Source organism: Clostridium sp. Marseille-P3244, assembly GCF_900120155.1.
GTDB lineage: Bacteria > Bacillota > Clostridia > Lachnospirales > Lachnospiraceae > Mediterraneibacter.
Genome location: NZ_LT635548.1, coordinates 288,358 through 345,719, shown reverse-complemented (window position 1 = coordinate 345,719; position 57,362 = coordinate 288,358). Strand labels below are relative to the sequence as shown.

The following is a 57,362-nucleotide window of genomic DNA, read 5'->3' as shown; positions in this document are numbered from 1 at the left end:
AGCTTTTCACGGATGCGTGGAGTGAGAAGTCAGTGGTCGGTACACTGGAACAGCCGGACAGTATCTGCCTTATGGCAGAAAAGGCAGGGCGCACGGCAGGATATCTTCTTTCCTATAAAGTGGCAGATGAGGTGGAGATCGCACGGATCGCGGTTATAAAAGAATTGCAGAGACAGGGGGTAGCCCGTGCCCTGCTGGCGGAGCTGGATGCAATCTGCCAGGCAGGGGGGATCCGCAGGATCCTTCTGGATGTACGTTCCGGAAACCGTGCCGCCAGAGCTCTGTATGAAAGCGCCGGATTTAAAGAGGACGGCATCAGGCAGCACTTTTACGAAGATCCGGCAGAAGATGCCATCCTAATGAGCAGGAATCTGGAAATTATCCTATAGCAGCGGCAGCAGTTTCCACTATAAATCGACCTGCTGATCCGATATACTTTAGGCGTGACAAGAATGAAAAACTGTTTTTACAGGAGGAGATTGTATGCGCCAGTATCAATTGAAAGAAACAAAAGAGATAAATAAGATCATCTGCAATCAATGCGGAAAAGAGATTACGGTCACAGACGGATGTCCGAGAGAGGGTGTATTCAGCGTGGATTATACGTGGGGATATTTCTCTGACAAGGACGGAGAAAAACACAGCTTTGACTTGTGCGAGTCCTGTTATGACAGACTGCTGGCCTCTTTTCAGTTGCCTGCGGATATAGATGAATAAGACAGAGGATTTATATGTTAGATGTTTGTTTGCTTGGGTGCGGCGGCATGATGCCGCTCCCTTACCGGTATCTTACAGCGCTGATGACAAGGTTTAATGGAAGCAGCCTGCTTATTGACTGTGGTGAGGGTACTCAGATCGCAGTAAAGGAAAAAGGGTGGAGTTTCAAACCGATCGATGTGATCTGTTTTACCCATTACCATGGGGATCATATCAGCGGCCTTCCCGGGCTGCTCCTTACAATGGGAAATGCGGACAGGACACAGCCCCTGACACTGATCGGACCGAAAGGACTTGAGCGTGTGGTAGGGGCTCTCCGGGTGATCGCGCCGGAACTCCCGTTTCCGATCATTTATCAGGAAATCCAGGGGCCGGAACAGGTATTTGAGATGAACGGTTACCGGATCAAAGCGTTCCGAGTGAATCATAACGTGCTCTGTTACGGGTATACCCTGGAGATTGATCGGGCAGGAAAATTTGACGCGGAGAAGGCAAAAGGGCAGGAAATTCCGCTGAAATACTGGAGCTGTCTGCAGAAGGGCGAGACGATCGACAACGAAGACGGATTTTTCACCCCGGATATGGTTCTGGGGCCGCCGAGAAAAGGAATTAAACTGACCTATACGACGGACACCCGCCCTACAGCCTCCATCCGGCAGAATGCAGAAGGGTCCGATCTGTTTATCTGTGAGGGAATGTACGGAGAAAAGGATAAAGCAGCAAAGGCTTCTGAATATAAGCATATGACATTTTATGAGGCGGCAGAGCTGGCCCGTGAAGCCTGTGTAAAAGAGATGTGGCTGACACATTACAGCCCTTCTCTGACCAGGCCGGAACCTTATATGGAAGATGTACGGAAAATATTTCCGGCCGCGAAGGCGGGAAAAGATGGTATGTCAGCAGAGCTGGTATTTGAAGACTGACACAGAATCTGTGTATGCCCGGAATATCGGATGATATCAGAGGCAGAAAATTGAGAAAAGCAGGATTGGTTATAATTTGATCAGTTATGAATGGAAAGGCAGAATATGAAGGAGATTAGAGATCTGAATATCCTTGCGATCGAGAGCTCCTGTGATGAGACGGCGGCAGCGGTGGTCCACAATGGCAGGGAGGTCCTGTCCAATATTATCTCGTCACAGATTGATCTGCATAAACTTTATGGCGGTGTGGTACCGGAAATCGCTTCAAGGAAACATATTGAGAAAATCAATCAGGTTATAGAAGAAGCGTTAAAAGAGGCGGATATAACACTGGACGATATTGATGTGGTAGGAGTGACCTATGGGCCGGGGCTTGTAGGAGCTCTTCTGGTAGGTGTCGCCGAGGCGAAAGCGATTGCCTATGCCAGGCATCTTCCGCTGGTAGGGGTACATCACATTGAGGGGCATATCTCGGCAAATTATATTGAGCATCCGGATCTTGAGCCGCCTTTTCTGTGTCTGGTAGCTTCCGGAGGACATACGCATCTTGTATGTGTGCGGGAATATGGGAAATATGAAATCCTCGGCCGGACAAGGGATGACGCGGCAGGGGAGGCTTATGATAAAGTGGCGCGCGCTATCGGCCTGGGATATCCGGGCGGTCCAAAGATCGACCGGATCGCAAAAGAGGGGAATCCTGACGCGGTAAAGTTCCCCAAAGCGCATATAGAGGGCGCGGAGTATGATTTCAGTTTCAGCGGCCTGAAATCGGCGGTACTTAATCACATCAACGGATGCAGGATGAAAGGGGAAAGTTTTGATCCGGCGGATATCGCGGCATCGTTTCAGAAGGCCGTTGTGGAGGTGCTTGTAGAAAATTCCATGAAAGCTGTTGAGGATTACGGCATATATAAATTTGCTATTGCCGGAGGTGTAGCATCCAATACGGCACTGCGTGGGGCGATGGAGCAGGTATGTGAGGAGAAAGGCGTAAAATTTTATCATCCCTCCCCTGTTTACTGTACAGACAATGCGGCAATGATCGGAGCGGCGGCGTTCTATGAATATCTTGCAGGAACCCGGCATGGATGGGATCTTAATGCCGTGCCTAATCTGAAACTGGGGGACAGGTGAAAATTTCAGGGAGGACTGAAAATGAAAACATACTGTACGGCCATTGTTCTCGCCGCGGGAAGCGGCAGGCGGATGGGAACAAAAGTACATAAACAGTATTTGCTCATGGGCGGAAAGCCTGTGGTCTATTACGCGCTTCGTGCATTTCAGGATTCCCGTCTGATCGATGAAATCATACTTGTGTGCGGTGCCGGAGAAGAAGAGTACTGCAGAAGCAGAATTGTGGAACAATATCAGATCACGAAAGTCAGGAAGATCATAGCCGGGGGAGCTGAGCGGTATGCATCTGTCTGGAATGGGCTAAAAGAGACAAAAGACGGCTATGTCTATATACATGACGGCGCGCGGCCATTTATTGACGAAGCGATGATAGAGCGGGCATATGAATGCGTGTCGCAGTATCATGCCTGCGCGGCAGGAATGCCATCCAAAGATACAGTGAAGATCGCAGATGCGGACAATATAGTATCCCATACGCCGGACCGCAGCAGTGTTTGGATTGTGCAGACACCCCAGGTCTTTGATACAAAACTGATCCAGAAGGCATATGCCATGCTTATGGAGAATCGGGAGATCACTGTAACAGATGATGCTATGGCAGCAGAGCAGATGCTGGGATATCCGATCCGACTGTTTCATGGTTCATATGAAAACATAAAAATCACTACACCGGAAGATCTGGAGATAGCAGAGGTGTTTTTAAGAAGAAGGTATTGACATGGATTTTGCATCTGTGATAGAATAATCCACGTCGCACAGATGGCATATATCAGGAGAGGTATCGAAGTGGTCATAACGAGGCGGTCTTGAAAACCGTTTGTCCGAAAGGGCGCGTGGGTTCGAATCCCACCCTCTCCGCTCTGGGAGAAGCTTGAACAGGCTTCTCCTTTTGCTTGCCCGCTGACATTAAATAATGAGGATCTGGCCCGGAAAAAATAAAATGAAAAAAGCACTGGACAAGACAGGGAATATCGTGTATATTAAATAGCGGACATTTTGGAGAAGTACCCAAGCTGGCCGAAGGGGCTCCCCTGGAAAGGGAGTAGGTCGTTAGTAGCGGCGCGAGGGTTCAAATCCCTCCTTCTCCGTTCGGTATCAACCGAAAAACTACTGGAAGTATCCGGTAGTTTTTATTTGTCCCCAAAGGACCGGGAGGGCAGGCCTGGCGGCGGAGCCCGGAGGCAGGAAGAGAGCGGGAGGAATAGTGGGAGATACCGGGGAAAAAGTACCAGATATAGTAGCTGAGAGCAGAAAAAGAAAAGAGTTGGAAAAAGTTAAAAAAAAGAGTTGACAAAGGGCTAAGGTAAGTGGTACTATGTTTAAGCTGACCCGTGAGGGACAGCAAAAAAGAGAAAAAAAGTTCTTGACAAGCGCGGGAGAGTCTGATAGAATGGCAGAGCTGTCGCGAAAGAGAGGACAGAGGACCTTGATAACCGAACAATAGACAACAACCCTTGAAAATTTCTTAAAGAGAAAAATTCAAAGAACGTCATTGAACAATGAGGTTCGGCTGTGCCGAACGGCTTTCACACTAGATTCGTGAAAGACCTCATCAAGTGTTCAATGCCAACAACAGTAAAGAGGGAAAGAATTAGCTAGTAGTTAATTCTGGACTCGGAACAAACACTTTTAACGAGAGTTTGATCCTGGCTCAGGATGAACGCTGGCGGCGTGCCTAACACATGCAAGTCGAGCGAAGCACTTTACTTAGATTTCTTCGGAATGACGAGTTTTGTGACTGAGCGGCGGACGGGTGAGTAACGCGTGGGTAACCTGCCTCATACAGGGGGATAACAGTTAGAAATGACTGCTAATACCGCATAAGACCACAGCTTCGCATGGAGCGGTGGTAAAAACTCCGGTGGTATGAGATGGACCCGCGTCTGATTAGCTAGTTGGTAAGGTAACGGCTTACCAAGGCGACGATCAGTAGCCGACCTGAGAGGGTGACCGGCCACATTGGGACTGAGACACGGCCCAAACTCCTACGGGAGGCAGCAGTGGGGAATATTGCACAATGGGGGAAACCCTGATGCAGCGACGCCGCGTGAGTGAAGAAGTATTTCGGTATGTAAAGCTCTATCAGCAGGGAAGAAACTGACGGTACCTGACTAAGAAGCACCGGCTAAATACGTGCCAGCAGCCGCGGTAATACGTATGGTGCAAGCGTTATCCGGATTTACTGGGTGTAAAGGGAGCGTAGACGGATAGGCAAGTCTGGAGTGAAAGCCCGGGGCTCAACCCCGGGACTGCTTTGGAAACTGTTTATCTAGAGTGCTGGAGAGGTAAGTGGAATTCCTAGTGTAGCGGTGAAATGCGTAGATATTAGGAGGAACACCAGTGGCGAAGGCGGCTTACTGGACAGTAACTGACGTTGAGGCTCGAAAGCGTGGGGAGCAAACAGGATTAGATACCCTGGTAGTCCACGCCGTAAACGATGACTACTAGGTGTCGGGTGGCAAAGCCATTCGGTGCCGCAGCAAACGCAATAAGTAGTCCACCTGGGGAGTACGTTCGCAAGAATGAAACTCAAAGGAATTGACGGGGACCCGCACAAGCGGTGGAGCATGTGGTTTAATTCGAAGCAACGCGAAGAACCTTACCTGCCCTTGACATCCGGATGACCGGTGGGTAATGCCACCCTCTCTTCGGAGCATCCGAGACAGGTGGTGCATGGTTGTCGTCAGCTCGTGTCGTGAGATGTTGGGTTAAGTCCCGCAACGAGCGCAACCCTTATCTTTAGTAGCCAGCATTCAGGATGGGCACTCTAGAGAGACTGCCAGGGATAACCTGGAGGAAGGTGGGGATGACGTCAAATCATCATGCCCCTTATGGGCAGGGCTACACACGTGCTACAATGGCGTAAACAAAGGGAAGCGAGTCCGTGAGGATAAGCAAATCTCAAAAATAACGTCTCAGTTCGGATTGTAGTCTGCAACTCGACTACATGAAGCTGGAATCGCTAGTAATCGCGAATCAGAATGTCGCGGTGAATACGTTCCCGGGTCTTGTACACACCGCCCGTCACACCATGGGAGTCAGTAACGCCCGAAGTCAGTGACCCAACCGTAAGGAGGGAGCTGCCGAAGGCGGGACCGATAACTGGGGTGAAGTCGTAACAAGGTAGCCGTATCGGAAGGTGCGGCTGGATCACCTCCTTTCTAAGGAAGAAATATTAAGTAGAGAGCTGTTGTCTATTGTTGAGTTGTCAGGGAGAGGAAAATGAGCAAAGGACGCATATGAAAAGGGAACAAGTTCGCCTTGCTAGGTTCGAAAGGACCTCACCAAGCGCGGCGAACAAGCCTAGTTCTAAGCTCGAAAGGACCTCGCTAAGAACTCAGGCTTTTTTGGTGGCGATGCGCCCGGGGGAAACACCCGTACCCATCCCGAACACGATGGTTAAGCCCCGGACGGCCGATGGTACTGCACTGGAGACGGTGTGGGAGAGTAGGTGGCCGCCAAATTTAAAAAAGAAAATATGGGCTTATAGCTCAGCCGGTTAGAGCGCACGCCTGATAAGCGTGAGGTCGGTGGTTCGAGTCCACTTAAGCCCATATCTGTTAAAAGGGTAAAGCTTTACGGATAAAAGAGGTAAGGCCCACTTAAGCCCATATCTTAAAAATATCATAATAAAATATGGGGGATTAGCTCAGTTGGGAGAGCGCCTGCCTTGCAAGCAGGAGGTCACGAGTTCGACTCTCGTATTCTCCACTCGGTTTCTTTGAGAAACCGGTTGTGTACCTTGAAAACTGCATACAGAGAAAAACAATTGATGATAAGAATATCTTATATATCAAGACATCCGAGGAAATGTTATTAACAACATGAACTGATTCGATAGAATCCTTCGAAGAAAACGAAGTAAAAAAATTGGCCTATTGCCAACGCGTGTAACGCTATACACGTGTGGATAAGAACTCATTCCCGTGAGAACTTATCGTTTGGTTATGCTGATAAGAGCGTATGGTGGATGCCTTGGCACTAAGAGCCGATGAAGGACGTGATAAGCTGCGAAAAGCTTCGGGGAGGGGCAAATACCCATTGATCCGGAGATTTCCGAATGGGGAAACCTGCTTGAGGAAACCTCAAGTATCCTGACGCCAATCCATAACGTCAGGAGGGGAACCCGGTGAACTGAAACATCTAAGTAGCCGGAGGAAGAGAAAACAACAGTGATTCCGAAAGTAGCGGCGAGCGAAATCGGAAGAGCCCAAACCAGTGTGCGTGCATGCTGGGGTTCGGACCGCGGAATTGATTCAATGAGCTTAGCAGAACGGTTTTGGGAAAGCCGGCCAGAGAGGGTGAAAGCCCCGTAAGCGAAAGGCAAGTTGACATGGCGGTATCCAGAGTAGGTCGAGACACGTGGAACCTTGACTGAACACGCGGGGACCACCCCGTAAGGCTAAATACTCCTTAGTGACCGATAGCGCATAGTACTGTGAAGGAAAGGTGAAAAGGACCCCGGGAGGGGAGTGAAAAAGAACCTGAAACCATATGTTTACAAGCTGTGGAAGAACGTTATATGTTCAACCGCGTACTTTTTGTAGAACGGTCCGGCGAGTTGCGCTGGCTGGCGAGGTTAAGGACTTCAGGTCCGGAGCCGAAGGGAAACCAAGTCTTAATAGGGCCACAGTCAGTCGGAGCAGACCCGAAACCGGGTGATCTACCCATGTCCAGGTTGAAGTTGCCGTAAAAGGCAATGGAGGACCGAACCCACATCCGTTGAAAAGGGTGGGGATGAGGTGTGGGTAGGGGAGAAATTCCAATCGAACCCGGAGATAGCTGGTTCTCCTCGAAATAGCTTTAGGGCTAGCCTCATACAAGTCTTGCGGAGGTAGAGCACTGAATTCCTGCGGGGGCGTCAAAGCTTACCAAGGGATATCAAACTCCGAATGCCGTGTAGATGGTGTATGGGAGTCAGACTGTCCGAGATAAGTTGGGTAGTCAAAAGGGAAAGAGCCCAGACCTGCAGCTAAGGCCCCAAAATGTGTGTTAAGTGGAAAAGGATGTGGGATTTCGAAGACAACTAGGATGTTGGCTTAGAAGCAGCCATCCATTAAAAGAGTGCGTAATAGCTCACTAGTCGAGAGGTCCTGCGCCGAAAATGTCCGGGGCTGAAACACACTGCCGAAGCTCAGGGATCTACGAATGTAGATCGGTAGAGGAGCATTCTTAACGGGAGGAAGCGGTACCGGAAGGAGCCGTGGACTGTTAAGAAGAGAGAATGCCGGAATGAGTAGCGAGAGGAAGGTGAGAATCCTTCCGGCCGAATATCTAAGGTTTCCAGGGTAAAGCTGATCTGCCCTGGGTAAGTCGGGACCTAAGGCGAGGCCGAGAGGCGTAGTCGATGGACAACAGGTTGAAATTCCTGTACTATCCTGTAACAGAACTGTGGGGACGCAGAGAGAGAGCGTGAGCCGGGAATGGAGAGACCGGTGCAAGCGAGGTAGGAGTCTGGTAGGCAAATCCGCCAGGCAATCCGAAGACGTGACGCGGACCGAAAACAAGTAGGGAAGCACGTGAGCTAGCTGCCGAGAAAAGCCGCTATTGTTTGCAGGATACCCGTACCGTAAACCGACACAGGTGGATGAGGAGAGAATCCTAAGGCCGACGGGAGAAGCATTGTTAAGGAACTCGGCAAAATGACTCCGTAACTTCGGGAGAAGGAGTGCCTCGAGAGAGGCCGCAGAGAATTGGCCCAAGCAACTGTTTAGCAAAAACACAGGTCTATGCGAAACCGAAAGGTGAGGTATATGGGCTGACGCCTGCCCGGTGCTGGAAGGTTAAGGGGAGAGGTTAGCGCAAGCGAAGCTTTGAACTTAAGCCCCAGTAAACGGCGGCCGTAACTATAACGGTCCTAAGGTAGCGAAATTCCTTGTCGGGTAAGTTCCGACCCGCACGAAAGGCGTAATGATTTGGGCACTGTCTCAACAATGCACCCGGTGAAATTGAAATACCAGTGAAGATGCTGGTTACCTGCGCCAGGACGGAAAGACCCCATGGAGCTTTACTCCAGCTTGATACTGGGATTCGATATTGCATGTACAGGATAGGTGGGAGACTAGGAAGTGAGGACGCCAGTCCTCATGGAGTCACTGTTGGGATACCACCCTTGCAGTATTGGGTTTCTAACCAGCAGCCGTGATCCGGCTGGGGGACAATGTCAGGTGGGGAGTTTGACTGGGGCGGTCGCCTCCGAAAGGGTATCGGAGGCGCTCAAAGGTTCCCTCAGAATGGTCGGAAACCATTCGAAGAGTGCAAAGGCAGAAGGGAGCTTGACTGCGACACCGACGGGTGGAGCAGGTACGAAAGTAGGACTTAGTGATCCGGTGGTATAAAGTGGGATTGCCATCGCTCAACGGATAAAAGCTACCCTGGGGATAACAGGCTTATCACTCCCAAGAGTTCACATCGACGGAGTGGTTTGGCACCTCGATGTCGGCTCATCGCATCCTGGGGCTGTAGTCGGTCCCAAGGGTTGGGCTGTTCGCCCATTAAAGCGGTACGCGAGCTGGGTTCAGAACGTCGTGAGACAGTTCGGTCCCTATCCGGCGTGGGCGTAGGATATTTGAGAGGAGCTGTCCTTAGTACGAGAGGACCGGGATGGACTGGCCGCTGGTGGATCTGTTGTTTTACCAAGAGCATAGCAGAGTAGCCAAGCCGGGACGGGATAAACGCTGAAGGCATCTAAGCGTGAAGCCCCCCTCGAGATGAGATATCCCATAACGTCAAGTTAGTAAGACCCCTTGAAGACGACGAGGTAGATAGGGCAGAGGTGGAAGTGCAGTAATGTACGGAGCTGACTGTTACTAATAGGTCGAGGGCATAACCAGAGCGGGAATAGGTATTGGATGAGTTTTCTTTGTATGTAGTTTTGAAGGTACACTTTAATAATAATTAAATATTCCTCCTTAGCTCAGTCGGTAGAGCATTCGGCTGTTAACCGAAGTGTCGTTGGTTCAAGTCCAACAGGGGGAGCTTACAAAACCTGTAAATACTAAATTTACAGGTTTTTTTATAATCTGTTATGAGTGCAGCATTGTTATGCTGCGAGAGGAAGAAACGAATACAGAGATTTTGTGAATTTTAGTTCATATTTCTTGACTTACCAGTTTAGAGTATTATAATATTTTTTGGAAACAGTTTTTTTAGAAACAGTTTTTAGAAAAACTAAATAAGAAGGGAATATACATGATGAGCAGCACAGAATTATGGATGGGACTTCGAAGTCTGATCCGTTTATATGATAAGATGTTGAAAAAGGTCTGTACGGAACATGATCTTACGGTCATTGAGGCTGATGTTATCAGTTTTCTCCGGAATAATCCGGGAAAAGATACAGCTGTTGATATAGTAGAATTAAGAAGACTTTCTAAAGGAGCGGTATCAAAGGCTGTGGAATCGCTGATCCAGAAATCACTCTTAGAGCGGATTCCAGACACAGTAGACCGAAGAAGAATACATCTAAAGCTTAAACCAGAAGCAGGGCCTGTTACAGAAATGATCGACGATGTAAAGGAAGAATTTTTGAATACGGTCCTGAACGGGTTTAGCAAAGAAGAATTGCAAGCGCATACCAGATTTTTTCAGAGACTTTTTGACAACACAAGGACTGAACTTGAAAGGAGAGAAAAATGATGGGACAGGCAGATAAGAAACAGTCAGAAATTCCAGAAAATATGGATGTTAATAGCGACAGCAATACAGGCGGGCAAAGTGAGGATAAAGAATTCCTGAGAACAGAACCGCTTGGTAAACTGCTTCTTAAACTGGCGCTGCCAACGGTGGCGGCCCAGCTGATCAATATGCTTTACAATATCGTTGACAGGATCTACATCGGACACATTCCGGATATCGGAGCAACTGCGCTGACAGGAGTGGGCGTCTGTATGCCTCTGATCATGATCGTTTCCGCTTTTGCGGCGCTGGTGGGATACGGCGGCGCGCCCAGAGCTTCAATATTCATGGGGAAGCAGGACAAGGAATCGGCAGAAAAGACTCTGGGAAACTGCTTCGTGCTCCAGATCATTATTTCAGTCATACTTACGGCTGTACTGCTGATCTGGAACAGAGACTTTCTTATGGCTTTTGGTGCCAGTGAGAACACCATTGAATACGGGGTCAATTATATGAACATTTATGCCCTGGGAACAATCTTTGTAGAGATTACTCTGGGTATGAACGCTTTTATTACAGCTCAGGGATTTGCGAAGACAGGGATGCTTTCAGTCCTGATCGGAGCGGTCGCCAATATTGTTCTGGATCCGGTCTTTATTTTCGGTTTTAACATGGATGTACGAGGAGCAGCCCTGGCTACGATCATTTCGCAGGCACTTTCCTGTATCTGGGTAGTCAGTTTCCTGGGCGGGGAAAAGACGTTCCTGAAAATAAAGAGAAAAAATCTGGGCCTTACGCCGAATATCATACTTCCCTGTCTGGCGCTGGGAGTCGCTACTTTTATCATGCAGGCCAGTGAGAGTGTGATCTCCGTATGCTTTAACAGTTCTCTTCAGAATTATGGAGGGGACATTGCTGTTGGAGCTATGACGATCCTTACAAGCGTTATGCAGTTCGCCATGCTGCCTCTTCAGGGGCTGGGTCAGGGGGCTCAGCCAATTATCAGCTACTGTTACGGCGCCGGCGATTCGGGAAGAGTGAAGGGGGCCTTTCAACTGCTGCTCAAGGTCAGCATGGGGTATTCTGTTCTATTGTGGGTACTGGTTATGCTGTTTCCGGGAGGATTCGCGGCTATGTTTACATCCGATGCCCAGCTGATGGAATACACAAAGACAGCGCTGCGCATCTATATGGGGGCTATGTTCCTTTTTGGAATACAGATGGCGTGCCAGATGACCTTTAACGCGTTGGGGAAAGCAGCAGAATCTATTGTAGTTGCCGTCATGCGGAAATTTATCCTTCTGATTCCGCTGATTTATATCATGCCGCAGATCATCCGTTCTGATCAGACGATAGCCGTATATATGGCGGAACCGATCGCGGATGCGCTGGCAGTGACCTTTACTGCAATCCTGTTTACGATTCAGTTTAAAAAAACATTGAAAAAAATAGAAAAAGCGTAATAATGCGTAACTAAGACAAAGTTTGTCAGGAGTGAGGCTATGATCAAGAAAGAACTGAAAGAACTGTATTACAGTGGGCTGACCGCGGACTGGGAAGAAGATACACTGGAGTTTAGAAAACTGATCTCTTATTATGAATGTGCAGTGATGGAGATCGAGACAAAGCTCAGGGTACTGGATAAAGAGTTTTCACTGGAGTATGACAAGAATCCGATCGAATCCATTGAGTCCAGGATTAAGTCGAATGCAGGGATCATGCGGAAACTGAAAAGGAAAGGTCTGCCGATAACTCTGGACTCGATTGAAAAAAATATATGGGATGTGGCCGGCCTGAGGGTGATCTGTTCTTTTCCGGAGGATGTATATCTTGTAAAACGGTGTATCCTGGCTCAGGACGATATCCGGCTGATACAGGAGAAGGACTATATCGCGAATCCGAAGCCAAGCGGATACCGCAGTCTTCATCTGATCGTGGAGGTTCCCATTTTTCTTCAGAATGAAAAGAAATGGGTAAGAGCTGAGATCCAGATCAGGACACTGGCGATGGATTTCTGGGCAAGTCTGGAGCACAAACTCCGTTATAAAAAAGAGATGGATATGCAGGTGAGAGAAGAGATCGCGGGCAGTCTGCAGAGCGCTGCAGATACCTGTTATGAACTGGATCAGAATATGGAGCTTATCCGGAACAGGATCAAGGACATAAATTTATAATTTATATCCTTGTCTATTGCAGAAAAACAGATTTTATGATGCAAATGGTGAACGCGTCCGCTGTTGGGATGATCCATGGTTTTTATGGGAATGCCCCACGGTTTTGGTGTGGATGGCGGCTGGCTTGACAGTTATGATCAGTGGCTTGCGGATCTGTTCGGGGCTGAATAAAGGGAAACGATACGGAAGAAACATCTTGCAAAACGGAGCTTCATATGGTATGATATAAGTCGCTGTTGAGGAAAATCAGCAGTACTTATCTATACCTGGCCCCGTGGTCAAGCGGTTAAGACATCGCCCTTTCACGGCGGTAACACGGGTTCGATTCCCGTCGGGGTCAGTATTTATTCTGGACCTTTAGCTCAGTTGGTTAGAGCAACCGGCTCATAACCGGTCGGTCCTGGGTTCGAGTCCCCGAAGGTCCACTTGCACGTAAGCATCTAAAGGATAGACGTTGTAAGCGTCTAAAAGACAGACGCTAAGTGCTCATAACGAACCGACTACTAGGTTCGCGCAACGGCGCTCACCAAGGGCGTCGGCATGTATCGCACGTAAGCGTCTAAAAGACAGACGCTAAGTGCTCATAACGAGGCCCAGTGGCTCAGTTGGTTAGAGCGCCGCCCTGTCACGGCGGAGGTCGAGAGTTCGAGTCTCTTCTGGGTCGTTTTCCTTATAATATGTTATAAGGATTTTTATTTAAATGCCGCAGTGGCGGAACTGGCAGACGCCCGGGACTTAAAATCCCGTGGGTAGTGATACCCGTACCGGTTCGATTCCGGTCTGCGGCATGGATTAAAAGAGAGAAACGTTGATTTTGCAGCGCTTCTCTTTTTTATTGCATTGCTTATATGATGGAACTATAATGTGGGCAATATGGAGTGAAAACCTTTGAAATTAAGGTGTGCAAAGAATATTTGCATAGAAATTTTGTAAAAGCAAAGAGCCTTTGATAGACAGAATCTGTTTTCTTCAATACAATTTCGGCAAAAGGGAGGCGAACTATCATGACACTTGGAAGTAACATTCAAAAAATAAGAAAGGAGGCACAGATGTCCCAGGAAGATTTTGCAGAAATGTTTCATGTTTCGAGACAGACAATATCCAACTGGGAAAATTCAAAAAGTTATCCGGATCTGGAAACGATAGTAAAGATTAGTGATAGTTTCAATATCTCCTTGGATATTTTATTGAAGGAGGATTTGATTATGGTAAAAACATTTGATAACGAAATAAAGAGTACAAGAAAGTATGCAAGGGCGCTGACAGCAATAACCGCTGTTTTCGTGGTGTTAGTTGTTGGCTTTGTGATTTATTCGGGCGTGTATTTCAATACAAAAAGCAGATTGGAAGGAAACTTTGCAGAACAGTTAAAAGAAAATAACTTCTATAAAAACAGAGACGGATACTATTCCATGGATTATGCAAACGGAATTGTGTACGGCGTGCCGAATCAATCTATGCCGGGTCTTTTGGAGTTTTCTCTGCAGTTTCATTTAAGTAATCTGTACTGTGATATTGATCTTGAGGATACTACTGTGGAAATTGTATGGGAGGACAACAATCAGTTTTCTGCATCGGCAGTTTCTAAAACGGATAATAAAATAGTAGGAAGCACATCTGAATTTAAAGAAAGCGACTTTACGGATATGCAGAAATTAAGCGATGAGCTGGGTATCCCGGAAAAAGAAATAAGTGAAATCATTGAGAAGGGAAACGAGTTATATAACGACTTCTATTCAAAATAGCATGACACGATAATCGGGGGCCTGCAGGCGAAAAATGAGACTGAGGCAAAGTCTTCAGGCCCCCTCTGTGAGTGTTTTCGATACTACATTTCTACTGAACCTGGAATTCACAGTTTGGACACAAATTTCCAATAAAACAGCAATAAATATTCCGTATATTCTTCCTATCATCATTTGGAAGAGAAGAAAATGGGAAAGAAAGATCATCAGGATTACAAAGACGATCCTCACACATTTTTTGGCTTTTTAAAAATACGTCGTCTGTTCGGGAAATTTAGACTTCCGGAACTGCGTTTGAGATACAAAATTTTGTTGTATCTTTTTATGCTGTTATTTATTATATTGTCATTGATCAGTGCGGCTACAGAATGTTTTTCAGATGTAGCTGCAGTGACGGTGTATGCCGTGGCTGCAGTGACGATGGTCACGGGGGGCTGCTATCTGGTGCGGGATATCCGCCATGAGGTGACGGACGTCATTCAGCCGGGGATCCGGGCGAATCCATATACAAACAGATACGTTTCAGATTACCGGCTGCGGACGGTTCTGTCGGCTGTTCCGGGACTGGCAGGCAACCTGATATTTTCCGTATTTAACGGAGCGGTGGGGATCCTCAGCCATTCGGCGTGGTTCGGGAGTCTGTCGGCCTATTATATCCTGCTGAGCATGATGCAGATCGGCGCTGTGCTCCAGGCGAGGAAAAATGCAAAGGAAGTGCTGGAGGAAAGCGAACGGACAGAAAAAGAGGCCGGTGTTTACTGATATGCTCCCCTTTAGGTAGACAGTTGAAATAATAAAACTGTTTATCTGGAGGGGAGTTTTATTATGCCTAGAGGAATATTACCAGAAGTGAAGCTGCAGGCTGTAAAAGATTACATTTCAGGAAACGGATCCTATCTATCACACGCCAGCGAACTTGGAGTGAATGAAACCGTTTTTAGAAGATGGGTTAACAAGTATAAAGCATTTGGAGAATCCGCTTTCCTCAGAACAGGGCACAATCAATCCTATTCAGCCTCCTTTAAAAAAGATGTTGTTGAAGCGTATCTAAACGGAGAAGGATCTTACAGGGAACTGGCAGTCACCTATAACATTCCTTCTGGTGTGGTATAAAAAAAGTTGACAGCTTATTCTCAAGGATTTCATAATAAAACCAAGAGAATAAGGAGGTATTCAAAGTGGCACGTAAATATGACCATGAATACAAAGTACAGGCAGTAAAACTTTCCAAAGAAATCGGCGGCGCTAAGGCTGCTAAAGAATTAGGAATCCCTGAAGGAACCATCCACACATGGCTGAAAGCCGTAAGAGCCGGTAAGTTAGATATCGGGGAAGGTTCCCATACCCCTGCCAGCGCAATGAGCCTGTCAGAAGAGATTACCATGCTGCGTAAGCGGGTTAAGGAACAGGATAAAGAAATCCGTCGCCTGAAGGAAGAAAACGAATTTCTAGAGGAAGCCAGCGCTTTTTTCGCCGCCAGCCGTCGGAAGTCAGTAAAAACCAGAGAATGATATTTCTGGCTTTGAAAACAGAGGACGGCAGGATTACCGGGAAAATTTCATTTTATTGCCGGATGCTTGGTATCAGCCGGCAGGGCTTCTATAAGTATCTCGCGAACAAAGACCGTCCATGGAAGTACCAGGATCTGGCGGATGCCATGAAAGAAATCATCAGCGAGGATGAATGTAACGATACTTATGGACGGATCCGGATGTATCAGGCGCTGTTGCTGAAGCAGCCGGAGGGCGTACATATACCCAGTGAACGGACCGTATACCGGGTTATGGATCAGATTGGCCTGAGCCATCGGCCAAAGAGAAAGCCGAATGGGCTTACAAAGGCAGACCGGGAAGCCATGAAATCGGATGATCTGTTGAAGCGGGATTTCCATTCAGATGCCCCATTAGAAAAATGTATTACAGATATCACGGAGATCCCGGCGCGCAATGGGAAACTGTATGTATCTGCGATATTCGACTGCTTTGATCTTAGTGTCCTCGGTCTGTCAATGGGAACAAACATGAAAGCAGATCTGTGTATCCAAACACTGGAAAATGCTCGGACTGCATATCCCGCATTGGAAGGAGCGATCATCCACAGTGACCGTGGGACACAGTATACCAGTGAGTCCTACCGCCAGACCATCCGGGAGCACCACATCCACCAAAGCATGAACAGTGCAGGAGGACGCTGCCATGATAATGCACGCTGTGAGAGTATGTGGGCCAGAATGAAGACAGAGCTCCTTTATGACCGCTATGACACAAGGCAGATGACGGTAGAGGAATTAAAGGCGCTCATTTGGAGATACTTCCTCAGCTACTGGAATAACCGGAGGATCTGCTCTGCCAATGGCGGGCTTCCTCCCCTGATAAAACGCAGACAGTATTATGAGGATTTGGAACTGGTAGCATAGTCAGTGATATCCTTGAAATAAATGTGTCAACTAATCTTGACAATATCACTTCCGAAGATACAATCAGGAAGTGGGTTTTGGGGTATAATGGACATGAGAAGCTGAAAGCTTCCGGAACAGGAGGAAATGCTATCATGACCAAAGGAAGAAAAACCACTTTCGATGAACGGGTCGAAATCGTGCAATACTGCATTGCCCATGATCATAATTATGCCAAGACATCAGAACAGTTTAAGATTTCTTACCAACAGGCACGTAATTATACTATAAAATACGAGAAGCAGGGAGTGGAGGCTCTTCGTGACAGACGTGGAAAACGAAAACCAGAAGCGGAAATGTCAGAACTCGAAAAGCTGCGGGCAGAAAACCGGATTTTGCGGGCAGAAAAAGAACACGCGCAAATGGAGGCGGACTTCCTAAAAAAACTTGCAGAAATCGAAAGGAGGCGGGGCTGAGCCGGCAAAGAAACAAACACATTTATCAGGTGATCAAAGAGGAACATGAAGAACACCATTACTCGATCCGATCCTTATGTAAACTTGGCGGCATTACAAGAGCGGCTTACTACAAATGGCTGAACCGTATAGAAACAGCAAATGACCGGCTGAACAAACAGATTTCTGACCGGTTGGAAGCAATCCATCAAGAACATCCTGACATGGGATATCGGAGATTAAATGACAAGCTCCGTCACGATAACGGCATCAAAGTAAATGACAAAAGAATCCTGCGCATATGCAGAAAACAGCAGATAAGATCAAACTTGAGATATCGTTATGACGGCTGTACTCGGCCATCAAAAAATCCGGCTTTTATAGCAGAAAATGTTTTAAACAGAGACTTTCATGCAGATGGTCTGAACAAGAAATGGGTAACTGATGTAACAGAGTTTAAGTATGGCACTTCATTTGATCATATCCATAAGCTATACCTGAGTGTGATTCTGGACTTATGTGATCATCGTCCAGTTGCATATGTGTTAAGTGATCACAATAACAATCAATTGGTATTTGATACTTTCGATCAGGCAGTAAAGAACAATCCGGGAGCTCATCCAATCTTTCATAGTGACCGGGGCTTCCAATATACCTCCCGCGCGTTTCACCAAAAGCTAATAGACGCGGGAATGACACAGAGCATGTCCCGAGTAGCACACTGTACGGATAATGGACCTATGGAAGGATTCTGGGGGATACTAAAACGCGAAATGTATTATGGGAAGAAGTATCATACCAGAGAGGAACTTGTACAAGCGATAACGGCATATATAGACTATTACATAAATGACCGCCCGCAAAGGGGCCTTGATGTATTAACACCGTTTGAATTTCATGAACGGTTATTAGCCGCATAAAAAGATTGCCCGGCACAAGCCGGGCAACACAAAAATTTTATATTTTTTTCATTGTCTACTTGACGGGTAGCACACCATACCGTGCGAGCAGTTGGCTTTTTATTATTATGTCGATCGTATTGGCAGGGATGGTGATCCTGCTGGAAGCATCACTTGGAGGAAAAAGCTATCCGGGAGTGACGATTTATGCGATAGCTTTTTATACGTTTTACAGAACGGTCCTGTCAGTGATCCATATGTTCCGGGCCAATAAACAGAGATCACCGCTTCTTGTAATAATCAGAAGGATCGGCTATATAGACGCCTGTGTTTCCATGCTGACACTGCAGACCGCCATGTTTGCCTCTTTTTCATACGGACAGAGGGAGTTTGAGCGGATGATGAATGGGATCACAGGCAGTGTTGTATGTCTTATGGTCCTTGGACTGGGGATTTACGGAGTCTGTGTATCCCGGAAAATGAAAAACAAGTCGCAGAAAAATTAAAGGAGGGTTTTGTGATGATCCATATTCTTGTGGTAGAAGACGATGAAAAACTGAATCAGATCGTATGTACTTATCTGAACGACAGCGGATTTCAGGCAAAAGGATGCCTTTCAGCTGATGACGCCTATGAGGAAATGTATAATCAGCTCTATGAGCTGATCATCTCAGACATTATGATGCCGGGAACAGACGGCTTTGAGTTTGCGCGGACAGTGAGGGGCGTCAACAAGACGATCCCCATCTTGTTCATGTCGGCAAGAGATGATCTTCCGGCCAAGCAGAAAGGTTTTCGGCTGGGGATCGATGATTATATGGTAAAGCCGGTGGATCTGGAAGAACTGCTCCTCAGGGTGAGAGCTCTGCTCAGAAGAGCCAATATTGAGACGGAACGGAAGATCACGGCAGGAAATCTGGTGCTGGACGCGGACGCTATGAGCGCGGAGGTCGACGGAGAGGAGATCAGTCTTACCACCAGAGAGTTCAATATTATCTATAAATTACTGTTGTATCCCAAGAAAACATTCTCCAGAGCACAGCTGATGGATGAATTCTGGGGTGTGGGCAGTGACGCCAGCTTAAGGGCAGTGGATGTCTATGTGACGAAATTAAGGGATAAACTTTCCGGGTGTGACGGATTTAAGATCGTGACAGTCAGAGGGCTTGGGTACAAGGCGGTGCTGGTATGAAACAGGGAAGGGTTGAAAAACAGAGAAAAATAAAGGAAAGTTTGTTTCCGCTGTCTCTTTTTGGCATCTATCTGGGGGTTCTCTTTTTGATGTCCGGAGTCCATACAGGGCTGATCGTACTCTTAAATGAGAAAAATTTCAGCGAACTGCCCCAGATTATAGTCCCCATGTTTTACTGGGGAATCGTGGCGATAGGAATTACGTTGTTTACGAGAGGGAAGATCAGAAAAACATACGAGGAGCCCCTGCATAAAATGGCTGAAGCCACAACAAAAGTGGCGAACGGAGATTTTTCGGTCTATGTGCCTACGATCCATTCCATGGATAAGCTGGATTATCTGGATGTGATGATCCTGGATTTCAATAAAATGGTAGAGGAGCTTGGCAGCATCGAGACTCTGAAAACAGATTTTATTTCCAATGTATCCCATGAGATGAAGACCCCGATTTCTGTTATTAAAAATTATGCGGAGCTGCTGCAGCTGGATCATGTATCGGAGGAACAGAGAAAAGAGTACGCAGAGTCTATTGAGAATGCTTCCCGGCGCCTTGCGGATCTGATCAGCAATATCCTGAAATTGAATAAGCTGGAAAACCAGAGGATCAAGCCGGAGACAGCAGTCTATGATGTGAGCAGGCAGCTGTGCGACTGTATCCTTCAGTTTGAGGATGCCTGGTCCCAAAAAGAACTGGAACTGGAGACAGAGATCGAGGATACGGCCTGGATCAGGGGAGATGCCAGTTTGCTGGAGCTGGTGTGGAATAATCTGATCTCCAACGCAGTGAAATTTACGGAGCCTGGAGGAACACTTAAGATCACGCTGACATCAGACGAGGAGAAAGTGCGCGTTTTGGTAGCAGATACGGGCTGTGGAATGGATGAAGACAGCATCCGTCATATTTTCGATAAATTTTATCAGGGAGATACCTCCCACTCAAAAGAAGGCAACGGGCTGGGACTGGCGCTTGTTAAAAGAGTACTGGAGCTGATGGACGGAGAAATCGCGGCAGTCAGCGAAAAGGGAAAAGGAAGCACCTTTACGGTGACGCTTCCTCTGGCTGAGTCCGGACTGAAAGAGGGAGGGATGGAGAATTGAACACTCTTGAAAATAAGACAACAGATTTCACAGGATATGATTATAAAGAGATCATTACAAAAAGCAGCCAGGCATCAATGCTTCTGGACTGCTATCAAAATTTCGGCTGGATTCCGGACGAAAATATGCCTGTAACTTACCAGGAGGGACGTCCGAAAGAAGAGAAAAAGCAGATCCTGTACTTGAAAAGGGATCGAAAGATCATCAACAAGACAGAACTTACCAGGCTGCAGAGAAATTTTGAGGCGTGTCTCCACGAGATTGAAGCACTGGAAAAGAGCAGGACTTCTGCCGCGACGATATGGGCTCTTGTGACAGCTTTTATCGGAACTGCTTTTATGGCCGGATCTACATTTGCGGTAACAGCAGAACCGCCGCATATTGTGCTGTGTATCATCCTGGCCGTGCCGGGACTGGCAGGATGGACGATCCCGTATTTCCTTTATAAATGGATCGTGCATAAGCAGACAGAGAGGATCACTCCTCTCATCGAAGAAAAATATGAAGAGATCTATGATGTATGTAAAAAGGGCAGCAGGCTACTTTTCTGAAATTCCGGAAAGAAAATGAAAGGATTAATATTTCAGAAACAAAACGGAAATATTTTGCCAATATTACAGGTCTATCCTTATCTCATCAAAAATAAATACACAGGAGGAGAAAACATGGCAAAGTCAAGGCTTGTAAAGGCAAATGAAAAGATAGCCGAAAAGGTTGTCGGCGGTTACAAAAAGATTGAAGACAGTGTGGTCGGCGGCTACAAAAAGATTGAGGATGGGGCTGTGAACGGCTTTACAAAGATCTCAGATTCTTTTGTAGATCAGTTCCTGACAAAAGACGGGGAGACGGTAGCAGAGGCAAAGAAAAGGCTGGCTGCAGAACAGAGGGAAAGAGAACTGAAGAAGGAAGAGAAGAAGGAGGAAAAAGGATTATGAAAAAGAGAAATTTTGTGGCAATGGTGCTGGGAACCATCGGAGGGATTCTGTTTGCGCTGGGGATGTGTATGGCTTTGATACCGGAATGGAATGCTTTCCGCCCGGGAGTCGTAATGGGAGTAATCGGAGCTGTAGTTCTGCTGATCATGGTTCTTGTATGGAGAAAAATGGAAAATAAAAGTCCGGTCCGGCTGTCAGGAAAGACGATCGGGACAGTTCTGCTGGGGATCATAGGAGCCCTGACGCTGGGTGTGGGGATGTGCCTGACTATGGTATGGAGCAATATGATCCTGGGCATTGTGATCGGGATCGTGGGTATCGTGCTGCTCTTGTGTTTGATCCCATTGGCAAAAGGATTTAAATAAAGAAGAATTGCTTTTTTCGTATCTATAGGTTATCATAGGTATATGACATACGTCATGAAACAGCGGATATGGAAGGAGCGAGAATCATGAAAGATGGAATGATCTGCAACTGCAAACAGGTGTCGTATGCGGATGTCGAAAATGCGCTGCATCAGATGACTTCATTCAGTGATGTTCTTTCTGCATTTGAAGATGTGCAGAAGATCACACATTGTTCTACCGGATGCGGCGGATGTCATGATAAGATCCTGGATGCAATTTCAGAGATCATGATGAAATGATAGATCCAGTAAAAGAATAAGAAAACCGGCTGCAACAGGCAGTTCAGATACAGGGCTCCATGATTCGGGATGAATCATGGAGCCCTGTTGATCTGTGAAAATCAGTCCGGCTCCCAGCCGGAGTGAGTAGATTTGTTCATGCCCTTTTGATATAATCAATTCAGGTGGAGGTGAACGATATGTCATCAGGCAAAAAGAATATATTATTTGCGTTAGCCGTTGTCATAGGATATGTCTTCGTCTATCTTGCCGGACGTATTTTTGGAACAACCGGGGAGACGACAGCCCTGGTAGTATGGTTATTTGGAAACAGTCCGGGACAATTAAGTTATTTGTATGGCTGGCTGCTCCAGGAGAATATATTTTGGATTGCTATGGCGGTATCTGCAATTCCCGCATTGTTCGGCAAAAAGTATTTTTCATTTACAACACTGGCCGGATTTGCGATCGGACTGCCTGTCGGTGAATTATGCGGAGATAATCCGGCAGGCGCGGCATACGGGCATGGTCATTACGGCGCCTTTATCTGGGGCTGTATCTTTTTGTTTTCTGTTGTAATGGGCATGATCCTTGAAAAGCTCAGCAAGGAGAAATTTGATCTGAAATCCCGGAAGCTGTGGATATGGTCAGCAATTTTTGTTGTCGGTATTGTTGCCATTGTTCTGATGGTCAGGAGTGGAATGCCGACGAGTTTTCACTGATGTTTCGGGCTGCGGTTTTCCGCCCTTTCGACACGGCAGTTCTGTCGACTGCCAGAACTACCGGCCCTCTGGCAGTGACAGATCCCGCAGGAAACCGGACGCTGCAAGACCGGTTATACAGATCAGGGCGCCGCTTGGGATCAGGATCCAGTACACGCTTCCGGAACACAGATCAAAAAGCGCTCCATACAGAAGCTGTCCCAGAGGCTGGGCACACAGGGATAGGGTATAGACACAGGACATCACTTTCCCGGTCAGGTGCTTGGGTGTGCGCTGCTGTATGAGGGAAATGGAATAGACAGAGAACATGGAGCAGATCAGCTGACATCCGCAGAACATGACCAGCAGTACAGAGTAAATTCCGGACGCTTCCAGAGGAAGCAGGAAAGCAATGCCGGCAGGGATAAGGCAGATCCCGGCGGTCATGATGAAAAGGGCAAGATGCCGGGAACGGATCCTCTGCGCCAGAAAGGTGATGACAGCTTCGCCTGCGATCCCCGCCACTCCCATGGCGCTTTCGGCGAACCCGTAATGTTCTGCCGAGAGTCCGAGGATGGTCCTTACCAGATAGGGGAAGCCTACGACAAGAATTCCGGTCAGGAACATACTTACCAGAGCAGCCAGAAGCAGGAGTCTGGATACGGACGGCTCTTCCCGGAAGAGGAAATGCATGCTGGCAGAGAGATCTTTTTTTACAATGGCCCGGATGCTCTGGCTGCTCTGTGTTTTCCGGCGCTCCAGCCGGATGAAACATTCCAGGAGCGCAGTCACAAAGAAACAGAGGACGGTGCCCCAGAGAACCGGGCGTATGCCGAAAGCGGTGTAAAAAATACTTCCGGAAAAGGGTGCGATCAGAGAGGCCCCGGCCTGGACCTGGCTGACAATGGCATTTCCTCTCAAGATATTGTCCCCGGACAGCATCTGGGGGATGCAGGCCTGTACGGCAGGGGATTCGAAGGCGCCCAGTACAGAGAGGATGATCAGGAGAGCGGAGATCACGGCCAGATCGTTCCAGCGGAGGGCGATACAGCCGATGAGCACGGTAATCCCGGAAAGCGTGTCCAGGGAGACCATGATCTTTCTTCGGTCCGCCCGGTCCGCCAGAATGCCGCCGAAGGGGGACATCAGGATCATGGGAAGAAGGGAAAGCGCGGTGATTCCGGCGAAGATGGAAGCGGAGCCGGTCTGTTCCAGGATATACATGGACAGAGCGAATTTCAGCGTGTAGTTTCCGATCAGGGAACTGACCTGTCCCAGGATCAGAAACAGGAAATTGCGTGAGAAGAGTGGTGTCCTCATGAGTTCTTGTACCTCCATAAGTTTTATTATTTTTTTCTATTTTACATACCAACCGAATGAATGTATATATTTAAAAGAAAGCCCCGCGCTGCTGCCGCGGGGTCTGACGCTGTAAAGGCATTCTATCCGACGTCCGTTTCGAAGGCTGTCTTCAGCCTGGCCTCAGTCTGTTCCGGAAGAGGTGTCTGTGTCCGGGATCTGGTCGAAAAATTCATCCACCAGTCTGCGGATATCCCGGTCAAACAGAGGTACACCCATCTTCTCCAGCATTTCTCCGAGAAAGTAGAACTTGCGTTTCATCTCGTCCCTGGAAGCCGGGAATACAGAGGGCAGCAGCCACAGGCTTGTAAGCAGCGGAAGCAGCTCGGCGATCTCTTTCGCGTAATTGGTATGGATGGAGCCGTCCCGGTTCCCTTCCTGGATCAGTTCCAGAAAATAGGGAGTCAGGATCCGCCGGTTGGAGTTGATCATCTCCACAAGGAGACGGGGATTTTTCGTGATAGGGATAGACTGTATGGTCATACAGGTCCGGTCCTGATCCGACTGATTGAGCCGGATCGCTTCCCTCAGCTTTTCGAGGCCGTTTAAATCAGAGCGGCTCCGGACAGTCTCAAAAGGATTGTTTGAGAAAAACATCCGGTCGCCGACCGCGTCCATGATCTCTTCTTTGGACTTGAAATGGTGGTATACCGCGCCTTTGGTCAGGCCGCCCAGCTCATTGACGATATCCTGGATCGTGGTGTGCTCATAGCCTTTTTCCAGAAAGAGTTTCTGTGCCGTATCCAGTATTCGTTCCACTGTCACTTCCGGGTATTTATTCCGAGCCATACAGTTCCTTCCTCTCATATACATTCATTTGGTATGTATAGATTATAAGAGAAAGAACATGCATTGTCAACAGGCAGAAAAATATGTCTGGCAGAAAAATATATCCATAACTGGGAAAAAGAATCACCTTGCGAAAAGAACATATGTTCCCTATAATAAATGCGAAAGGAGGCGGACATAAGAGTTGAGAAAGGTGATTTTTCATATTGATGTAAATTCGGCGTTCCTCTCCTGGGAGGCTGTCTACCGTCTCAGACACCTGGGCGGGAGCAGAGATCTGCGGAAAGAGACCGCCGCCGTGGCGGGAGACGCGGCAATGCGGCACGGGATCATCCTGGCCAAGTCCATTCCGTCCAGGAGGTATCAGATCCGGCCAGGAGAGACCATACCGGAGGCACGAAGGAAATGTCCGGGACTGATCCTTGTCCCGCCCAATTACAGCCTGTATGAACGGTGTTCCCAGGCGTTTATGGAGATCCTCCGCCGGTATTCGCCGTGTGTGGAGCAGTATTCCATTGACGAGGCTTTCATGGATATGACAGGGACAGAGAAACTGTGGGGCGATCCGGTGACGGCAGCCTGCCGGATCCGGGATCAGATCCGCCTGGAGCTGGGGTTTACGGTCAATGTAGGAATTTCAGAAAATAAAGTGCTGGCGAAGATGGCGTCGGATTTCCGGAAACCGGATATGGTGCATACACTGTGGAAACATGAGATCAGGGAAAAGATGTGGCCTCTTCCGGTCAGCGACCTGTTTTTCGTGGGGAGGGCAACCACCGAAAAACTGAAGAAACTGGGGATAGACAGGATCAAAGAGCTGGCCTGCGCAGATCCCGGACTTGTGAAACTGCATCTGAAGAAACACGGGGAAGTGATCCAGGCTTTTGCCAATGGGATGGATGTGTCTGTTGTCCGGGAGGAACCTCCGGCGAACAAAGGATATGGGGACAGCACAACCATCGCCTTTGATGTGACAGATCCTTCCGGAGCCAAACTGGTGCTGCTGGCTCTGGCAGAGACTGTGGGGACCAGGCTGCGGGCGGCCGGAGTGCGCGCAGAGAGGATCGCTGTGGGGATCCGGTATTTTGATCTGAGCCAGGCAGGGCAGCAGATGACTCTGACAGATGCCACCAATATCACAACCGAGCTTCATGCCCGGGCCTGCCAGATCTTTGACCGGCTGTGGGACGGACGTCCCATCCGCCAGCTTGGCATACACACAGGAAAGCTGCGGGATAAAGGGGATATGCGCCAGATCCATATGTTCGACCCGACGGATCACGAAAAACTGGAACGGATGGATGTCGCGGTGGATAAGATCCGGGGCCGGTACGGCATTGACGCGGTAAAACGGGCGGTCTTTCTGGAAAACTGCCATGTGGACCACATGTCAGGAGGGATCAGCCGTGAAAAAAGGACTGTTGATTACAGCAAAACCAGTGTAGAATAGGAGAGATGGAACAGGATGAACATGGGAATCGGGATCAACGCCCGGAGGCCGGACGAGGGAGAACTGAACCGGCCGCAGGAAGAGGTGGCGTGCGGCGTGTGGTTTACCAGTACGGGGGATATCATGCCGAAGAAGCTGAAATACCGGGACAAAGAGGGCGGCATCCACAGTATAGACCAGATCCGTGTACTGTGGAAAGAAAGCAGGCGGTACTGTGGGATCCCTGTCTGGGAGTACTGCTGCCGGACCGTATATGAAAATAGAGAATATCTGTTCCGGTTATACTACTATACAGAGACCGGCTGCTGGAAATTAAGCTGGGGCGGATAGAAAGACAAGGAGGCGGGACACTTGTGCGGACGATATTATGTAGATGAGGAAATGGCGGGAGAGATTGAAAGACTGGTGCGCAGCCTGGATAAAAGCATATGGCCGGCGCGGCGGAGGGATGTGTTTCCCTCCCAGAACGCGCTTATCCTGCGCTCCCGGGGAGAGGGTCTGTCCGCGGAACAGATGCGCTGGGGCTTTCCCGGGTATAACGACAGAGGACTTTTGATCAATGCCCGGGCGGAGAGTGCACTGGAGCGGAAGACGTTTCGGGAGTGTATCAGGAGCCGGCGGTGTGTGATCCCGGCGCGGGGCTTTTATGAGTGGAACCGGGAGAAGGAGAAGTTCCGGTTTGAACGAAAGACAGGAGGGACGCTGTTTCTGGCGGGATGCTTTGAGGAAGGAAAGGATCGGGACTGCTTTGTGGTGCTGACGACAGCGGCAAATCCGTCCGTCCTTCCGGTCCATGACCGGATGCCGCTGGTCCTGGAAAAGCAGGAGATCGACGACTGGCTCCTGGACGACAGGGCAGCAGAGACGCTCCTGCACAAGACGCCGGGCCTTTTGAAGGCAAAGGCAGATTATGAGCAGATGCGTTTTCCCTTTGTATAGCAACAGGCAGCAGGACGGCTTACAGAAAAATAACACAGACATCACATACATTTATCAAAGTTCTTATAATATATTCCTTTCAGAAGAGGCAAATAAGCCCGGCGGGTATACCGGAACCGGGGGAGTTGGAGAGAATAACGGAAATGACAGACAAAAGAAAAATTCTGTGGAAGGTGTTCCTGTCCACATTGTATCTCAGTGCTTTTACCTTTGGCGGGGGCTATGTGATCGTGACACTGATGAAACGGAAGTTTGTAGATGAATATCACTGGATTGAAGAGGATGAGATGCTGGATCTGACAGCCATCGCCCAGTCTGCTCCCGGAGCAGTGGCCGTGAACGGGGCGATCGTAGTAGGGTATAAGCTGGCCGGTCTTGCAGGAGCGCTCACCGCAATCATCGGGACGGTGATCCCGCCCTTTGTGATCATTTCGGTGATCTCTGCCTTTTATACCGCGTTCCGCGACAATTTTATCGTGTCTCAGGTGCTGGAAGGGATGCAGGCCGGCGTAGGCGCCGTGATCGCGGTAGTGGTATATGAGATGGGGGCCGGCATCGTCCATGGCAGGAGTCCGGCCTCCATCGGGATCATGGCCGGGGCTTTCGCGGCGGCCTGCCTGGGCGTGAATGTGGTCTGTATCATCCTTGTCTGCATCGTGATCGGGGTGGCCCGGACACTTTACCGTGAGAGGGGGAAGACAAATTGATCTATCTGCAGCTGTTCTTAAGTTTTCTCAGGATCGGACTGTTCAGCTTCGGAGGAGGGTACGCGGCCATGCCGCTGATCCAGGAGCAGGTTGTCATTTCCCATCATTGGCTGAGCATGGGTGAATTTACGGATCTGATCACAATCTCCCAGATGACGCCGGGGCCCATCGCGATCAACTCGGCAACCTTTGTGGGGATCAAGATTGCCGGACTTACGGGAGCGCTGGTCGCCACACTGGGCTGTATCCTGCCCTCCTGCGTGATCGTCATTGTGATCGCCAGACTGTATCTGAAATACCGCAGCATGAACATGCTTCAGGGGGTGCTGGAGTCTCTCCGCCCGGCAGTCGTGGCAATGATCGCCTCAGCGGGGATCTCCATTCTGGTGACCGCGTTCTGGGGTACGGTGGACGCAGTGTCCTTAAACGGGACGAACTGGACGCTGGCGGGTATCTTTGTGATCTGCGTGATCCTTCTGAAGAAATTCCGGATGAATCCGGTGGCGGTCATGGTATTGGCGGGCGCGGCAAAAGCCGGACTGGCCTTCGCCGGAATCCGTTAGAAAAATCCTGTCGATAAATGTTACAAAGTTATTACAGAAAACATATTGACAAATCTCTTTGTTGTGATATACTTTGAAAGTCAAAATATTTAATGACCAAAGTAAATTTGGAGATTTGGAGAACAGTGATGGTAGGAAAGATATGTGGAACCGGCTCTTATGTGCCGCCTCATGTTATGGATAATGACAGTCTGGCAAAGATCGTGGACACCAGCGATGCGTGGATACGGGAAAGGACCGGCATCGGGAGACGGCATATCATCGGAGAAGAGACAACTTCTTATATGGCGGGACAGGCGGCGCTTCGGGCAGTGGAGCAGAGCGGGATCGATCCGGAAGAGATCGACCTGATCCTGGTGGCCACATCTTCCTCCGAAACCGTTTTCCCCTGCGCGGCATGCGAAGTCCAGAAGACCATCGGGGCGGTACATGCGGCGGGATATGATCTGAATGCCGCATGTACGGGTTTTGTCCTGGCGTTCAACACGGCTCAGGCATACATAGGCGCAGGAATCTGTCGGACCGTCCTGGTGATCGGGGCAGACAGTATGAGCAATCTGGTAGACTGGACAGACCGGGGAACCTGCATCCTGTTCGGCGATGGCGCCGGCGCGGTGGTGCTCCGTGCCGAAGAGGGCGCTCCGGTGTATATGGCGGCTCATTCCGAGGGGGAAAAAGGAGCGGCTCTGACCGGGCTGAGCAGACACAGAAAAGGCTGGGACGCCGCCCGGGAAGACAAGGCTTCCTACATTCAGATGGACGGGCAGGCAGTCTTTAAGTTCGCGGTGCGCAAGGTGCCGGAGATCATAGAAGAGGTACTTGGACAAACAGACCTGGAGCTGGAAGATATCGACTATTTCGTCCTGCACCAGGCCAACCGGAGGATCATTGAGGCAGTGGCAAAGAGGCTGAAGACGGATATCGAAAAGTTCCCTATGAACCTGGAAGAGTACGCTAACACCTCTGCCGCTACAGTGCCCATCCTTCTGGACGAGATGAACCAAAAGGAGATGTTCCGGACCGGGCAGAAAGTGATGCTCTGCGGATTCGGGGCAGGACTTACATGGGCGGCATGCCTGTTTGAGTGGTAGCGGTCAGGAACCGCCTCAGGTAATTCCCGGCACCGCCGGATTACATAAAAAGATTTATTTAAAAGGAAGAAAGGAAAAGAAAATCATGTTGGAGAAGATCAAAGAAATCGTTGCAGAATCACTGAATGTCGATGCAGAAGGGCTTACAGCCGAGACATCGTTCAAGGATGATCTGGGGGCAGATTCTCTGGATCTGTTTGAGATGGTAATGGCATTTGAGGAAGAGTTCGAGGTGGAGATCCCCTCCGAAGATCTGGAGCAGATCAGCACCATCGGCGATGTCGTGAAATATCTGGAAGCACATAAATAATCACGGAAACAAAAGATTTGAAGAAAGGTTGTAGAGTATGAAAACAAAAGTGACCGAACTGTTGGGAATTGAATATCCGATCATTCAGGGAGGAATGGCATGGGTTGCTGAGTATCATCTCGCAGCCGCCGTATCCGAAGCCGGCGGTCTGGGGCTGATCGGTGCTGCAAGCGCGCCGGCTGACTGGGTGCGTGACCAGATCAGGGAAGCAAAGAAGCTGACTGACAAACCCTTTGGGGTAAATATCATGTTAATGAGTCCCTATGCGGATGATGTGGCAAAAGTGATCGTCGAGGAGGGTGTGAAGGTTGTTACCACAGGAGCAGGCTCTCCCGAAAAATATATGAAGATGTGGAAAGAAGCCGGAGTAAAGGTGATCCCGGTCATCGCTTCTGTCGCGCTGGCAAAGCGCATGGAAAGATGCGGGGCGGACGCGCTGGTCGCGGAGGGAACAGAAGCCGGCGGACACATTGGTGAGAATACGACTATGGTACTTGTGCCTCAGGTTGTGGACGCGGTAAGCGTTCCGGTTATCGCCGCAGGCGGAATTGCCGACGGAAGAGGGATTGCGGCGGCATTTATGCTTGGCGCCCAGGGCGTGCAGATGGGAACTCATTTTGTTGTTACGAATGAATCTCAGGTTCATGAAAATTATAAGGACATGATCATCAAGGCAAGAGATATCGACTCAAGAGTGACAGGGCGTTCTACGGGACATCCGGTGCGTGCCCTGAGAAACCAGATGACAAAAGAGTACTTAAAGAAGGAGCAGGAAGGCGCTTCCTTTGAAGATCTTGAACTTCTCACACTGGGCGGCCTGAGGAAGGCTGTTGTGGACGGAGATGTGAAGACCGGAAGCGTGATGGCGGGACAGATCGCCGGAATGGTGAAAGAGAAAATGTCATGCCATGATCTGATCCAGAAACTGGTGAAAGAGACGGATGATCTGATCGGAGGAAAAGGGTTCTATGAGTAAGACCGCATTTATGTTCCCGGGACAGGGAGCGCAGAAAGCCGGGATGGGGAAGGATTTTTATGAACAGAGTGAAACAGCGGCGAGGGTGATCGATGAGGCATCTAAGCGGCTGGGAATAGATATGAAGGAACTGTGCTTTGAAGAGAATGACAGACTGGATCAGACAGAGTATACGCAGGCGGCGCTTGTAACTGTCTGTATGGCGATGGAGCACGTGGTAAGAGAACGGGGGCTTCAGCCGGATGTGACCGCCGGACTGAGCCTGGGAGAATACTGTGCCATTGCATCCGCGGGAGGAATGTCTGCAGAGGACGCCATCACGACGGTAAGACAGCGGGGCATCCTGATGCAGAACGCAGTGCCCGGAGGCAGAGGATCCATGGCGGCAGTACTTGGTATGACAGGAGAAGCGATCGAGAGCGTGATCGGCGGGATGGACGGCGTGACTGTGGCCAACTACAACTGTCCCGGCCAGATCGTGATCACGGGATGGACGGACAGTGTTGAGAAGGCTTCCGCCGCGTTAAAGGACGCCGGGGCAAAACGGGTCATGCCATTGAATGTAAGCGGGCCCTTCCATTCCCCCATGCTGGCAGAGGCCGGCAGAGAGCTGGGGCGTGTCCTGGAAGATATAGAGCTGACGCCGCTGCAGATCCCTTATGTGACCAATGTGACAGCGGAATATGTAACCGATATTTCCCGGACAAAGGCTCTGCTGGAAAAGCAGGTGGCGTCTTCTGTCAGATGGCAGCAGAGTGTGGAAAATATGACCGCGGACGGCGTGGATACATTTGTGGAGATCGGGCCGGGACGTACATTGGCAGGTTTCATGCGCAAGATCAGCCGGGATGTAAAAGTATACAATATCGGCACATGGGAAGATGTAGATAAGGTGGTAAATGAGTTATGTTAAATGGAAAAGTCGCGGTAGTGACCGGAGCTTCCAGGGGGATCGGAAGAGCCATTGCCATAAAGCTGGCAGGCCTGGGCGCCGGGGTCGTCATCAATTATAACGGATCCAGAGAGCGGGCCGAAGAAGTGAAAAAGGAGATCGAGGCAGCCGGTGGAAAGGCAGAGATCATGCAGTGTGATGTGTCAGACTACAGGGCGTGCGAGGCGATGTTCAAAGAGATCATCGATTCTTTCGGAAGAGTGGATATCCTGGTAAATAACGCAGGCATTACGAGAGACGGTCTCCTAATGAAAATGTCAGAGGAAGATTTTGACGCGGTGCTGGATACAAACCTGAAAGGAACGTTCAACTGTATCCGTTTTGTGGCAAGACAGATGATCCGTCAGAAGGGCGGACGCATCATCAATCTGTCATCTGTGTCCGGTGTTCTTGGAAACGCGGGGCAGGCAAATTATTCCGCCTCCAAGGCGGGGGTCATCGGGCTGACAAAGTCGGCCGCGCGGGAGCTGGCAAGCCGGGGGATCACGGTCAATGCCATCGCTCCGGGATTCATCAATACAGAGATGACGGAAGTACTTTCAGATAAAGTAAGAGAAGGCGCAGTGGCGCAGATCCCGCTGGGGCGGTTCGGAGAAACGGAAGATATCGCCAGTGCGGCGGCATTTCTGGCGTCGGAAGAGGCCGGATATATCACCGGACAGGTGCTCAATGTGGATGGCGGAATGGCCATGTAATCAAAAAGAAAACCAACATGGAAACAGAGCAGGACAGAGGCAGAGTGCTTCTGTCAGAAAGGGCAGGAACATGAAAAGAAGAGTAGTGGTGACGGGACTTGGGGCTGTGACCCCCATCGGAAATACGGTGGAGGAGTTCTGGGCCGACATTAAGGAAGGAAAAGTCGGCATCGGACCGATCACGAAGTTCGATGCGTCTGAATACAAGGTGAAGATCGCGGCGGAAGTGAAAGATTTTGTCGCGAAAGAGCGCATGGATTTTAAGGCCGCGAAGAGAATGGAGCTTTTTTCCCAGTATGCGGTGGCCGCGGCGAAGGAGGCCTTCGAGGACGCGGGGATCGATATGGAGAAAGAAGATCCGTACAGAGTGGGCGTAATTGTCGGTTCTGGTATCGGAAGTCTGCAGTGTGTGGAGACAAACTACGAGAAGATCCTGACAAAGGGGCCCAACAAGGTAAATCCTCTGATGGTGCCGCTGATGATCTCCAACATGGCAGCGGGAAATATTTCCATCCAGCTGGGACTGAAAGGAAAATGCACCAATGTGGTGACAGCCTGCGCGTCCGGCACTCACTGTATCGGAGATGCGCTGCGTGCCATCCAGTATGGAGATGCGGATGTGATGGTGGCAGGTGGAACAGAGGCTTCGGTATGTCCTACAGGGATCGCCGGATTTACGGCTCTGACCGCATTGTCTACTACCAACGATCCCATGCATGCCTCCCGCCCCTTTGACAAGGACAGAGATGGATTTGTCCTGGGAGAGGGTTCCGGGATCGTCGTTCTGGAAGAACTGGAACATGCAAAGGCAAGAGGCGCGCAGATCTATGCGGAGCTTGCAGGATATGGGGCTACCGGCGATGCTTATCATATCACTTCCCCGGCAGAAGATGGAGAGGGCGCCGGGATGGCGATGAAGCTTGCCATGAAGGAAGCCGGCGTGGAACCGGATCAGATCGACTATATCAATGCCCATGGGACCAGCACCCACCACAATGACCTGTTTGAGACAAAAGCCATCAAATATGCGCTGGGGGACGCGGCAGGAACTGTCGTCGTAAACTCTACAAAATCCATGATCGGGCATCTGCTGGGAGCAGCAGGGGGCGTAGAGTTCATTGTCTGTGTGAAGAGCATTTGCGACGGATTCATCCATCAGACAGTGGGCACCGAAAATGTGGATCCGGAATGTGACCTGAATTACGCAGTGGGAGCTCCGGTGGAGAAGGATGTGAATTATGTACTGACGAATTCCCTTGGGTTCGGAGGGCATAACGCCACGCTGTTGTTAAAGAAATATGAAGGGTAAGGAGTGCGCGGGATGAAGATAGAACAGGTATTGGAATTAGTGAAAGCCGTCTCAGATTCAGATCTTACAGAATTTAAATACGAGGAGAGCGGCGTAAAGCTTTCTCTGAAGAAAGCCAGTGACAGGATCGTACAGGTGCAGGCTCCGGCGGCACCTGTCACAGCTTCCCCGGCCATGCCGGCAGCAGTGGTATCTCCGGAGATGACCGTTTCTGCTCAGACGACTCAGGTGGCGGAAGGAGCAGGAAATACAGGGGACCTGGAAAGCGAGGAGAAAGTTCCGGAAGGAAATATTGTAAAATCTCCTCTTGTAGGTACCTTTTACGCGGCACCGGCGGAAGACGCAGAAGCTTTCGTAAAAGTGGGAGATGGCGTGGAAAAAGGTCAGGTGCTTGCCATTGTTGAGGCGATGAAGCTGATGAATGAGATCGAGAGCGATTTCGCCGGGACTGTGACAGAAATACTTGTAGAAAACGGCCAGCCGGTGGAATACGGCCAGCCTCTCTTTGTGATAAGCTAGTCCGCATATACGGGAATCAAAGAACAGGAAGGTGTAAGTGATCATGAAAAGTTTAAATGTTGAGCAGATCCAGGAAATCATTCCTCACAGACATCCGTTTCTTCTGATCGACAGGATCGAGGATTATGAGCCGGGACAGTATGCGGTGGGATACAAGGCCGTGACCTACCGGGAAGATTTCTTTAAAGGACATTTTCCCCAGAAGGCGGTGATGCCGGGAGTGCTGATCCTTGAGGCGCTGGCACAGACAGGCGCGGTGGCGATTCTGAGCATGCCGGAGAATCAGGGAAAGATCGCGTTCTTCGGCGGGGTGCAGAAATGCCGTTTTAAAGGGATGGTGCTCCCCGGGGATACCCTGAAGCTGGAGACGAAGATCATCAAGAGCAAAGGGCCGGTGGGAGTCGGCCAGGCGACAGCCTATGTGGACGGAAAGGTAGTCGTTACCGCAGAACTGACATTTATGGTAGGAGAGTAATCCAGAAATGATTGAAAAAGTTTTGATCGCAAACAGAGGGGAGATCGCGGTCCGGATCATCCGGGCGTGCCGGGAGATGGGAATCGAGACCGTTGCCGTATATTCGGAAGCGGATCGGGAAGCGCTCCATACCCAGCTCGCGGACGAGGCAGTCTGCATCGGACCGGCGGCATCCACGGAAAGTTATCTGAACATGCAGAACATAATCAGCGCCACGCTGACTTCCGGGGCGGACGCCATCCATCCGGGATTCGGTTTTCTCTCGGAGAACAGCAGGTTCGCGGAGCTGTGTGAGCAGTGTAATATTACTTTTATCGGGCCTAAGTCCGAAGTGATCCAGAGCCTGGGGAATAAATCCGAGGCAAGGAATACGATGATCAATGCGGGAGTCCCGGTCATTCCGGGCAGCAGGGAGCCGGTGTATGACGCAAAGGCCGGTGCGGAAGTGGCAGCAGAGATCGGCTATCCGGTCATTGTGAAGGCGGCCCTTGGAGGCGGAGGAAAAGGAATGCGCGTGGCCCAGACGCCGGAGGAGTTTGAGAACAGTTTCCGGACGGCTCAGAAAGAAGCCCAGATGGCGTTCGGCGATCCTACCATGTATATCGAGCATTTCGTCCAGCATCCCAGACATATTGAGTTTCAGATCCTGGCCGACGGGTATGGGAATGTGATCCATCTGGGAGAGCGGGACTGCTCCATCCAGAGAAATCATCAGAAGATGATCGAGGAATCCCCGTCCATTGCTCTTACGCCCGAACTTCGTGAGAAGATGGGCGAAGCGGCGGTAAAAGCAGCGAAAGCCGCCCATTATACAAACGCCGGCACCATAGAGTTTCTCCTGGAGAAGAACGGGAATTTCTACTTTATGGAAATGAATACCAGGATCCAGGTAGAACATCCGGTGACAGAGTGGGTGACAGGGATCGACCTGATCAAAGAGCAGATCCGCATCGCGGACGGGCGGCCCCTCAGCTACAGCCAGGACGATGTGCATATCACCGGTCATGCTATTGAGTGCCGGATCAATGCCGAGAATCCGGAAAAGAACTTCCGGCCATCGCCCGGAACCATTACAGACATGTATCTCCCGGGAGGAAAAGGTGTGCGTATCGACTCCGCCATTTACAGCGGATACACGGTGCCGCCTTATTACGACTCCATGCTGGCAAAACTGATCGTACACGCCAAGAACCGGAGCGAGGCAATCCGGAAGATGCGCAGCGCGCTGGGGGAAGTGATCATAGAGGGGATCGATACAAACGTGGACTATCTCTATGATATACTGGACCATCCGGATTTTGTAAAAGGTGATATTGACATAGAATTTATAGAAAAATTGTAAAATTGTCAGAAAACGGCGTCAAGAGGGGCCTGACCCCTTTTAAAAGGGGTCAGGCCCCTCTTGACAGGAGGTAACCGGAATGAAGCTGAAAGATATGTTTAAAAAGACAAATAAAAGGACCCATTATATCTCTCTGGGGAATGAGAGACCTTCGGTGCCGACGGGACTTCTGCGCAAGTGCAACAAATGCGGCGCGGCCATTATAGCGGAGGATGTAAAAAATGGCTACTATATCTGTCCGAAGTGTAACGGGTACTTCCGTATTCATGCGTACAGACGGATCGAAATGCTGGCGGACGAAGGTTCCTTTGAAGAGTGGGATCGGGAGATGGAGTTTGTCAATCCTCTGGAATTTAAGGGGTATCAGGAGAAGATCGACCGCCTGAAAGAACATACGCATCTGAATGAGGCTGTCGTGACAGGAAAGATCTCCATTGACGGCAACCCCGCTGTGATCGGGGTCTGCGATGGAAGATTCCTGATGGCCAGTATGGGACAGATCGTGGGAGAGAAGATTGCCAGAGCAGTGGAGCGGGCCACCTCGGAGAAGCTTCCGGTGATTCTCTTTACCTGTTCCGGCGGAGCAAGGATGCAGGAGGGGATCATTTCCCTGATGCAGATGGCCAAGACGTCGGCTGCGCTGAAGCGTCACAGCGATGCGGGACAGCTCTATATCTCTGTGCTGACAGATCCGACGACAGGTGGAGTGACAGCCAGCTTTGCCATGCTGGGGGATATCATCCTGGCAGAGCCTAAAGCGCTGATCGGATTTGCAGGGCCCCGGGTGATCGAACAGACCATCGGACAGAAGCTGCCGAAAGGATTCCAGCGTTCAGAATTTCTGCTGGAGCATGGTTTCGTGGACCGCATCGTGGAACGCCAGGAACTGAAGAGCGTGCTGGCGCAGATCCTCCGTATGCACGGGGAACATGCAGACATCTCTGAAATCAAAGCTGCTCAGAAAGAGCAGCCAAAGCAGGAACAGTACCGGAAAGGGGGAGACCGAGACAGTGGGACATCTGCAGTGAGCGCATGGGAACGGGTGCAGATGTCCAGGAAGAAGGACCGTCCTGTGGGGACAGACTACATCCATGCTTTGTTTACAGATTTTATGGAATTCCATGGAGACCGATATTTTAAAGACGATCATGCCATTGTGGGCGGTATCGCATATTTCCACGGCAGACCGGTCACTGTGATCGCCCAGGCGAAAGGAAAGACGACCAGGGAAAATTTGGACCGGAATTTTTCCATGCCTTCACCGGACGGTTACAGGAAGGCTCTTCGGCTGATGAAGCAGGCGGAAAAATTCGGACGCCCTGTCATCTGCTTTGTGGATACGCCCGGGGCGTTCTGCGGACTAGAGGCAGAAGAGCGGGGGCAGGGGGAAGCCATCGCCCGGAACCTGTTTGAAATGTCGACTTTAAAAGTTCCGGTACTTTCCGTGGTGATAGGCGAAGGCGGCAGCGGCGGCGCGCTGGCCATGGCAGTGGCAGATGAAGTGTGGATGCTGGAGAATGCCGTCTATTCGGTCCTGTCTCCGGAGGGCTTCGCCAGTATCCTCTGGAAGGACAGCAAGCGGGCAAGCGAGGCAGCGGAAGTGATGAAGCTGACAGCAGAGGATCTGAAAGGCCTGGGGGTCATTGAGCGGGTCATTCCGGAGCCGGAGGATTTCAGCGATACAAATATGGATTCAGTCTGCGCTGATATAGACCAGGGGATCACAGAATTTATAGAGAAGTATTCAAAGCTTGACGGTAGGGAACTGACAGAGAAACGGTACCGCAGATTTCGCAGGATGTGATACGGATCTGTCAGCCGTCACAGAGTAAGGAGAGGTATGAAAAATCTGAAAATAGGCGAAAAACTCACCAGATTTCCTGTTATCCAGGGCGGTATGGGAGTCGGTGTGAGTCTGGGCCGCCTTGCGGGAACAGTGGCAAAAGAAGGCGGTGTGGGGATTATATCTACCGCTCAGATCGGTTACAGGGAAAAGGATTTTGACCAGGATCCGGCCGCGGCAAATATAAGGGCCATCGCAGATGAAATGAAAAAGGCAAGAGAGATTTCTTCTGAAGGAATTATCGGTTATAATATAATGACAGCATTAAAAGAACATGCCGCGCATGTGAAAGCTGCCGTGAAGGCGGGAGCGGATCTTATCATTTCAGGAGCCGGACTGCCTACGGATCTTCCTGCTCTGACCGAAGGAAGCGATACAAAGATTGCACCTATTGTTTCCACTGAGAAATCCGCGAATGTCATTCTGAAGTACTGGGACAGAAAGTACAAAAGGACGGCAGATCTGGTGGTGATAGAAGGCCCGGAGGCGGGAGGACATCTCGGCTTTAAGGTGGAAGAACTTTCTGCTTATACGGAAGAAAGCTATGACCTGGAGATCATGAAGATCATCCGGGCCGTCAGGACTTATGCGGAGAAATACGGCAAAGAGATCCCTGTAGTGGTGGCAGGCGGCATCTACGACAGCAGAGATGTAAGGAAAGTCATGGCTTTGGGTGCCGATGGTGTCCAGGTCGCGACACGGTTTGTCACCACGGAAGAATGTGATGCGGATATCCGGTATAAAGAGGCATATATCCAGGCGTCACAGGAGGATATCAGGATCGTAAAAAGTCCGGTAGGGATGCCGGGGCGCGCGATCATGAATCCTTTGATGGAGACGGTGATGGAAGGCGGCAGGATCCCCCACAGCCCGTGCCACAGATGTCTTGCGAAATGTTCTCCGTCAGAAATACCATACTGTATCACAGACAGCCTGATCGAAGCGGTCAGGGGAAATATAGAGAAAGGGCTCCTCTTCTGCGGCGCGAAAGCATGGAAGGCGGAGCGGATCGAGACAGTCAGAGAAGTTGTGCAGGCGCTGTTCGCCTGACAGAAAGGAGACATCGGATGAGCCCATATGAGACCATCAATGATATTCTCGTGAATTTGTTCAACGAGATCTGGAAACTGGAAGAAGAGGCGATCATCACAGAGGAATTCAGAGATATCACGAACAATGATATGCATATCATCGAGGCAGTCGGCCTGACCGGGGAAAATACAATGTCCGCGGTGGCAAAGCGGATGGGGATCACAGCGGGCTCCCTGACCACGGCTATAAACGCACTGGTAAACAAAAAGTATGTAACCAGGCATAGAAGTGAGGAGGACAGGAGGGTCATTTTTCTGAAACTGACAGAAAAAGGAGTCAGGGCATATGAGCATCATCGAGAATACCACCGCCAGATGACCGAAGCGGTGCTTGCCAGTCTCAGCGAAGAGGAGATCCCGATCCTGGTCAAGACTCTGAACGGGCTGTCCGAATTTTTCAGAGGATATTGCCCGGAACAGAAATTAAAAAAATAAAATCAGCGAAGGAAGATGATCAGTCTGACGGCGACAGTTAAAAAAATTTGACCTTTTTTAAAAAATGGAGTACAATCCCTATGGAACTTCGAGGGATGAATATGAAAGGGCACCGGCAGCATACGAATGCCGGGCCGGAAATACTTGTGTGTAATATTTAGGAGGGAACAAGTATGGCAGTAAAGAAAACAAATGCAACAACAAAAGCGGCAGCTGCGAAGAAAGAGACAGCCAAAGCCGTTAAGGCTGAGCCGGTAAAAGCACCGGAGAAGACTGTTAAGGCAGAGGCGGCGAAAGCGATTGAAACAAAGAAGGACACAACGAAGAAGCTTGAGACAAAAGCGGCAGTTTTAGTAGATACACCAGCAGAGAAGACAGCAGAAGAGAAGAAAGCGCCGGCAGCGAAGAAGACAGCTGCCAAAAAGCCGGCAGCGAAGAAGCCGGCGGCCAGAAAGACAGCTGCGAAGAAAGCAGAGCTGAAGACGGAGATGTTCCTGCAGTTTGCGGGCAAGGAGTACACAGAGAAAGAAATCCTTCAGAAAGTAAAGGAAATCTGGACAAAAGTGCTGAAGAACAAAGTCGGTGACATGAAAGATGTCAAGATTTATCTGAAACCGGAAGAGTCAGCTGCTTACTATGTGGTAAACGGTGACACAACTGGCAAGGTTGATCTGTAAAATCGAAAAGACCCTCTGTACGGAAAGGTTTTCCGGACAGAGGGCTTTTTTACTTTGAACATGGCAGGATTATATGGAATCTGCGCACGCGTCAGAGGATCTGTGCTACAATAGAAAATAGAAAATGACAGCCTCAGACAGGAAAGGATGATGTGTGATGGAAGAAAATATCACGGAAGAAAAAAAAGAAACGCAGAGAGTACGGTTTGAACAGCAGATCCGGTTTCTCATTGAAGTGGACAAAGTAAAGAATATTTTCCGGCAGTCGTATCTGGCGGATGGCAGACGGAAGGAAAATGACGCGGAACATTCCTGGCATCTGGCTCTGGCGGCGGTACTTCTGAAAGAGCATATGGAGGAAGAAGTGGATCTGGAGAAGGTAATGATCATGGTGCTGATCCATGACCTTGTGGAGATCGACGCCGGAGATACTTACGCTTACGATACAGCGGGAGCGGCTACGAAACGGGAGCGGGAAGTAAAGGCCGCGGAGCGTATTTTCGGTATCCTTCCGCAGGACCAGGAGAGCCGGTTCCGTGAGCTCTGGGACGAATTTGAGGAGTATCAGACTCCGGACGCAAAATTTGCTCATCTGCTGGATAATTTCCAGCCGCTTCTTTTGAATGACGCTTCAGACGGGAAAAGCTGGGAGGAACATGGGGTGCGCAGATCTCAGGTATGCGGGCGGAATAAACGTATTCCGGAAACCTCACAGATTGTGTGGGAGAAGATGCTGGAGATCATGGAAAAGCATGTAGAGAAAGGTCATCTGCGGGCAGACTGAGAAACCTGCGAACAGAAAGACAGAGGTGAATCTTATGTTTGAAAGAGAAACGGAACAGTTACAGCGGATCATTGATGACAGTGACAGGATTGTTTTTTTCGGCGGGGCAGGAGTTTCTACAGAGAGCGGCATTCCGGATTTCAGGAGCGCCGACGGCATTTATCATCAGGCTTATAAATATTCTCCGGAACAGATTGTCAGCCACAGTTTTTTCATACAGTATCCGGAAGAATTTTATAAGTTTTATAAAGAGAAGATGATGATGCTTGACGCAAAACCCAATCCGGCCCACAGAAAACTGGCCGAACTGGAGAAAGCCGGAAAACTGACCGCGGTGGTGACCCAGAACATTGACGGGCTTCATCAGGCGGCGGGAAGCAGAAAGGTCTATGAGCTTCACGGCAGTATTCACAGGAATTACTGTATGAAATGCGGAAAATTTTATGATGCCCGGTATGTCAAAGAATCTGCCGGTGTTCCCCGATGCACGTGTGGCGGACTGATCAAGCCGGACGTGGTGCTCTACGAGGAGGGATTGGATCCGGAGACAATTCAGGGAGCGGTTCAGGCGATCGGCAGGGCAGACACGCTGATCATCGGAGGGACCTCCCTGGTGGTTTATCCGGCGGCGGGATTTATCGATTATTTCCGCGGCAGGCATCTGGTGGTGATCAATAAATCAGAAACTGCCAAAACAGTACAGGCGGAGCTTTCTGTCGCAGCGCCTATCGGCAGGATCATGGAGCAGATCCAAGTAAGGATCATGGAATGAGACAGTTCATAATTTTTCCTTAATATTGTGAGGGAAACAGCAAAAGATATTGATGCTTCAGATTCTTTTCGCTATACTGTATATGAGATGAGAAACGGATGCCCGGCACTGCCGGTGCCGGCAGTATCAGGTATTTCTGATCGAGAGGGAGAAAAAGGAAAGCTGAAGGAACAAAAAATGACAGCAGAGGCGAGGAAAAAGGAGATAGAGATCGGAGCAGGGGTTCTGCTCTATATCATCGCATGGGCCGTTACATCTTATGGAAATGTGGCCGGAACAGTGGAGACAGTGCTGTTTTTTCTGGCATACGCGGCTCTTTCATTTACTACATACTGGGAACAGGTGAAAAAGATCCTCAAGGGCAGGTTTCTTGACGAGAATCTGTTGATGATCATAGCCACTGCGGGTGCCTTTTTTGTAGGAAAGCATAAAGAAGCTGTGGCAGCGATGCTGTTCTATCAGGTAGGAAAGCTGATAGAACAGCTGTCCCTGAGCAGGACGAAGAAATCTATTGCAAAATTCATCGATATCCGGCCGGAATATGCCAATCTGAAAGTGGGAAATACAGAGAAGATCGTACCACCTCAGGAACTTCAGCTGAAACAGGTGATCGTACTTCGCCCCGGAGAGAAAATCCCGGTTGACGCTGTGGTGACCGCGGGGACGGGCACGGTGGATATGAAGGCTTTGACCGGGGAGTCGGAACCCAAGGCAGTCAGGACCGGTGACCGGCTGTACAGTGGCAGCATTAATCTGAATGGCGTGCTGGAGGCCAGAGTCATCAGACTGTATCAGGACTCAACCGCGGCCAGGATCATGCGGCTCGTGGAGGAGGCAAATGAGAAAAAGTCGGACAGCGTTCATTTTGCGGACAAGTTTACCCGGTATTACACTCCGCTGGTGATATTGATCGCGCTGCTTACTGTCATCCTTCCGCCTATGATATTCGTGGAGGCAAAAGCAGAGTGGATCTACAGAGGGCTGATCATTCTTGTGGCCGCATGCCCATGTGGTCTGATGGTGTCAATTCCGATGGCGTTTTTAGGCGGGATCGGAGCGGCCTCAAAGCAGGGAGTCCTCATTAAGGGCAGCGCGTTTCTGGAAGAGCTGACACAGGTGGACACCTTTGTATTTGACAAAACAGGGACTCTCACAGAAGGTGTATTCCATGTGAGAAAGATCGTGCCGCGGGGAATGGAAGAAATAAGACTTCTGGAGCTGTCTGCTCTTGCAGAGTCTTATTCCACGCATCCGATTGCCCTGTCTTTGCAGGAGGCTTACGGGCGAAAGCCGGAGAAATCCAGAGTGGAAGGAATAGAAGAACAGCCAGGCTATGGAGTGCGCGCATATGTAGACGGCCGGGAAGTATATGTAGGAAATACAAGACTGATGAACCGGCAGGGAATTTTCTATCAGCCTGCATCAGAGGCGGGGACCGCGGTGCATGTAGCTGTGGACGGCGAATACGCGGGCTATATCCTGATCTCAGATGTAATACGGGAAGACGCGGGAAGACTGATCTCCTGGATGCACCGAAGAGATCTGTCTACAGTCATGCTGACAGGAGATAATGAAGAAGCGGCGGAGGCAGTGGCAGGAAAGCTGAGGATCGAGAGCGTGTACGCAGAGCTGATGCCGGAAGATAAAGTGGCTCTGCTGGAAGAGTTCCGTGAGAACCAGATGGAGGGAGAAAAACTCGCATTTGTGGGTGACGGGATCAATGACGCTCCTGTGCTGGCTCTTGCGGATATCGGTATCGCTATGGGCGGGCTGGGGGCAGATGCTGCCCTGGAGGCGGCCGACATCATCCTGATGGAGGATGAGCCGTCCCGGATCATCAACGCGATCCGCATTGCCCGTGCGACTTTGCGGTCTGTGCGGCAGAACATGATTTTTGCCATCGGCATGAAAGTACTTCTGATCGTGATGGCCTTCTTTGGATTTGTGACAATGCAGAACGCCATTATCGCGGATATGGTGGTCATGCTGATCAATATTTTAAATTCTTTCTGGATGATGAAATATCCGGAACATGGAGTATAAATGATGACAAGAATGAAAAAAATAGTCAAGGCGGCCGTAGTATGTGTGTTTGTCCTCCTGGCGGCCGGAGGATGCGCCAACCCGGAAAGAGAAGGGACTAAGGCTCTGGAAAACGGACAGTATGAAGAGGCACTGGAACAGTTCCAGAAGGCATCGGAAAGCGAAGACAAGGAGAAGGCGGCGGAAGGCTTCCGGGGGCAGGGAATAGCATATTATGAAATGGAGGATTATACTTCCGCTCTGGATGCATTTCAGAAAGCTGTAGATAATGGGGCAGAACAGACGGTACAGCTTTATAATCTCATGGGAATCTGCGGGATGCGGACCGGAGATTATGAAGGAGCTCTGGAATCTTTCCAGGCCGGACTTGCCCTGATCGACGCGGCATCTGACGAAGAGGCCGCGGATGGGGATATGATACGGGAAATGAAGTATAATGAGATTATCTGTTATGAACAGCTGGCGGACTGGGAGAATGCCAGACAGAAAGCAGAAGAGTATCTGTCAGAATACCCGGATGATGAGGCGGTTCAGAGAGAAATGGATTTTTTGAAAACGCGGTAAGACAATATGATGTATGAGATGGAAACGATCCGTGAGACGGTGATCCTTGTAGCGGTCGATACAGAAGGCCAGGAAAGGACCGAGCGGTCTCTGGATGAACTGTCGGAACTTGCCAGGACAGCAGGAGCCAATGTGGCCGGAAGACTGATACAGTCGCGGGAGAGTGTCCACCCGGCGACCTATATCGGGAAAGGAAAACTTCTGGAATTAAAGGATCTGATCTGGGAGATGGACGCGACAGGAATCATCTGTGATGATGAACTGACCAGCGCGCAGATGAAAGCTCTGGAAGAGGAGCTTTCCTGCAAGATCATAGACCGGACTCTGCTGATCCTGGATATTTTTGCGGCAAGGGCCCTGTCAGGAGAGGGCAAGATACAGGTGGAACTGGCTCAGCTGCGGTACCGGGCATCCCGCCTGACCGGTCTGGGACGATCATTGTCCCGGCTGGGAGGCGGCATCAGTACCCGTGGACCGGGGGAGAAAAAGCTTGAGACAGACAGGCGGCTGATCAGGGAAAGGATCAGCAGACTGAAGCAGGAATTAAAAGATGTAGAAAAACACCGGGAACTGATCCGGGGCAGGAGGAGACAGTCCGGGCTGCAGGTGGCGGCTCTTGTAGGATATACATCGGCGGGGAAGAGCAGCATTGAGAACGCGCTTACCGGGGCGGATATTCTGGAGGATGATATGCTGTTTTCCACATTGGATACGACCACCCGGTCTTTGAAGCTTGACAACACCCAGGAGATCCTGCTGACTGATACTGTAGGATTTATCCGCAAGCTTCCGCATCATCTGGTAGAGGCATTCAGGAGTACGCTGGAAGAGGTGAAGGACGCGGATATCATCATTCATGTAGTCGATGCTTCCAATCCTCAGATGGAGACCCAGATGCATGTGGTCTATGACACCTTGCGTCAGCTGGGCGTGGAGGGCCGGCCGGTGGTCACGCTGTTTAACAAGCAGGACAGACCGGAGGCCAAATCGGACTGCAGGGATTTTCGCGCGGATCGATCTGTCTTGTTTTCCGCGAAGACGGGACAGGGGACAGAAGAATTGAAAAAAGTACTCCTGGAGATCATCCGGCGGGATCAGATCTATATTGAGCGGCTGTATGATTTCTCCGAGGCCGGAAAAGTCCAGGCTATCCGGGGCAGAGGGCAGCTGTTGTCAGAAGAATATGTCCCGGAAGGAATCCGGATAAAGGCATATGTGCCCAGAGATCTGTATGGAAATGTATAGGACAGGAAGCTTTCCTGTCCTTTTGTCATATAAAGATTTCTTTATATAAAACCCCCATCAAGACCGATGATCTGGCCAGTCATATAGGGGGGAGCGTCGGCAAGCTTCAGGACCAGTTCTGCCACTTCTTCGGGAGTCCCGAACCGCCCTGCCGGGATCTCTTCTTCCAGGACCAGGCGTTCCTCCTGATCCAGGCGGGCATTCATTTCTGTGTCGATCACTCCGCAGGAAACCGCGTTTACCTGGATATTGCTGGGCGCCAGTTCTTTGGCCAGCGCTCTTGTTAACCCGTTGAGCCCTGCTTTGGAAGCAGAATAGGCAGCTTCGCAGGAAGCGCCGGAAGTTCCCCAGATGGAAGAAATATTGATGATCTTTCCCTGTTTTTCTGCTACCATATGAGGAATAGCGGCACGGCAGCAGAAAAAGGCAGAAGAAAGATTGGTATCAATGATTCTTCTCCATTCCCGGTCGGACATATCACTGAGCAGACCAAAGTGAGCGATGCCTGCGTTGTTTATAAGAACATCGAGACCGCCGCATGATACCGTGATCTGACGGAACATGGAACGGACGGCTTCCGGGTCTGTCACATCTCCGGGGAGGAGGGCACAAGAACCGCCGAAAGCCAGGATCTTTTGTTCTGTAATTCTCAATTGATCAACAGACTCCCTGCAGTTCAGGAAAACATGGTACCCGGCCTGCGCGAAGGCAAGAGCGCAGGAGCGTCCGATGCCTCTGGAAGAACCGGTTATAAGGACATTTTTTCTGCTCATTTAAGGACACCTTTCTGCCGGCTTGCAGGCCGGCCTCAGATCTTGGCTGAAATATCCGGAAATACAGGAAATCCGCCATGCTGTACATACAGTATAGCATGAACCAGGGCCAGGAGGAACAGGCAAATAAAATTCTGACTTTGACCTGTACTTGTCCTGTGCCATATGTTACAATTGGTAATGTCAACAGGATATTTGTGGAGGGGTAGCTCATGATAGACGATGCCATTGAGTTTGCGACAAAAGCACATGAAGGACAGTTCCGTAAAGGGACAAGACGGCCCTATATTGTCCACCCGATCGAAGTGGCTGATATTGTGTCGACCATGACAAAGGATGAAGAAGTGATCTGCGCGGCCGTGCTTCATGATACCATTGAGGACTGCCGTGGTATCACATGGGATATCCTGAGGCTCCGCTTTGGCAGACGGGTCGCGGATATTGTGGCACAGGAGAGTGAAGATAAGTCACTGACCTGGGAGGAACGCAAGGGGGCTACCATCCGGAGGCTGAAAGAAGGCCCGCCGGAAGTACAGATGATCGGACTTGCGGACAAGCTGTCAAATATGCGGGACATCGACCGGGACTATCCTGTGGCCGGAGAGGCTCTGTGGACCCGTTTCCGCATGCAGAGCAAGGCTGCCCTGGCATGGTATTATAAGAGCGTGAGAGATGTTCTTAAGGAGCGTTTCTCGGGGATCAGGGCTTTTGAGGAATATTGCGGACTGATCGATAAAAATTTTGGCCCCGGGCCTACTCATGAGGAATGGCGCGGCTGGCAGGCCGACGGACAGAAAAAGGTGGTATGATCTTGATGAGCCTGAAATTTGATGAGGTGTTTCCCTTCTGGGACAGTCTGACAGAAGAACAGCAGAGACAGATACAGGAGAATACACTCAGAAATTTCTGTCCGAAGAAGACAAGGCTCCATTTTGGCGGCGGCGAATGCGCCGGGGTGCAGATCATCGGTTCTGGCCGGGCACGCGTGTTCATCACATCTCCGGGCGGAGGAGATATTACGCTGTTCCGCCTGCTGGAAGGAGATGTGAGTATTCTGAGCGCTGCCTGTATGCTGAGCGGCATGGATGTGGAGCTGGACATGGAGATGGAGACAGATTCACAGATCTATACGATACCGAAGAAGATTTACCGCAGACTGTATGATGAAAGCGCGGCGGTGAAGGATTATACGACAGAGATGATATCGGAGAAGTTTTCAGATATTATGTGGCTGTTTAATCAGTTCGTGTTCTCAAATGTGGCTTCCCGGATCGCGGGGGCTCTTATCGAACACAGGGCGCTGGAACAGGCCGATGTGCTGGAGATTACACATGAGGCTCTGGCGCGGGATGCGGGAACAGCAAGGGAGGTCGTGACGAGGATTCTCCGGCAGTTTCAGACAGACGGGCTGGTGAAAGTCACCAGAGGCAGGATCGAAATCCTGGATGCGGCAGCTCTTGGGAAGATTTAATCGGCAGTCTGTGATTTTGTCACGGAATAACAGAGAAGATCAGGTTATAGTTATACTATCAGATACAGATAATAAAATGCAGACAAAAAGGAGGATATAAATTATGGCAGCAGTGAAACTGACGACAGACAATTTTGATCAGGAAGTATTACAGGCGGAGCAGCCGGTGCTGGTAGACTTTTACGCAGACTGGTGCGGACCCTGCAAAATGATGGCGCCTGTTGTAGAAGAAGTCGCGAATGAAGCGGCAGGAGTGAAGGTGTGCAAGATCAACATTGACGAGAATATGGAGATCGCCCAGCGCTATGGGGTTATGAGCATCCCTACTTTTATCGCTTTTAAGAACGGCGAGATTTCCGGTAAGCAGATCGGTGCGATCCCGAAGAGCGCACTTCTGGATCTGGTGAAATAAAAATCATGGATTTTTTTGAAATTATTGAGAACCAAATGAAAAGAAAAAGACCTCTGGTCATCGCATTGGATGGACGCTGCGGGAGCGGGAAAAGCACGCTCTCCCGGCGTCTTTCTGATACATATCCGTGCAGTGTGATACACATGGATGACTTTTTTCTCCGTCCGGAACAACGGACAGAAGAGCGTTTGTCCGAGGCCGGCGGTAACATTGATTATGAAAGATTTGAGGAAGAGGTCATCAGGCCGCTGAGAGAAGGAAAAGAGTGGTTTGAGTACCGGCGGTATGACTGTTCGCTTAAGCGGCTGTCCAAAACTGTGAGGATCCAGGAGCGGCCGTTGATCGTGATAGAGGGAGTGTACAGCTGTCATCCAAGGTTTTGCGGTGTTTATGACCTGAAGATCTTTATGGACATCGACAGACAGGAGCAGAAGACCAGGATCCAAAAGCGCAGCGGTGACCGTATGCTGTCCCGGTTTATCCATGAATGGATCCCGAGGGAAGAGGCCTATTTTGACGCGTTTTGTATAAAAGAGTCCTGCGATATCCTGCTGGACGGCAGATCGTTTCCGCCGGTACTTGTTTCCTGCCAAGAGGCGGGCGGATGATCTGCCGTCTGTTTCAGTCTTTGACGCGGTATAAACGCAGCTTACTGCATATTTTCCCGCAGGTCCAGATGGATCTCTCGGGTGGCTGCTTTTTTCCGGAAAGCCTGGTCATGCTCTACGAAGACCATGGTGGGCTGAAAGTCCAGAATCAGGTCTTCCAGCTGGATTCGGGTAAAGATATCGATAAAGTTCAGAGGTTCATCCCAGAGGAAGAGGTGCGCGGGTGTGCAGAGAGAGCCTGCCAGCAGTACTTTCTTTTTTTGTCCTTCACTGTATTCTTCTATTCTTTTTTCGAACTGGACGCGTTCCAGCCCCAATTTCTTCAGCACAGTGCGAAAAAGTGCGTCATCGATCCCATACTGTAACGCAAATGAGGACAGATCCCCTTTCAGCCGGGAGGTATCCTGAGAGATATAGGAGATCTTTAACCCGCCCGCCCGGTACAGCTCTCCTGTATGGGGAACGTCTTCACCCAGGATGAGGCGGATCAGGCTGGACTTTCCACAGCCATTTTTCCCAGAAAGAGCGATCCGGTCACCTTTTAAGATTTCCAGATCAAAATGTTCCGGCAGAGGGGTGGCACTTCGGACAGAACCATAATCGATGGTAATGTCTTTCATGGATATGAGTCTGCGGCTGTGATATTCCAGTACGTTGATCTTTAAACGCTCGATGGATTCTACATCTTTGAGGAGCGTTTCTTTTTCTCGGACAGCATGTTCCCTGCGATGTTCCAGAGATTTCGCCCGTTTCATCATTTTTGCGGCCTGGTGTCCGATGTGTCCCCGGTCCGGGCGAAGCCCGGCGATCCGGGTGCCGGTCTTGGTATTCTCCACCTGATCGGACCACCGGGCTGCCTGGCGCGCGGATTCTTTTAGCTTGTGAATGTCCTTCTTCAGACGCAGGTTCTGTTTCTGCTCCAGCGCGTCCCTTGCGGTTTTGTCCGCATACCAGGAAGAAAAATTCCCTTTCCGCACTTCGATGGTCCTGCGGTTCAGGACCAGTACGTGATCCACACACCGGTCGATAAAATCCCGGTCATGGGATACCAGGATAAATCCTTTCTTCCGGGACAGATAGTCCGCCACTTTTTCCCGGGCCAGGATGTCCAGATGGTTGGTCGGTTCATCGATCAGAAGAAAGGCATGCTCTTTTAAGAAGAGCGCGGCCAGAAGCGTTTTTGTCTGTTCTCCGAAGCTTAAACTGTTAAAAGGACGGTACAGGATTTCCGGATCCGCATCCAGCAGGTTCAGTTCCCGGATCACCTCCCATTGTTCCATGACCGGATTTACGCGGTCGAGGATCTCGTATGTCATAAGGCCGGGATCTTTTACCGTAAACGGGAAATATTCAAATTCTACAGACGCAGTTATGGATCCGCTGTAGGCATATTGGTTCATCAGAAGTTTTAAAAATGTAGTTTTTCCCTTCCCGTTTCTTCCGATGAACCCCAGTTTCCAGTCTGTGTCGATCTGGAAAGTTACATTTTCAAACACGGGATCAAAGCTCCCGTCATAAGTAAAATTTAAGTGATCGATCTGTATAAGCGACATAGGCATTTCCCTCCAAGTAAATGAAACAGCTCTTTCTGGATATACAACAAAAAAGATAAAAAGAGACCGCGGGAAAGTAATTTCCGCGGTCTTATATCTTCCATACGTTTTATGCTTCTTGTGACGAGACAGAGAAGGAAATCCCGGTCTCTGTCCGTCAAGCCGGCCAGTTGTATTGAGTATGGATCAAAAGATGAAAATACTTTCCTGCGTGCATGACAAAACGGACCGTCCCTCCAAGACAGCTATACGCAAAATTTTAAAAGTCGGCTCCATTTGTCACGTCTTTCTATATATCAGCGGAAAGTAATAATCATCTTTTCAGCTCCAATCCTGCAGGAGGCGGCATCTGCGCTCCCTTATTCTGGAAAGAGAATACCAGAAGAGGAGGAAAATGTCAATGCCTGTGGACCGGGTCAGATTTATCTGAACGCAGAAAGGGTTTTATGATATAATATACGATGACCGCGCGGGGAACTCTGCGCTGGCTTGGAGACCGGGACAGTGGATCGATTCGGTCAAGCATACAGGAGGATGGGTATGTCACTGCAGTTTATTTTTGGAAATTCAGGCAGCGGGAAGTCTTACTGCCTGTATAAGAGCATAATCGAAGAATCTATTCGGCATCCTAAGAAGAATTATTTGGTCCTTGTGCCGGAGCAGTTTACCATGCAGACACAGAAAGATCTTTGTCTGATGCATCCCAGGGGAGGGATCATGAATATCGATGTCTTAAGCTTCGGGCGTCTGGCTCACCGCATTTTTGAAGAAGTAGGACAGGATGACCGGCCGGTGCTGGACGACGAGGGAAAGAATCTGATCCTCCGCAAGATCGCCGGGAAATGTGAGGAGGATTTGTCTGTTCTTAAGGGAAATCTGAAAAAACAAGGATATATCAGTGAAGTAAAATCAGTGATATCTGAGTTTACCCAGTATGGAGTGGACCTTGACTGCCTGGACCGCTTTTTGGACACAATGAGCGAAGAAAGTTTCCTTTATTTCAAGTTAAAGGATATCCGGAGGCTTTATCAAGATTTTGAGGAATATCTGAGTGATAAATATATTACCAAAGAAGAGATGCTGGATGTACTTTGCAGCGCAGTTCCCAGGTCGGATATTTTAAAAGGCAGTGTGATCGCGATGGACGGTTTTACAGGTTTTACTCCGGTGCAGGACCGCCTGCTGAAAGAATTGCTGAAAGTGTGCGACAAGGTCATGATTACTGTGGAGATGGACGGAAGGGAGGATCCGTTTGTCTATACAACTCCTTATCAGCTGTTTGCCCTGAGCAAGCAGATGACAACGACACTGATAAAGATTGCCCGGGAAGCAGGAACAACGGTGGAGGAACCGATCTGTTTATATGCCAGGCCGCCTTATCGTTTCCGGGAAAATCCTGCCATGGCATTTCTGGAATCCGAGCTGTTCCGCTATTCCAGGAGAGAATACCACGGGAAAGAGGGGGAAGCTTTTGGGATTTCTCTTCACGAGGCGAGAAATCCGGCTCAGGAAGCCAGATATGTAGCCGGGAGTATTCGCAGGATGGTCCGGGAAAAGGGATACCGGTACCGGGATATTGCGGTGATTGCCTCCGATATGGAAACATACGCGGATCCTCTGGAGAAGGCCTGCCGGACATTTGATATTCCGGTTTTTATGGACTATAAGAAAAGCATCCTCCAGAACGCGTTTGTGGAGTATCTGCGCAGTCTTCTGGGGATGGCAGAGCAGAATTTTACTTATGAGAGCGTATTCCGCTATCTGCGTACAGGTCTGTGCGGGTTTTCCAGAGAAGAGACAGACAGGCTGGAAAACTACTGCCTGGCGTTGGGCAACAAAGGATACAGGAAATGGCAGCAGGCCTGGGTCAGAAAAACTTCCGGGATGACGGAGGAAGAACTGGATGAGCTTAATCATCTTCGTGTAAGATTCGTGGAGAAGACAGACGGTCTTGTGCAGATCCTAAAACAGAGGAGCAAGACAGTGAAGGATGTGACCCTTGCTGTCTATGAGTATATTGCCCGGGAGAAACTGCAGGAGAGACTGGCAGAGATGGAACAGGGATTTCAGGCAGCTTCTGAGCTGGCTCTTGCAAAAGAATACGCCCAGATTTACCGTATCGTGCTGGAACTGTTTGATAAATTTGTGAAGCTTCTGGGTGACGAGCGGGTTTCTCTGAAAGAATATTGTGATCTTCTGGATGCCGGACTGGAAGAGGCAAAGGTAGGAGTGATACCGCCCAGTCTGGATCAAGTGGTGATCGGAGATGTAGAGCGTACCAGGATCAAAAATATCAAGGCTCTGTTCTTTGTGGGCGCGAATGATACGCTTCTTCCGGGAAATACAGGGGCTTCGGGGTTTCTGTCAGAGCGGGACAGAGAGGTGTTTAAAAAGGAAGACATTATACTGGCACCCGGGCCGAAAGAAAAGATATACACTCAGAAATTTTATCTGTATATGAACCTGACGAAACCCACAGAAAGTCTGTCGATATCCTGGGCAAAAGTGTCCGGTGACGGAAAAACTTTACGGCCTGCGTATCTTGTACAGGATATCTGCCGCCTTTTCCCGGATGTATCCCCCTACGATGAGGAGAATCGGAAGTTCGCGGAGCAGGAGATAACAAGAAAGACAGGGATCCTGAAAGTGGCAGAAGGGCTTAGAGAGCGCCATGCCGGGATCAGTGAAGAGTGGAAGGAATTGTATACCTGGTTTTTGTCAGATGAAAAAAGCCGGGAGCGTATAGAAGCTGTTTTACATGCGGCTTTTTTACAGAGAGACAGCGGCAGGCTGGGAGCAGAACGGGCGGAAAAGCTTTACCCGGACCGGGACCGTGTCAGCGTGACACGGCTGGAACAGTTCGCCTCCTGCGCCTATGCACATTTCCTAGCGTATGGACTTCGGCTTGCAAAGCGGGAAGAATACAATTTTCAGGCTCTGGATCTGGGAAATATCGCTCATCAGTCGTTGGAGAGATTTTCCAGAAAGGCAGACAGGGAGGGGCTGAAATGGACGGATATGCCGGATGAAAAAAGGAAGGAACTGATCGAGGAGAGCGTAGAGGAGAGTGTGATCGATTATGGCAATACGGTTTTATTCAGCTCTGCGCGCAATGAATATATGATCCAGCGGATCCGAAGGCTTATCAGCAGATCTGTGTGGGCGCTTACCAGGCAGATGGAAAAAGGAGATTTTGTGCCAAGCGGGTATGAGATGAAATTCGGGAGCGGAAAGATCGACCGGATCGATACTTGTGAGGATGAGGAACATGTTTATGTAAAAGTGACAGATTATAAGACCGGGATGAAGAGCTTTGACATCACCGCGCTCTACCATGGGCTCCAGATGCAGCTTCCTGTGTATCTGAACGCGGCGCTCGGCGTGGAAAAAGAGAGGCATCCGGGAAAGGAGATCGTCCCCGCGGGCATCTTTTATTATAAAATCCAGGATCCGGTTGTTCCCGAGGCCGACAGTGATGAAGCGGTGGAAAACAATATTTTAAAAGAATTGAGGCTGGATGGTATTGTCAACAGCGATGAGAGGGTGCTCTCTCATCTGGAGAGAGATCTCTTAGGATCTTCCGTGCTGTTCCCCTTTGGAAGGAATAAAGACGGAACTCTGAGCAGGAACTCCCGTGCGCTTCCGGGAGAGCTGTTTGAGACAGTGCTGGAGTATGCAAAAGACAAGGAACAAAGTCTGAAAGAAGAAATGTATCAGGGAAAAGTCCAGGCAGATCCATACCAGTTGGGAGAGGCCTCCGGGTGCGATTACTGTGTGTACCATGATATCTGCGGGTTTGATCAGCGGATCAGCGGATATTCCTTTAAAAGGCTTGAGAAATTTTCCCTGGAGGAAGCGGTGGATAAGATGGCAGAGGAGGTGAATGGAAATGAGCGTAGAGTGGACGCAGGAGCAGAGAAAAGTCATAGAGACCCGGAATCGTAATATCCTGGTCTCCGCGGCAGCCGGTTCGGGGAAAACAGCGGTTTTGGTTGAGCGTATCATCCGACGGCTGACAGAAGAACACCCGGTCAGTGTGGATCAGCTGTTGATCGTGACATTTACAGAGGCGGCCGCGTCTGAGATGAAGGAAAGAATCCGGGAGGCTCTGGAGAGAAAGCTGGAAGAGCACCCGGAGAACGGACATCTGGAGCAGCAGGCTACTCTGATCCACAGCGCCGCTATTACGACCATCCACAGTTTCTGCCTTTCGGTCATCCGGGATCATTTTCATGTGATCGGTATCGATCCGGGTTTCCGGATTGCTGAGGAAGGGGAATTAAAGCTTCTGAAAGAGGATGTCCTGGATGAACTTCTGGAAGACTGCTATGCAGAAGGCGATAAAGAATTCCTTGCTTTTGTGGACCGGTATGGGAGCGGCAGAAGCGACAGGAAAGCCGGGGAGCTGATCCTGAAACTGTACGAATATTCCCGGAGCTATCCCCAGCCTGAGAAATGGCTGGATTCCTGTGTGGACGCATATCGGTACGGCACAGAAGAAACCCGCCTTGATCTGGCGTCCAGGGCTGTGTGCCAGGCGCGGATGCGCATGGAAGACATGTGCCGCATGCTGGAAAAAGGCCGCCGGATGTGTGAAGCGCCGGATGGACCTTATATGTATGGAGATATGCTGGAATCGGATCTGGAGGGCATGGAGAGGCTGAAAGAGGCAGAAGATCTTGACAGGATGTATGAACTGGTCCAGGGCTTTGTCTGGAAACGTCTTTCCCCCAAAAAAGATGAGACAGTATCCGCTGAAAAGAAAGAACAGGTAAAAAGACTTCGGGAACAGGTAAAAAAGCTGTTCCAGGATATGAGAGAGTCCTATTTTTATGCGCCCCGTAAAGAGTGGCAAAAGGAGATGGAAAAGACATGTCCGTCCATGGAAATGCTCTCCAGACTGGTAAAGAGATTTTCAGACATGTTGAGGGACAGAAAGCAGAGCAGAAATCTGATTGATTTTAGTGACATGGAACAGTTTGCTCTTGCGATTCTGACAGAGGAACAGGATGGCAGGCTGGTACCTTCCACTGTGGCGGCAGAGTATCAGGAACGTTTTGAAGAAGTGATGATCGATGAATATCAGGACAGCAATCTGGTCCAGGAGTCGATTTTGAACAGTGTTTCCAGGATGAGCCGGGGCAGGAATAATATCTTTATGGTGGGAGATGTGAAGCAGAGTATCTACAGTTTCCGGCTTTCCCGGCCGGAGCTTTTCATGGAGAAGTATGAGACTTACAGCCTCACAGACAGTGAGACCCAGAGGATCGACCTGCACAAAAATTTCCGCAGCCGTCCCGAGGTTCTTAACAGTGTCAACTATATTTTCCGCCAGATTATGGCCAGGGAGTTAGGCGGGATCGAATATGATGACAGCGCGGCCCTATATCCCGGAGCTCAGTTTCCTCCTTTTTTGGACGCAGAGGCATTTCCGGAATTTACAGACCGGACAGAACTGCTTTTGTACTGTCCGGATACGGAAGAGGTGAGCCAAGTACAAGAGGGGAAGGGACAGGAGAGCAGCCGAAAGCCGGAGGCCCGTATGATCGCCGGGCGGATCCGGGAGTTGATGCAGAATGGCGCCGTAGTAGACAGAGACAGTGGAACGTACCGAAAGATCCGGTACCGTGATATTGTGATCCTGACCAGAAGCGTGAAAGGATGGGCAGAGGATTTTACGTCTGTATTAACAGAAGAAGGGATTCCGGCACATTCGGTGAGCCGGGAAGGATATTTCGAGACTTATGAGGTGAGTGTTCTTCTGGACTATCTGAAACTTCTGGATAATTTCAGACAGGATCTTCCCCTGACCGCGGTGCTGACTTCGCCTTTTGGGAATATGAGCGCGGAAGATCTGGCGGAGATAAGGATTGCGTTTCCCGATCTGCCTTTTTATCAGGCTGTTACAGAGTATGCGGCGCCGGAGTACCATCCGGCAGATGGAGGGGGAATCCGCAGGCAGGAGCAGCTTCGCAATGTACTTTGCCGGATATCGTATTTCCGTGAGAGGGTATCTTATACACCTGTTCATGAACTGTTGACAGAGATCATAGAGACAACAGGATTTGACATTTATATCACAGCCATGCCAGGGGGAGCTCAGCGCATGGCAAATGTGGAAATGCTGGAGGAAAAGGCAGCGGCTTTCGAAAAGACAAGTTACAAAGGGCTGTTTCATTTTGTGCGCTATATCGAACAGCTCAAAAAATATGATGTGGACTACGGAGAGGCGGGGATTTTTGACGAACAGGCGGACACGGTCCGCATTATGAGTATCCATAAAAGCAAGGGCCTGGAGTTCCCGGTGGTATTTGTGGCAGGGCTGGGAAAGAGATTCAATATGCAGGATACGAAGGGAAGTGTGATCCTTCATCCGGAGTGGGGGGCCGGGCTGGATCATATCGATCTGGAACGGAGGACCAAGACGCCTACATTTTTGAAAAAGATCATCCGGGAGGAGTCCTGTCTGGAGACGCTGTCCGAAGAGATGAGGATCCTCTATGTGGCCATGACTCGCGCGAAAGAAAAGCTGATTCTGACAGGCTGCGCGGACCACAGGGAAGCCGAGGCCGTGATCGGAGAGAGAGGAGAGTTCCGTACAGCAGGCGCCAGAACGTATCTGGACTGGGTGCTGCCGGCCCTGCTGTCAGAGGGGACCGGGACGATCAGGCAGGATGCTCCGGTTGATGTCCGCTTTTTTACAGGAAAGGATCTGGAGGCCGGAAAAGCGGTGGAGCGGACTACGGAGCAGGTGGCGCTGGATGTGCTGACGCACTGGGATGTGAAAAAAACTTTTGTGCCTGAACTTGAAAAACAGCTGACAGAGCAGATGGATTATGTGTATCCTTATGCGGCCCAGGAAAGCATGAAGCTGAAATTTACAGTTTCCGAGCTGAAAAAACATTCTGTTTTGTCTGAGGAGGCCGGAGAAGAGATGTACAGGGAACCAGAGACCGTTCCCCTTTTGCCGGGCTTTCTGCAGAGGGAAGAGGAACTTACAGGGGCA

Annotated in this window: 56 protein-coding genes, 9 tRNA genes and 3 rRNA genes (2 of these 68 only partly in view); 64 read left to right on the top strand and 4 right to left on the bottom strand. The window is 49.8% G+C overall.

What is annotated here, in order from left to right:
* The 35 genes from tsaB to BQ7367_RS01480 form a co-directional block, all read left to right on the top strand.
* Positions 1-389, top strand: the 3' end of a protein-coding gene (gene tsaB / locus BQ7367_RS01650; protein WP_072523861.1) for a tRNA (adenosine(37)-N6)-threonylcarbamoyltransferase complex dimerization subunit type 1 TsaB. 799 nt of this gene lie to the left of the window's left edge; the window shows 389 of its 1,188 coding nt (coding positions 800-1,188); its start codon lies beyond the left edge, outside the window; the stop codon is at positions 387-389.
* A gap of 94 nt (positions 390-483) precedes the next feature.
* A complete protein-coding gene (locus tag BQ7367_RS01645; protein ID WP_072523860.1) occupies positions 484-717 on the top strand; it encodes a hypothetical protein in 234 nt (77 codons plus the stop codon).
* A 14-nt stretch (positions 718-731) separates the two neighbouring features.
* The gene (locus tag BQ7367_RS01640) at positions 732-1,640 is read left to right on the top strand and encodes a ribonuclease Z (protein ID WP_072523859.1); all 909 of its coding nucleotides are present in this window, start codon (positions 732-734) and stop codon (positions 1,638-1,640) included.
* Between the two features lie 105 nt (positions 1,641-1,745).
* On the top strand, positions 1,746-2,774 hold the full coding sequence (gene tsaD, locus BQ7367_RS01635) for a tRNA (adenosine(37)-N6)-threonylcarbamoyltransferase complex transferase subunit TsaD (RefSeq protein WP_072523918.1): 1,029 nt from the start codon (positions 1,746-1,748) through the stop codon (positions 2,772-2,774).
* 21 nt (positions 2,775-2,795) lie between these two features.
* Positions 2,796-3,491, top strand: coding sequence for a 2-C-methyl-D-erythritol 4-phosphate cytidylyltransferase (gene ispD, locus BQ7367_RS01630; protein WP_072523858.1), 696 nt, complete (start codon positions 2,796-2,798; stop codon positions 3,489-3,491).
* A 55-nt stretch (positions 3,492-3,546) separates the two neighbouring features.
* Positions 3,547-3,632: transfer RNA gene (locus BQ7367_RS01625), tRNA-Ser, on the top strand.
* Positions 3,633-3,772: 140 nt separating this feature from the next.
* Positions 3,773-3,862 (top strand) — tRNA-Ser (locus tag BQ7367_RS01620).
* A 540-nt stretch (positions 3,863-4,402) separates the two neighbouring features.
* A 16S ribosomal RNA gene (locus BQ7367_RS01615) occupies positions 4,403-5,935 on the top strand.
* A gap of 185 nt (positions 5,936-6,120) precedes the next feature.
* A 5S ribosomal RNA gene (gene rrf / locus BQ7367_RS01610) occupies positions 6,121-6,238 on the top strand.
* Positions 6,239-6,254: 16 nt separating this feature from the next.
* A tRNA-Ile gene (locus BQ7367_RS01605) sits at positions 6,255-6,328 on the top strand.
* Between the two features lie 84 nt (positions 6,329-6,412).
* Positions 6,413-6,485: transfer RNA gene (locus BQ7367_RS01600), tRNA-Ala, on the top strand.
* Between the two features lie 232 nt (positions 6,486-6,717).
* A 23S ribosomal RNA gene (locus BQ7367_RS01595) occupies positions 6,718-9,607 on the top strand.
* The 16S, 23S and 5S rRNA genes sit together here with 3 tRNA genes alongside, the layout of an rRNA operon.
* A gap of 72 nt (positions 9,608-9,679) precedes the next feature.
* Positions 9,680-9,752: transfer RNA gene (locus BQ7367_RS01590), tRNA-Asn, on the top strand.
* A 213-nt stretch (positions 9,753-9,965) separates the two neighbouring features.
* Positions 9,966-10,412 (top strand): MarR family winged helix-turn-helix transcriptional regulator, encoded by a 447-nt coding sequence (locus BQ7367_RS01585; RefSeq protein ID WP_072523857.1) that lies wholly within the window; start codon positions 9,966-9,968, stop codon positions 10,410-10,412.
* 41 nt (positions 10,413-10,453) lie between these two features.
* Positions 10,454-11,854: an MATE family efflux transporter gene (locus tag BQ7367_RS01580; protein WP_072523917.1), complete on the top strand. Its 1,401-nt coding sequence runs from the start codon at positions 10,454-10,456 to the stop codon at positions 11,852-11,854.
* A gap of 39 nt (positions 11,855-11,893) precedes the next feature.
* Positions 11,894-12,565 (top strand): GTP pyrophosphokinase, encoded by a 672-nt coding sequence (locus tag BQ7367_RS01575; RefSeq protein ID WP_072523856.1) that lies wholly within the window; start codon positions 11,894-11,896, stop codon positions 12,563-12,565.
* Positions 12,566-12,833: 268 nt separating this feature from the next.
* Positions 12,834-12,905: transfer RNA gene (locus BQ7367_RS01570), tRNA-Glu, on the top strand.
* An 11-nt stretch (positions 12,906-12,916) separates the two neighbouring features.
* Positions 12,917-12,990, top strand: a tRNA-Ile gene (locus tag BQ7367_RS01565).
* Between the two features lie 165 nt (positions 12,991-13,155).
* A tRNA-Asp gene (locus BQ7367_RS01560) sits at positions 13,156-13,229 on the top strand.
* Positions 13,230-13,267: 38 nt separating this feature from the next.
* Positions 13,268-13,353, top strand: a tRNA-Leu gene (locus tag BQ7367_RS01555).
* Positions 13,354-13,569: 216 nt separating this feature from the next.
* Positions 13,570-14,310: a helix-turn-helix domain-containing protein gene (locus BQ7367_RS01550; RefSeq protein ID WP_072523855.1), complete on the top strand. Its 741-nt coding sequence runs from the start codon at positions 13,570-13,572 to the stop codon at positions 14,308-14,310.
* 189 nt (positions 14,311-14,499) lie between these two features.
* Positions 14,500-15,072 (top strand): hypothetical protein, encoded by a 573-nt coding sequence (locus BQ7367_RS01545; protein WP_072523854.1) that lies wholly within the window; start codon positions 14,500-14,502, stop codon positions 15,070-15,072.
* 63 nt (positions 15,073-15,135) lie between these two features.
* Complete coding sequence (locus tag BQ7367_RS01540; protein WP_072523853.1) at positions 15,136-15,423, top strand: transposase; 288 nt, start codon at positions 15,136-15,138, stop codon at positions 15,421-15,423.
* A 65-nt stretch (positions 15,424-15,488) separates the two neighbouring features.
* A complete protein-coding gene (locus tag BQ7367_RS01535) occupies positions 15,489-15,821 on the top strand; it encodes a transposase (RefSeq protein ID WP_072523852.1) in 333 nt (110 codons plus the stop codon).
* On the top strand, positions 15,818-16,726 hold the full coding sequence (locus tag BQ7367_RS01530; protein ID WP_072523851.1) for an IS3 family transposase: 909 nt from the start codon (positions 15,818-15,820) through the stop codon (positions 16,724-16,726). The genes BQ7367_RS01535 and BQ7367_RS01530 overlap by 4 nt, the downstream gene beginning before the upstream one ends.
* Before the next feature lie 77 nt (positions 16,727-16,803).
* Positions 16,804-17,181: a helix-turn-helix domain-containing protein gene (locus tag BQ7367_RS01525; protein WP_143142933.1), complete on the top strand. Its 378-nt coding sequence runs from the start codon at positions 16,804-16,806 to the stop codon at positions 17,179-17,181.
* A gap of 29 nt (positions 17,182-17,210) precedes the next feature.
* Entirely contained in the window at positions 17,211-18,080 is an 870-nt protein-coding gene (locus tag BQ7367_RS01520; RefSeq protein WP_235837510.1) for an IS3 family transposase, read from the top strand.
* A gap of 107 nt (positions 18,081-18,187) precedes the next feature.
* Entirely contained in the window at positions 18,188-18,565 is a 378-nt protein-coding gene (locus tag BQ7367_RS01515) for a hypothetical protein (RefSeq protein WP_072523850.1), read from the top strand.
* 14 nt (positions 18,566-18,579) lie between these two features.
* Positions 18,580-19,251, top strand: a complete 672-nt coding sequence (locus BQ7367_RS01510; RefSeq protein WP_072523849.1) for a response regulator transcription factor — start codon at positions 18,580-18,582, stop codon at positions 19,249-19,251.
* Positions 19,248-20,348 (top strand): HAMP domain-containing sensor histidine kinase, encoded by a 1,101-nt coding sequence (locus tag BQ7367_RS01505; RefSeq protein ID WP_072523848.1) that lies wholly within the window; start codon positions 19,248-19,250, stop codon positions 20,346-20,348. The genes BQ7367_RS01510 and BQ7367_RS01505 overlap by 4 nt, the downstream gene beginning before the upstream one ends.
* Positions 20,345-20,899, top strand: a complete 555-nt coding sequence (locus tag BQ7367_RS01500; RefSeq protein ID WP_072523847.1) for a hypothetical protein — start codon at positions 20,345-20,347, stop codon at positions 20,897-20,899. Before BQ7367_RS01505 ends, BQ7367_RS01500 begins: the two co-directional genes overlap by 4 nt.
* 114 nt (positions 20,900-21,013) lie before the next feature.
* On the top strand, positions 21,014-21,283 hold the full coding sequence (locus BQ7367_RS01495; protein ID WP_072523915.1) for a hypothetical protein: 270 nt from the start codon (positions 21,014-21,016) through the stop codon (positions 21,281-21,283).
* The gene (locus BQ7367_RS01490) at positions 21,280-21,648 is read left to right on the top strand and encodes a hypothetical protein (RefSeq protein WP_072523846.1); all 369 of its coding nucleotides are present in this window, start codon (positions 21,280-21,282) and stop codon (positions 21,646-21,648) included. Before BQ7367_RS01495 ends, BQ7367_RS01490 begins: the two co-directional genes overlap by 4 nt.
* Positions 21,649-21,734: 86 nt before the next feature.
* Positions 21,735-21,929 (top strand): (2Fe-2S)-binding protein, encoded by a 195-nt coding sequence (locus tag BQ7367_RS01485; RefSeq protein ID WP_072523845.1) that lies wholly within the window; start codon positions 21,735-21,737, stop codon positions 21,927-21,929.
* 179 nt (positions 21,930-22,108) lie between these two features.
* A complete protein-coding gene (locus BQ7367_RS01480) occupies positions 22,109-22,630 on the top strand; it encodes a hypothetical protein (protein ID WP_072523844.1) in 522 nt (173 codons plus the stop codon).
* Positions 22,631-22,687: 57 nt separating this feature from the next.
* Here BQ7367_RS01480 and BQ7367_RS01475 read toward each other — a convergent pair whose 3' ends face one another.
* Together BQ7367_RS01475 and BQ7367_RS01470 are read right to left on the bottom strand one after the other, a co-directional pair.
* Positions 22,688-23,929 (bottom strand): MFS transporter, encoded by a 1,242-nt coding sequence (locus tag BQ7367_RS01475; protein WP_072523843.1) that lies wholly within the window; start codon positions 23,927-23,929, stop codon positions 22,688-22,690.
* A gap of 162 nt (positions 23,930-24,091) precedes the next feature.
* On the bottom strand, positions 24,092-24,757 hold the full coding sequence (locus tag BQ7367_RS01470) for a TetR/AcrR family transcriptional regulator (protein ID WP_072523842.1): 666 nt from the start codon (positions 24,755-24,757) through the stop codon (positions 24,092-24,094).
* 193 nt (positions 24,758-24,950) lie between these two features.
* Between BQ7367_RS01470 and BQ7367_RS01460 the strand changes: the two genes are divergently transcribed.
* The 23 genes from BQ7367_RS01460 (at position 24,951) to hflX (ending at position 45,539) form a co-directional block, all read left to right on the top strand.
* Positions 24,951-26,207: a DNA polymerase Y family protein gene (locus tag BQ7367_RS01460; RefSeq protein WP_442855329.1), complete on the top strand. Its 1,257-nt coding sequence runs from the start codon at positions 24,951-24,953 to the stop codon at positions 26,205-26,207.
* Positions 26,208-26,222: 15 nt separating this feature from the next.
* A complete protein-coding gene (locus tag BQ7367_RS01455) occupies positions 26,223-26,537 on the top strand; it encodes a hypothetical protein (RefSeq protein WP_072523839.1) in 315 nt (104 codons plus the stop codon).
* A gap of 21 nt (positions 26,538-26,558) precedes the next feature.
* Complete coding sequence (locus BQ7367_RS01450) at positions 26,559-27,146, top strand: SOS response-associated peptidase (RefSeq protein WP_072523838.1); 588 nt, start codon at positions 26,559-26,561, stop codon at positions 27,144-27,146.
* A gap of 143 nt (positions 27,147-27,289) precedes the next feature.
* Positions 27,290-27,853: a chromate transporter gene (locus BQ7367_RS01445; protein WP_072523837.1), complete on the top strand. Its 564-nt coding sequence runs from the start codon at positions 27,290-27,292 to the stop codon at positions 27,851-27,853.
* Positions 27,850-28,416 carry a chromate transporter gene (locus tag BQ7367_RS01440; RefSeq protein WP_072523836.1) on the top strand — a complete coding sequence of 189 codons (567 nt, stop codon included), beginning with the start codon at positions 27,850-27,852 and terminating at the stop codon, positions 28,414-28,416. The genes BQ7367_RS01445 and BQ7367_RS01440 overlap by 4 nt, the downstream gene beginning before the upstream one ends.
* 128 nt (positions 28,417-28,544) lie before the next feature.
* Positions 28,545-29,507: a beta-ketoacyl-ACP synthase III gene (locus BQ7367_RS01435; protein WP_072523835.1), complete on the top strand. Its 963-nt coding sequence runs from the start codon at positions 28,545-28,547 to the stop codon at positions 29,505-29,507.
* A gap of 85 nt (positions 29,508-29,592) precedes the next feature.
* The gene (locus BQ7367_RS01430) at positions 29,593-29,817 is read left to right on the top strand and encodes an acyl carrier protein (protein WP_072523914.1); all 225 of its coding nucleotides are present in this window, start codon (positions 29,593-29,595) and stop codon (positions 29,815-29,817) included.
* 37 nt (positions 29,818-29,854) lie between these two features.
* Positions 29,855-30,793, top strand: a complete 939-nt coding sequence (gene fabK, locus BQ7367_RS01425; protein ID WP_072523834.1) for an enoyl-[acyl-carrier-protein] reductase FabK — start codon at positions 29,855-29,857, stop codon at positions 30,791-30,793.
* Positions 30,786-31,706, top strand: coding sequence for an ACP S-malonyltransferase (gene fabD, locus BQ7367_RS01420; protein WP_072523833.1), 921 nt, complete (start codon positions 30,786-30,788; stop codon positions 31,704-31,706). Before fabK ends, fabD begins: the two co-directional genes overlap by 8 nt.
* Positions 31,700-32,440, top strand: coding sequence for a 3-oxoacyl-[acyl-carrier-protein] reductase (gene fabG, locus BQ7367_RS01415; RefSeq protein ID WP_072523832.1), 741 nt, complete (start codon positions 31,700-31,702; stop codon positions 32,438-32,440). The genes fabD and fabG overlap by 7 nt, the downstream gene beginning before the upstream one ends.
* A 70-nt stretch (positions 32,441-32,510) precedes the next feature.
* Positions 32,511-33,749 (top strand): beta-ketoacyl-ACP synthase II, encoded by a 1,239-nt coding sequence (gene fabF, locus BQ7367_RS01410; protein ID WP_072523913.1) that lies wholly within the window; start codon positions 32,511-32,513, stop codon positions 33,747-33,749.
* A gap of 12 nt (positions 33,750-33,761) precedes the next feature.
* Positions 33,762-34,268, top strand: coding sequence for an acetyl-CoA carboxylase biotin carboxyl carrier protein (gene accB, locus BQ7367_RS01405; protein ID WP_072523831.1), 507 nt, complete (start codon positions 33,762-33,764; stop codon positions 34,266-34,268).
* 43 nt (positions 34,269-34,311) lie between these two features.
* Positions 34,312-34,743 carry a 3-hydroxyacyl-ACP dehydratase FabZ gene (gene fabZ, locus BQ7367_RS01400; RefSeq protein ID WP_072523830.1) on the top strand — a complete coding sequence of 144 codons (432 nt, stop codon included), beginning with the start codon at positions 34,312-34,314 and terminating at the stop codon, positions 34,741-34,743.
* Between the two features lie 7 nt (positions 34,744-34,750).
* Entirely contained in the window at positions 34,751-36,085 is a 1,335-nt protein-coding gene (locus BQ7367_RS01395; RefSeq protein ID WP_072523829.1) for an acetyl-CoA carboxylase biotin carboxylase subunit, read from the top strand.
* 94 nt (positions 36,086-36,179) lie between these two features.
* Positions 36,180-37,889 carry an acetyl-CoA carboxylase carboxyltransferase subunit alpha gene (locus BQ7367_RS01390; RefSeq protein ID WP_442855328.1) on the top strand — a complete coding sequence of 570 codons (1,710 nt, stop codon included), beginning with the start codon at positions 36,180-36,182 and terminating at the stop codon, positions 37,887-37,889.
* Between the two features lie 36 nt (positions 37,890-37,925).
* Positions 37,926-38,978: an NAD(P)H-dependent flavin oxidoreductase gene (locus tag BQ7367_RS01385; RefSeq protein ID WP_072523827.1), complete on the top strand. Its 1,053-nt coding sequence runs from the start codon at positions 37,926-37,928 to the stop codon at positions 38,976-38,978.
* 17 nt (positions 38,979-38,995) lie between these two features.
* Positions 38,996-39,454 carry a MarR family winged helix-turn-helix transcriptional regulator gene (locus BQ7367_RS01380; protein WP_072523826.1) on the top strand — a complete coding sequence of 153 codons (459 nt, stop codon included), beginning with the start codon at positions 38,996-38,998 and terminating at the stop codon, positions 39,452-39,454.
* A gap of 173 nt (positions 39,455-39,627) precedes the next feature.
* Complete coding sequence (locus tag BQ7367_RS01375) at positions 39,628-40,131, top strand: DUF6465 family protein (RefSeq protein WP_072523825.1); 504 nt, start codon at positions 39,628-39,630, stop codon at positions 40,129-40,131.
* A 157-nt stretch (positions 40,132-40,288) separates the two neighbouring features.
* Positions 40,289-40,915, top strand: coding sequence for an HD domain-containing protein (locus tag BQ7367_RS01370; RefSeq protein WP_072523824.1), 627 nt, complete (start codon positions 40,289-40,291; stop codon positions 40,913-40,915).
* Positions 40,916-40,949: 34 nt separating this feature from the next.
* Positions 40,950-41,687 carry an NAD-dependent protein deacylase gene (locus BQ7367_RS01365; protein WP_072523823.1) on the top strand — a complete coding sequence of 246 codons (738 nt, stop codon included), beginning with the start codon at positions 40,950-40,952 and terminating at the stop codon, positions 41,685-41,687.
* A 27-nt stretch (positions 41,688-41,714) separates the two neighbouring features.
* Entirely contained in the window at positions 41,715-43,730 is a 2,016-nt protein-coding gene (locus BQ7367_RS01360; protein WP_442855324.1) for a heavy metal translocating P-type ATPase, read from the top strand.
* Positions 43,731-44,294 (top strand): tetratricopeptide repeat protein, encoded by a 564-nt coding sequence (locus tag BQ7367_RS01355; protein ID WP_235837515.1) that lies wholly within the window; start codon positions 43,731-43,733, stop codon positions 44,292-44,294.
* A gap of 9 nt (positions 44,295-44,303) precedes the next feature.
* Entirely contained in the window at positions 44,304-45,539 is a 1,236-nt protein-coding gene (gene hflX / locus BQ7367_RS01350) for a GTPase HflX (protein ID WP_072523910.1), read from the top strand.
* A 41-nt stretch (positions 45,540-45,580) separates the two neighbouring features.
* Here the strand turns inward: hflX and ymfI are convergent, their stop codons facing one another.
* Positions 45,581-46,312: an elongation factor P 5-aminopentanone reductase gene (gene ymfI / locus BQ7367_RS01345; RefSeq protein WP_072523822.1), complete on the bottom strand. Its 732-nt coding sequence runs from the start codon at positions 46,310-46,312 to the stop codon at positions 45,581-45,583.
* Positions 46,313-46,524: 212 nt separating this feature from the next.
* Here ymfI and BQ7367_RS01340 point away from each other — a divergent pair, with 212 nt between their 5' ends.
* From BQ7367_RS01340 to BQ7367_RS01325, 4 genes are all read left to right on the top strand, one after another.
* On the top strand, positions 46,525-47,121 hold the full coding sequence (locus tag BQ7367_RS01340) for an HD domain-containing protein (protein WP_072523821.1): 597 nt from the start codon (positions 46,525-46,527) through the stop codon (positions 47,119-47,121).
* A gap of 5 nt (positions 47,122-47,126) precedes the next feature.
* Complete coding sequence (locus BQ7367_RS01335) at positions 47,127-47,783, top strand: Crp/Fnr family transcriptional regulator (protein ID WP_072523909.1); 657 nt, start codon at positions 47,127-47,129, stop codon at positions 47,781-47,783.
* A gap of 103 nt (positions 47,784-47,886) precedes the next feature.
* Positions 47,887-48,195 carry a thioredoxin gene (gene trxA / locus BQ7367_RS01330; RefSeq protein WP_072523820.1) on the top strand — a complete coding sequence of 103 codons (309 nt, stop codon included), beginning with the start codon at positions 47,887-47,889 and terminating at the stop codon, positions 48,193-48,195.
* 35 nt (positions 48,196-48,230) lie between these two features.
* On the top strand, positions 48,231-48,803 hold the full coding sequence (locus BQ7367_RS01325) for a uridine kinase family protein (RefSeq protein WP_159431606.1): 573 nt from the start codon (positions 48,231-48,233) through the stop codon (positions 48,801-48,803).
* A 41-nt stretch (positions 48,804-48,844) separates the two neighbouring features.
* Here the strand turns inward: BQ7367_RS01325 and abc-f are convergent, their stop codons facing one another.
* Positions 48,845-50,356: a ribosomal protection-like ABC-F family protein gene (gene abc-f, locus BQ7367_RS01320; RefSeq protein ID WP_072523818.1), complete on the bottom strand. Its 1,512-nt coding sequence runs from the start codon at positions 50,354-50,356 to the stop codon at positions 48,845-48,847.
* 540 nt (positions 50,357-50,896) lie between these two features.
* On the opposite strand from abc-f, the gene BQ7367_RS01315 reads away from it, so the two are divergent.
* Together BQ7367_RS01315 and addA are read left to right on the top strand one after the other, a co-directional pair.
* On the top strand, positions 50,897-54,301 hold the full coding sequence (locus BQ7367_RS01315; RefSeq protein WP_072523817.1) for a PD-(D/E)XK nuclease family protein: 3,405 nt from the start codon (positions 50,897-50,899) through the stop codon (positions 54,299-54,301).
* A protein-coding gene (addA, locus tag BQ7367_RS01310; protein ID WP_072523816.1) for a helicase-exonuclease AddAB subunit AddA crosses the window boundary here: on the top strand, positions 54,246-57,362 show its 5' portion. It continues 516 nt past the right edge of the window; 3,117 of the gene's 3,633 nt are visible here — the first part of the coding sequence; the start codon lies at positions 54,246-54,248; its stop codon lies beyond the right edge, outside the window. Before BQ7367_RS01315 ends, addA begins: the two co-directional genes overlap by 56 nt.

Excerpts from the sequence above, each read along its gene's own strand:
- BQ7367_RS01580 (WP_072523917.1), top strand. The coding sequence starts at position 10,454 with ATGGATGTTAATAGCGACAGCAATACAGGCGGGCAAAGTGAGGATAAA.
- ymfI (WP_072523822.1), bottom strand. The coding sequence starts at position 46,312 with ATGAGCAGAAAAAATGTCCTTATAACCGGTTCTTCCAGAGGCATCGGA.
- tsaD (WP_072523918.1), top strand. The coding sequence starts at position 1,746 with ATGAAGGAGATTAGAGATCTGAATATCCTTGCGATCGAGAGCTCCTGT.
- BQ7367_RS01510 (WP_072523849.1), top strand. The coding sequence starts at position 18,580 with ATGATCCATATTCTTGTGGTAGAAGACGATGAAAAACTGAATCAGATC.
- BQ7367_RS01640 (WP_072523859.1), top strand. The coding sequence starts at position 732 with ATGTTAGATGTTTGTTTGCTTGGGTGCGGCGGCATGATGCCGCTCCCT.
- fabF (WP_072523913.1), top strand. The coding sequence starts at position 32,511 with ATGAAAAGAAGAGTAGTGGTGACGGGACTTGGGGCTGTGACCCCCATC.
- BQ7367_RS01390 (WP_442855328.1), top strand. The coding sequence starts at position 36,180 with ATGTTTAAAAAGACAAATAAAAGGACCCATTATATCTCTCTGGGGAAT.
- BQ7367_RS01550 (WP_072523855.1), top strand. The coding sequence starts at position 13,570 with ATGACACTTGGAAGTAACATTCAAAAAATAAGAAAGGAGGCACAGATG.
- BQ7367_RS01575 (WP_072523856.1), top strand. The coding sequence starts at position 11,894 with ATGATCAAGAAAGAACTGAAAGAACTGTATTACAGTGGGCTGACCGCG.
- BQ7367_RS01485 (WP_072523845.1), top strand. The coding sequence starts at position 21,735 with ATGAAAGATGGAATGATCTGCAACTGCAAACAGGTGTCGTATGCGGAT.
- BQ7367_RS01505 (WP_072523848.1), top strand. The coding sequence starts at position 19,248 with ATGAAACAGGGAAGGGTTGAAAAACAGAGAAAAATAAAGGAAAGTTTG.
- BQ7367_RS01355 (WP_235837515.1), top strand. The coding sequence starts at position 43,731 with ATGATGACAAGAATGAAAAAAATAGTCAAGGCGGCCGTAGTATGTGTG.
- BQ7367_RS01370 (WP_072523824.1), top strand. The coding sequence starts at position 40,289 with ATGGAAGAAAATATCACGGAAGAAAAAAAAGAAACGCAGAGAGTACGG.
- BQ7367_RS01315 (WP_072523817.1), top strand. The coding sequence starts at position 50,897 with ATGTCACTGCAGTTTATTTTTGGAAATTCAGGCAGCGGGAAGTCTTAC.
- fabD (WP_072523833.1), top strand. The coding sequence starts at position 30,786 with ATGAGTAAGACCGCATTTATGTTCCCGGGACAGGGAGCGCAGAAAGCC.
- accB (WP_072523831.1), top strand. The coding sequence starts at position 33,762 with ATGAAGATAGAACAGGTATTGGAATTAGTGAAAGCCGTCTCAGATTCA.
- BQ7367_RS01435 (WP_072523835.1), top strand. The coding sequence starts at position 28,545 with ATGGTAGGAAAGATATGTGGAACCGGCTCTTATGTGCCGCCTCATGTT.
- hflX (WP_072523910.1), top strand. The coding sequence starts at position 44,304 with ATGTATGAGATGGAAACGATCCGTGAGACGGTGATCCTTGTAGCGGTC.
- trxA (WP_072523820.1), top strand. The coding sequence starts at position 47,887 with ATGGCAGCAGTGAAACTGACGACAGACAATTTTGATCAGGAAGTATTA.
- BQ7367_RS01495 (WP_072523915.1), top strand. The coding sequence starts at position 21,014 with ATGGCAAAGTCAAGGCTTGTAAAGGCAAATGAAAAGATAGCCGAAAAG.
- BQ7367_RS01470 (WP_072523842.1), bottom strand. The coding sequence starts at position 24,757 with ATGGCTCGGAATAAATACCCGGAAGTGACAGTGGAACGAATACTGGAT.
- BQ7367_RS01480 (WP_072523844.1), top strand. The coding sequence starts at position 22,109 with ATGTCATCAGGCAAAAAGAATATATTATTTGCGTTAGCCGTTGTCATA.
- BQ7367_RS01430 (WP_072523914.1), top strand. The coding sequence starts at position 29,593 with ATGTTGGAGAAGATCAAAGAAATCGTTGCAGAATCACTGAATGTCGAT.
- BQ7367_RS01490 (WP_072523846.1), top strand. The coding sequence starts at position 21,280 with ATGAAAAAGAGAAATTTTGTGGCAATGGTGCTGGGAACCATCGGAGGG.
- BQ7367_RS01380 (WP_072523826.1), top strand. The coding sequence starts at position 38,996 with ATGAGCCCATATGAGACCATCAATGATATTCTCGTGAATTTGTTCAAC.
- BQ7367_RS01585 (WP_072523857.1), top strand. The coding sequence starts at position 9,966 with ATGATGAGCAGCACAGAATTATGGATGGGACTTCGAAGTCTGATCCGT.
- BQ7367_RS01540 (WP_072523853.1), top strand. The coding sequence starts at position 15,136 with ATGCCTAGAGGAATATTACCAGAAGTGAAGCTGCAGGCTGTAAAAGAT.
- BQ7367_RS01545 (WP_072523854.1), top strand. The coding sequence starts at position 14,500 with ATGGGAAAGAAAGATCATCAGGATTACAAAGACGATCCTCACACATTT.
- BQ7367_RS01645 (WP_072523860.1), top strand. The coding sequence starts at position 484 with ATGCGCCAGTATCAATTGAAAGAAACAAAAGAGATAAATAAGATCATC.
- fabK (WP_072523834.1), top strand. The coding sequence starts at position 29,855 with ATGAAAACAAAAGTGACCGAACTGTTGGGAATTGAATATCCGATCATT.
- BQ7367_RS01375 (WP_072523825.1), top strand. The coding sequence starts at position 39,628 with ATGGCAGTAAAGAAAACAAATGCAACAACAAAAGCGGCAGCTGCGAAG.
- BQ7367_RS01325 (WP_159431606.1), top strand. The coding sequence starts at position 48,231 with ATGAAAAGAAAAAGACCTCTGGTCATCGCATTGGATGGACGCTGCGGG.
- BQ7367_RS01455 (WP_072523839.1), top strand. The coding sequence starts at position 26,223 with ATGAACATGGGAATCGGGATCAACGCCCGGAGGCCGGACGAGGGAGAA.
- BQ7367_RS01515 (WP_072523850.1), top strand. The coding sequence starts at position 18,188 with ATGTCGATCGTATTGGCAGGGATGGTGATCCTGCTGGAAGCATCACTT.
- BQ7367_RS01530 (WP_072523851.1), top strand. The coding sequence starts at position 15,818 with ATGATATTTCTGGCTTTGAAAACAGAGGACGGCAGGATTACCGGGAAA.
- abc-f (WP_072523818.1), bottom strand. The coding sequence starts at position 50,356 with ATGTCGCTTATACAGATCGATCACTTAAATTTTACTTATGACGGGAGC.
- BQ7367_RS01395 (WP_072523829.1), top strand. The coding sequence starts at position 34,751 with ATGATTGAAAAAGTTTTGATCGCAAACAGAGGGGAGATCGCGGTCCGG.
- BQ7367_RS01385 (WP_072523827.1), top strand. The coding sequence starts at position 37,926 with ATGAAAAATCTGAAAATAGGCGAAAAACTCACCAGATTTCCTGTTATC.
- fabG (WP_072523832.1), top strand. The coding sequence starts at position 31,700 with ATGTTAAATGGAAAAGTCGCGGTAGTGACCGGAGCTTCCAGGGGGATC.
- ispD (WP_072523858.1), top strand. The coding sequence starts at position 2,796 with ATGAAAACATACTGTACGGCCATTGTTCTCGCCGCGGGAAGCGGCAGG.
- BQ7367_RS01340 (WP_072523821.1), top strand. The coding sequence starts at position 46,525 with ATGATAGACGATGCCATTGAGTTTGCGACAAAAGCACATGAAGGACAG.
- BQ7367_RS01335 (WP_072523909.1), top strand. The coding sequence starts at position 47,127 with ATGAGCCTGAAATTTGATGAGGTGTTTCCCTTCTGGGACAGTCTGACA.
- BQ7367_RS01365 (WP_072523823.1), top strand. The coding sequence starts at position 40,950 with ATGTTTGAAAGAGAAACGGAACAGTTACAGCGGATCATTGATGACAGT.
- fabZ (WP_072523830.1), top strand. The coding sequence starts at position 34,312 with ATGAAAAGTTTAAATGTTGAGCAGATCCAGGAAATCATTCCTCACAGA.
- BQ7367_RS01445 (WP_072523837.1), top strand. The coding sequence starts at position 27,290 with ATGACAGACAAAAGAAAAATTCTGTGGAAGGTGTTCCTGTCCACATTG.
- BQ7367_RS01475 (WP_072523843.1), bottom strand. The coding sequence starts at position 23,929 with ATGAGGACACCACTCTTCTCACGCAATTTCCTGTTTCTGATCCTGGGA.